Here is a 56,752-nt window from a genome sequence, read left to right as displayed (position 1 = left end):
TTCCCATTCGCCCGTGCCATCGGTGACGATCTCGATATGCTCGGGACGGACGCCAAGGGTGACACAGCCTTTCTCCTCGGCGAAACGGCCGGTGAGGAAGTTCATCTTGGGGCTGCCGATAAAGCCAGCCACAAAGACGGAATTGGGCGAGTCGTAGAGCTCGGCCGGGGTGCCGACCTGCTCCAGACGGCCATCGCGCAGCACCGCGATGCGGTCCGCCAGCGTCATCGCCTCGACCTGATCGTGAGTCACGTAGATCATGGTCACGTCCTCCATCGAGTGATGGAGCTTGGCGATTTCGAGACGTGTCGCCACACGCAGCGCCGCATCGAGGTTGGAGAGCGGCTCGTCGAAGAGGAACACGCGCGGGTCGCGGACAATCGCGCGGCCAATGGCCACACGCTGACGTTGACCGCCCGAAAGCTGGCGCGGCAGACGGTCGAGCAGATGGTCGATCTGCAACAGCTTCGCCGCATCGCGAACGCGCTTGTCCATCGTCGCCTTGTCGGATTTCGCGAGCTTCATCCCGAAGGCCATGTTGTCATAGACCTTCATATGCGGATAGAGCGCGTAGCTCTGGAACACCATGGCGATACCACGATCCGAGGGCACGAGGTCGTTGACCCGCTCGCCGTCGAACATCATGTCGCCCGAGGTGATTTCCTCCAGCCCCGAGATCAGACGGAGCAGGGTGGATTTGCCGCAGCCCGACGGGCCAACGAACACCATGAACTCGCCCTTTTTGATTTCGAGGTCGATCCCATGGATCACTTTCACCGCGCCGTAGGATTTGGTGACGTTTTTCAGTTCAATCTTGGCCATGTCTTTAGCCTTTCACACCGCCAGCGGTCAGGCCCGCCACGATCTTACGTTGGAAAATGAGGACGAGGATGATCAGAGGCACGGTCACAATGACCGAGGCCGCCATGATCGGACCCCACGGAATTTCTTGCGTCGAGGCACCCGAGAGGAGCGCAATCGCGACAGGCACGGTCCGCTGTGTCTCCGAGCTGGTAAAGGTCAGCGCGAAGAGGAACTCGTTCCACGCCCCGATGAAGGCCAGAAGGCCCGTCGTGACCAGTGCGGGCCACAGGAGCGGCAGAAACACCTTGGTGATGATATTCCACGGGGTCGCCCCGTCCACGATAGCGGCCTCTTCGATCTCCACAGGCAGATCGCGCATGAAGGTCGTCAGCACCCAAACCGTAAAGGGCAGCGTGAAGATCGTGTAGGACAGGATCATCGCCCAGGGGGTGTTGAAGATGCCAAGGAAGCGAACCAGCTCGAAGAGGCCCGCCAGCACCGCGATCTGCGGGAACATGGAGACGGCCAGAATGGTCATTAGCAAGAGCCCGCGTCCGCGAAACTTCACCCGCGCCAGCGCATAGGACGCGGTGACAGCGAGAAAGAGCGCGAAGGCCACGGTAAGCCCGGCAATAAAGACCGAGTTGACGATAGAGCGCGGGAAGTTGCTGCTCCCCAGCACAAATTTATAGTTCGCCAGATCAAAGACTTTTGGGAAGTAGTTGACCTGAAAGAGCGCCGTGCCGGTCGCGAAACTGGTCACGATGGCGTAGTAGAACGGGAACACCGCAAAGACGACGATCGCGAGCACCAGCGCATAAAACGCGATGTTTTTGACGAGTTTATTCTTCATCATTGGCGGTCTCCCGCAAGATCCACGCGACCCAACCAGATATAGAGGCTGACGAAAATCGCGATGATGGCGAAGAGCAGGGTCGATTGCGCGGCCCCATAGGCGAATTTGTCGAAGTCGATCATGTTCTCACGGCTGATCACCGACATGGTTTTCGTCGCCGATGAGTTGGGCGTGAGGACGTAGACGAGATCAAAGATGCGCAGGGCGTCCAGCATCCGGAAGATCACCGCGACCATGACGGCCGGTTTGATCATCGGAAGCGTCACCTTGAAGAACACTTTGACCGGGTGGATCCCGTCGATCTTGGCCGCTTCATACATATCGCGCGGCACCATCTGGAGGCCCGCGAGGATGAGAAGCGCCATGAAAGGCGTGGTTTTCCAGATATCTACGATCAGGATGGCGGTCATCGCCGTATCGACATTGGCCGTCCATGCAATTTTTTGATCGATCAAACCAAGGCTGAGCAGAATGTCGTTGATGATGCCGAACTGGTCGTTGAGCATCCAACCCCACATTTTCGCCGACACAATGGTCGGGATCGCCCAGGGGATGAGGATCGCGGCGCGCACGAAGCTGCGGCCTTTGAACTCCGCATTCATCACCAGCGCGACGATGAGGCCGAACATGGTCTCAAACAGCACGGAGACGACCGAGAAGCGGACCGTGTTCCACACGGCGTTCCACCAGTCGGGGTCGACCAGCGTGCCGCGATAAATGGTGCGGCCAGAAGACAGCTCGCGGACTTGGAGATAATTGTCGAAGCCGATGAATTCGGAGTCGTACAGATTGGAGAGTGTCGCATCGGTCAGAGAGAACCAGATGGTCCGCATCAGCGGCCATGCAGCGACAAGAAAGAGAGCGACAAGCATGGGCGCGAGGAACCAGAAAGCGGCTCTTTGCCTGCGCTGCTTGAGGCTAGGACCGGTCGCGCGGCCCAGCGTTTGATCAGTCATGGGAATGTATCCTCGTCATGGGCCATGGGGCCGATGGGGAGCGGGCGGGATCGCCCACTCCGGAGGTCGCGTCAGGTCAGCTTACCACTCGCCGCCTTTGAGGTCTTCGAGATCCAGTTCGAGGATTTCGAGATTCTCGGCAGCGGTGCCGGTGCCGGACAGGGTCTCATGCACAGCGGACCAGAAGAGCGAGGACACCTCGTTATATTTGTTCTGTGCCGGCGCGGAGGGACGCGGCACGGCTTGCGAAACCACTTCTTCCCAGTTCGGAACGATCGGCACCGCCTCGGCGATCTCTTCGTCCTGATAAAGCTCCGGCAGAGTCGGCAGATGCGAGTCGCGGATGGAGGACTCTTTCTGCCCGTCCAGGCTGGCCAGATACATCGCAAGGCTGATCGCCGCTTCCTGGTTCTCGGAATATTTGGACACAGCCACATTCCAGCCGCCCAAAGTCGCGGCGGAGCCATCACCGCCCGAAGGCAGCGGCGCCACGTCAAACACGCCTTTCACCGCGCTGTCATCCCCTTGGGAGAGCGAATAGGCATAGGGCCAGTTGCGCATGAAGACGGCATTGCCGGTCTGCCAGACGCCGCGGGCTTCTTCTTCCTGATAGGACAGAACGCCGCGCGGGCTGATCGTGCCAACCCAGCCAGCCGCCATTTCGAGCGCGGCCACGGCCTGCTCATTGTTCACGGTGATGTTGCCATCCGGGTCGATGATCTGCCCGCCGCCATAGGATTTGATCCATTCCAGAGCGTTACAGGTCAGGCCCTCATAGGCGTTGCCCTGCCAGACATAACCCCAGATATCCTCATTGCCTTCGGCGCGCTCGGCATCCTGAATTTCCTGCGCGGTCGCGGTCAGCTCTTCCCAGGTGGTCGGAACTTCCTTGCCGTGCTTTTCCAGCAGGTCGGTGCGGTAATAGAGGGCGGGCGCGTCGGTGTAGAGCGGCAGGGCGACCAGCTTGCCATCCACCGTCTGGCTCTCAATGACCGACGGGATGTGCTGGGCCGCCAGCTCTGCGGCCGGCTCGGACAGATCGACAAAGTGATCGGCAAGCTGCGGCGCCCAGATCACGTCGGTCTGATAAAGGTCAATGTCGCTCGTTCCGGCGGCCAGCCAAAGGCGGTATTGGCCGAACTGGTCGGAGCTCGATGCGGGCATCGGGACCATTTTCACGGTGTGGCCCGTCTCTTCTTCCCAAGGCTTCACGATTTCCTTGAAGCTCTCAACGGCGTTGCCCACAACGCCGCTCACATAGGAAAGCTCAACCGCAAAGGCGGCGCTCCCGCTGACAGCCGCAATCGCAGCCGCCGAAATACCAGATCTCAAAAGGGTCTTAATCATCTTTTCCTCCCATTATGGCCGCCTCTTGCAACGACCTTTTTTCAACATTTCGGCTCAAAGCGCTTTAGCGCCTTATTCTGTTATGCCGAAACGTTTCGGAAAAACTAGCGCAATTAACCATGATCAGTCAAGGATTCTTAATTCCCAATTTTAGCTATTGCGCGGTGCAGCGCAGGATCCGCGGGTAAAGAATTGATGCGGCCCGATAATTTGGAGATCCTTGAGATCCGCACCGCTGATCGCATCGGCAAGGCAGCCCGCAAGCGGTGTCCAGCTGTCATGAAGCGGTGCATCGGTGACGGTCAGCGCCGGGTAGAAAGCCGCCGTTTTCATGTCCCCCAGATGGTCATCATGAGCCACGACGGACACATCCTCCGGGATCGACAGACCAAGCGCCGCCAGCGCTTCATAGACCCCTTTCGCCACCCGAACATTGCCGCAGATAATCGCCGTAGGCGCTTGTTTTTCTGGTGTAAACAGCTCAACGGTCGAGACCATCCCATGCGCCTCCACCATCTCACCATTGAAGATGAGCGAGGGATCCGGCGCGATCCCGGCCTCCTCCAGCGCGCGAAAATAACCTCTGTCCCGCGCACCCACATAGGTCCGGCCCTCAACGCCATTCAGCAGCGCGATCCGGCGATGGCCAAGCGCGGCGAGATAGGCGGTCAGCTCGTAAAAAATCCCCTCATTATCAATGTCGAAAAAGGGGTGATGCGGCTCCGAACCGATTCGGCCATGCACGACAAACGGGATATCTTCGCCCGCTAAAAATTTTGCGCGGTCATCATCCTCATGCGGGTCCACAAGGACAAAACCATCCAGCGCGCCGTTGCCGATCAGCTTGCGATACACCGGAATCATCGGCTCGCCCGCTTGCGCGACATGCAGCACCATCTGCATCTCACGCCCGGCAAACTCGGTGGAAAGCCCTGCGACCACTTCCATGAAGAGGCCCGCAGAGTCGAAATCCTGCGACGGCGGCACCACCAGCCCAACCATGCCGGAGCGGCCGGAAACCAGTTTTCTTGCTGATAAATTAGGGCGATACTGAAGCGAGCGCGCAATATCCTTCACCCGCGCACGGGTCGCCGCGCTCACATCGGAATGGTCATTGAGCGCGCGACTGGTCTGCGTGACCGAGAGCCCCGCCCTCTTTGCAACATCCTTCAACGTGGCCATAAACGGCGCCCTCCACCAATCCGAAACGCTTCCGGTCTCTTGTAACCTTCTTTACACCACGGAACCGGATCGGCAAAGCGCGCCGTCTTTATACTGTCGCAACTGCGCGGATGCGCGCTCTCAGCCCCTCTCTGCAACGGCGCTGCGCCAGAAATCGGGATCGTCATAAAACGTCGGATCGGCCACCCCGGCGAGATCGAACGCCTCGCGCCGTTCAACGCAGGTCCCGCAGCGCCCGCAATGCTGCGCGCCGCCCTTGTAGCAGGACCAGGTCTCGGCAAAGGGCGTGCCGACGCGCGCGCCTTCGGTGACGATATCTGCCTTGGTGAGATGGACGAACGGCGTCTCCAGCGCGATATCCGCATAGCCATCGAGCGCCGCGTTCTGCATGGCGGCAAAGGCTTCGGTAAAGGCGGGGCGGCAGTCGGGATAGATGAAATGATCACCGCCATGCACCGCCGTCGCCACCGCATCCGCACCATTCGCCGCCGCCACGCCGTAAGCGATACTCAGCATGATCGCATTCCGGTTCGGCACGATGGTGAGTTTCATGTTGTCCTCGGCGTAATGCCCGTCAGGCACGTCGATCGCATCGGTCAGAGCGGAGCCACTGAGCGCCGCGCCGATCCCGCGCATGTCGATGATCTGATGGGGAACGCCAAGCCGCGTGCCACAAGCCGCGGCGAAATCCAGCTCCTTGCGATGCCGCTGGCCGTAATCAAACGAAATGAGCCCGAACAGATCGCCGCGCTCCGCGACGCTATGGGCGAGGGAAACGGAATCGAGTCCGCCAGAGCAGATGATGATCGTCTTCATGATATGTCCTTGTTTTGAGAACCGGGTAGGCTGCGACCGGTGATGAGAGGCTTATCTAGCGCGCGGTTTGGGCACAAGGGAAGCGGCAACGTCTCCGATTCCCAGAAGACCACCCAAACACTTTTGCCGCAGCGCAGCACGCAGAGTCAGCTTAAAAATTGCGCATAGCGGATAAAATGCGCATATTTTTTGCACATGCCGAAAAATCACCCCGCTTTTTCACCTCCTCCGTTTTGACAACATCGCCGCCGCCCTGCTGCTCTGAACCCGCAGGGCGCTTAGGGTTCCGTTGCCAGTGCTGGCAAGACTGGTCCGAGAAGCGCCACCGATGCGGCAAATTCCGCAGCGGCACACGGCGGGCCAAAATCCCGGGAGACACACCTGCGCAGGTTCGCCCGCGTCATGTCTATCTGTTCCGCCAGCGTGACGCAGACCCCTCCTCGGCGGGACGCTTGAATGGGGATTGCCATGATCAATACACATCTTCTCTCCGCCTCGGCGCTCTCGCTGACCCTTCTGTCCGGCGGTCTCGCACCGGCGCAGGCCCAGCAAACGGATTTCACCATCGGCTGGTCGATCTATGTCGGCTGGATGCCCTGGGGCTATATCGAAGAGAGCGGGATCATGGACAAATGGGCCGAGAAATACGGCATCACTGTCGAGATCGTGCAGATCAACGATTACGTTGAATCCATCAACCAATATACAGCGGGCCAACTCGATGGCGTGTCGGCAACGAATATGGACACGCTGTCGATCCCGGCGGGCGGCGGTGTGGACACGACCGCGCTCATCATCGGCGATTATTCCAATGGCAATGACGCGGTGATTTTGAAAGGTGAGGGCGGGATCGCGGATCTGGCGGGCAGGTCGGTTAATCTCGTTGAGCTGTCCGTCTCGCATTACCTGCTCGCCCGTGCGCTGGAAACGCAAGGGCTGGAGGAGCGTGATCTCGCAGGCGTGGTGAATACTGCCGATGCAGACATGATCGCGGCTTATGCGACCCGCGATATGGAAGCGCTGGTGACGTGGAACCCGCTGGTCTCCGAAATTCTCGGCGCAAACCCCGATGCAAACGCGGTGTTCGACAGCTCGGACATTCCCGGCGAAATTCTCGACCTCTTGATCGTCAACACGCAGACCCTCGCAGAAAGCCCTGACTTCGGAAAAGCCGTTGCGGGCGCGTGGTATGAGGCGATGAGCTTGATGGCGGCGGGCGATGAAGAGGCGCTGACCGCCATGGCCGAGGCCGCGGGCACCGATCTCGAAGGCTATCAGGCGCAGCTTGCGGCGACTGAGATGTTCTATGACCCCGCCGACGCGGTCGCACAGGCGGAGTCGGAAACGCTTCCCGGCACCATGACCGGCGTGGCCGAATTTCTCTTCGACAAAGGCATTTTGGGCGTTGGCGCGCCAAGCGCCGATTTCGTCGGGATCGAATATCCGGGCGGCGTGACCACGGGGGATGCAAACAACGTCACCCTGCGGTTCGATGCCACCTACATGCAGATGGCCGCGGATGGCGCGCTGTGATGCGGCGCGCCTCTGATCCCGTTACAAAAGAGAGGGGCCACCGATGCGTCTCATAAACCAAATCCCGTCGCGGCCCACGGCGGTGCTGCTCGCCACCCTGCCCTTCATCCTTGTGCTGGCGGCCTATGCCATCGGCTCAGATATCCGGCTGAGTGCCAACCCCGCGGACAAGCTCCTGCCTGCCCCCGCCACGATCACCGACACCGCCAAACGCCTCTTCACCGAGGCGGACCGGCGCAGCGGCGAGATCTTGCTCTGGCTGGATACATGGGCCAGCCTCACGCGGCTCGGGATCGGCGTGGCCATTTCGGCGGCGATCTCTCTCATCCTCGGCGTCATCATCGGGATGCTGCCTTACGCAAGGCGGACCCTCTCGGATTTTGTCGCCGTCCTCTCCATGGTGCCGCCGCTGGCGCTTTTGCCGATCCTCTTCATCGTGTTCGGCCTCGGCGAGACCTCCAAGATCGTGCTGATCGTCATCGGTATCACGCCGTTCATGACCCGCGACCTGTCGCAGCGGGTCATGGAAATCCCCCATGAGCAAATGGTGAAGGCGCAAACCCTCGGCGCATCCTCCGGCGTGATCGCGACCCGCGTTGTGCTGCCGCAGGTTCTGCCCCGGCTGATCTCCAACATCCGCCTCTCGCTCGGCTCGGCATGGCTGTTCCTGATCGCCGCCGAAGCCGTCGCCTCCGATGTGGGTCTCGGCTACCGCATCTTCCTCGTCCGCCGCTATTTGGCGATGGATGTGATCCTCACCTACGTCATCTGGATCACCCTGCTCGCTTTCCTCATCGACTGGGCTCTGAAAACCCTGTCACGCAAAAGTTTCCGCTGGATGGAGGCCACGCTATGAGCTTCGTGACTGTTCGCAATGTCTGGCAGTCCTACGGGACCCGACCGATCCTTGAGCGCGTCAATCTTGACGTGGACAAGGGTGAGTTCATCTCCATCGTCGGCGCGTCCGGTTGCGGGAAATCGACCTTCCTGCGGATGCTTCTGGCAGAAGAAACACCAAAGCGCGGCACCATCCGCATCGACGGCGGCGAGCCTGCCGTGGAGCCGGGGCTGGAGCGCGGCGTGGTCTTTCAGCGCTACTCCGTCTTTCCGCATCTCACCGTGCGCGACAATCTGATCGCGGGCGAAAGCTTCCGGTCCTTCTTCGGACGTCTGCGCGGCAAAGCGCTCCGCGAGGCGCAAGAGCGGGCGGATGTCATGCTGGGGCGGATCGGCCTCAACCATGTCGCGGATCAGTATCCGGCGGCGCTGTCCGGCGGGATGCAGCAGCGCCTCGCCATCGGGCAAGCCATGGCCGCCCGCCCGCGCATCCTCCTGCTCGACGAGCCCTTCGGCGCTCTCGACCCCGGCACGCGGCTGTCCATGCACGCATTCCTCATGGAATTGCGCGCGGAGACCGGGATGACCGTTTTCATGGTCACCCATGATCTCGAAGAGGGCTTCAAGCTCGGCGACCGGGTCCTCGTTTTCGATAAGCCCCGCTGGGATCCGCACGATCCCGGCGCTTACGGTGCAACCCTCACCTACGACATTGATGCCCGTCGGGGTGACGTTCCTTCTGAACTGATTGAAGAGGTAGAAGACCATGTTCACTGATATCAAAGCACGCTCGCGCTCCCACCATCCGCAGGACGCGCGTGCGCGTCTCGAGGCCCGCGAAAAGCGCGCCCATCACCCGGATCTGAGCAAACTCGCCGGATGGAAAGCGATGCAAAAAGAGGCCGACATTCCCGAAGGTCGTTGGGAAGAAGAACGTCGCTGGGCGCTCCGCATGGGCCTCACCGGGGCGGACAGCATTGACGACAAGTCGATCCCCACCTTCGCACGCGGCGAGCTGCCGCATTTCGCCGGGATCAATACCTTCCTCAAAGCGCCCTATGCCGAGGATGTCTTGGAAGTCTCCAATTACGACGCGACCGTGCTTGGCATTCCTTTCGATGGCGGCGCGACCTATCGCCCCGGCACCCGTTTCGGCCCGCAAGGTCTGCGCAAGATCTCGGCGCTCTACACCCCTTACAACTACGAAATGGGTGTTGATCTGCGCGAACAGATGACCCTTTGCGATGCGGGCGACGTGTTCACCATTCCCGCCAATATCGAGAAGACCTTCGATCAGATAAGCCGCGGCGTCAGCCATGTGTTTTCGACCGGCTCGCTTCCGATCATGATCGGGGGCGACCATTCTATCGGCTTTCCCTGCGTGCGCGGGATTGCTGAATGCACGTCGAAGAAAATCGGCATCGTCCATTTCGATCGCCATGCCGACATTCAGGAAAAGGACCTCGACGAGCGGATGCACACCACGCCGTGGTTCCACTCGACCAACCTGCCTAATGTGCCCGCCAAGAACCTTGTCCAGATCGGCATTGGCGGCTGGCAGGTCCCGCGCGAGGCGGTGAAAGTTGCCCGCGAGCGTGAGACCAACATCATCACCATGGGCGATATGGAAAAGATGGGCATCGACAAAACCATCGAAATGGCGCTCGAAATGGCGTGGGACGGCGTCGATATGGTCTATATGTCCTTCGATATCGACAGCATCGACTGCGGTTTTGTCCCTGGCACAGGCTGGCCGGAACCGGGCGGCTTCCTTCCGCGCGAAGCGCTGGCGCTGGCCTCCGGCGTCGCCGCCGAAGGCATTTGCGGGTTGGAGCTTGTCGAGGTCTCGCCCCCTTACGACACCTCCGACATCACCGCCCTGATGGGCACCCGCGTGATCGTCGATGTGCTTGGCTCGCTGGTCGCCAGCGGCAAACTCGGCGCGCATAAGCAATTCATCGACAAGCCGGTGAGCATTCCCCATGGCGAGTTTGAAGGAAAGCGGTGGTCCAATGCCACATGATCACGACCACGCGCATCACCACGACCATGACCACCTTCACGGGCCGGGCCACAATCACGCACATGGCGACCATCTGCACAGTCATATGCACGAGCATGATGACGCCGCCGACCTTCAGGTCCTCGCCGCGCAATTCATCGACGGCTTCGTGCAGGCGAGCGACAAGAGCAGCTATCTTAAGCTTGCGGGCGTGCCGTTTGAGCGTGCGTCGAAGGACGGGGCCAAGGCGCTCAAGCTCATTGATGTGGAGTTGAAAACCGAGTGGCAGGTCGGCACGGCCTCGCCCTCCTTCGGATCGCGCGATCTCAGCTACCTGCCGTTCCCCGGCGAGATGGTCCGCGAGCGCACCAATATGTCGCTGATTTATGTGTCGATGGACGAGAAATCCGTCCTCGATATCCGCGATTTTCTCATCCAACGCAAATCGGAGATCGAAAGATGAAACAGATATTTGCCACCGCCCTCGCTGCGCTCACCGCGACGCCGCTCCTGGCCCATGATGGCGTCCATATGCACCCCCATGGCGGCGAAACCATGCTGACACTTCTGGCGATCCTCGCCACCATCGGCGCCGTGGTTTACGTCGCCCGCCGCTGAGGCAGGCTAAGAAAAAGGGCCGTCCGCGGCCCTTTTATCGCAGGAGTCTCTTCTGAAATGCCGGGTCCGGAAATGCGCAGAGATCCGCGCGCCCAAAGAGACGATAGCGCCGCCGCGCAATCTTGTGATAGAGCCAGCGCCGCATCGGCTTCGGAAGAACCGCAAACACTGTTGCCAGCCGCCCCCAACCGCCCAAAACCTGCCCGACCCGCATGATCGCATCGACATCGCAATAGGCGCGACCCTTTTCCAGAAACAGCCAACTCGACGGCGCATCCGCGTCTATCCCGTAATACGCCGCGAGCGCCCGTCCCAGCGGCGACTGGATCGGGCATATGCGCATCTCGCCACTCTGGTCGAGACGATGGATCAGGCGCGCACCGCGGCTACAGATCCCGCATTCCCCATCCATCACGGCAACCGGCGCATGGTCGTCAAAGGACGGCACCGAAGGGTCATCACGGTAGGAATAAGGCGTCATGGTTTCCGTCGCACCTTCTCATAAGGGACACGCGCCCGGTGCATTATCGCTCCGCTTTACCCCGCAACCGCAGCCTTGTCCATTTCCGCCTTGGGCGACCCGCCGCCCCAACAGAGCCATGAAAATAAGGCGCTGGTGATGGACAAATCGGCGGCAATATCTCTAATGGGGTCGGGCAAAGAAAGGACCGCTCGTGGGGACACCCAAACTTACCACCGCCAGCCTCATCATCGCGATGATCTGCCTGCTGCCCATGGTCGCGGCGGCTCTGGCGGCGCTTGGCAGTGATCTGGCGACGTGGCGCGATGTGCTGGCTTCGGTGCTGCCGCGCTACACGCGCACGACGCTGGCGCTGGTGGCCGTGGTCTCCGCGGCGACCATCGTGATCGGGAGCCTCACCGCATGGCTGGTCACGGTTTACCGCTTTCCGGGGCGGGCGATTTTGGAAATCTTCCTCGCCCTGCCGCTCGCCTTCCCGTCCTTCGTCCTCGCCTATGCCTACACGGATTTGCTCGATTTCCCCGGTCCTGTGCAAACGCTCCTGCGTGATCTGACGGGTTGGACCGTCCGCGACTACTGGTTCCCCGAAGTGCGCAGTTTCGGCGGCGCGGCGGCGATGCTGAGTTTCGTCCTCTACCCCTACGTCTACCTGCTCGCCCGCGCCTCGTTCCGCCAGCAATCGGCAGCGGCCTATATGGTCGCGCGGACCTTGGGCCAGACACCGACCGGCGCGTTTCTCCGCGTGGCGCTTCCCATGGCCCGACCGGCCATTGCGGGCGGGGCGCTGCTGGTGGTGATGGAGACCATCGCGGATTTCGGCACCGTCGCCTTCTTCAATGTGCAAACCTTTTCGACTGGCATCTATCAAGCGTGGTTCTCCCTCGGGGATCGCGGGGCGGCGGCGCAGCTTTCGCTGGTTCTTCTGCTCTTTGCGTTGCTCGTTGCGGGGCTGGAGCGCGCGCAGCGCGGACGGGCGCGGATGGCCGCGCAAGGCCAGCGGTTCGGCGATATGGACAAGGTCGAATTGCACGGTCTCAAAGCCTGGGGCGCGACGGCGCTCTGCACCCTACCCGTGCTGACGGGTTTCGTCATCCCCCTTATCATGCTTGGCGTAATGGCGGACCGCTCGCGGCAATCGCTCTTCTCCAGCCGCTATCTCGAACTTATCCAGAACTCGCTCAGTGTGGCGGCCATCGCGGCGGTGCTGACCGTTCTTGGCGCCATGATGATCGCCCTTCGCAGCCGGATACAAACGGATCGTCTCTCCCGCGGCGTCACCCTGATCGCAGGCCTTGGCTACGCCGTGCCGGGCGCGGTGATCGCCGTGGGCCTGCTCGTCCCCTTCGCCGCCCTCGACAACCTCATCGATCGCTTCATGGAAGCACGGTTCGGGATCGACACGGGGCTGCTCATTACCGGCTCCATTTGGCTGCTGGTGCTGGCCTATATGACCCGCTTCATGGCCGCCGCGCTTAACGCTTTTGAAAGCGGTCTGATGACCGTGCCGCCGAGTTTCGACGCGGTTGGCCGCTCACTCGGGCGCAGTTGGGGGGAGGTCGTGCGCGCGGTGCATCTGCCGATGACGCGCACCAGCATCGTGACCGCGCTGATCATCGTCTACGTCGATGTGATGAAAGAATTGCCCGCGACGCTCATTCTCCACCCGTTCGACTTCCAGACCCTCGCCGTGCAGGCGCATCGTCTTGCGGCGGATGAACGTCTCGCGGAAGCCGCCCTGCCCTCGCTGGTTCTCGTCGGCTTCGGGCTGATCCCGGTCGCGCTGTTGTGCCGGACCATCGGGCAGGAAGGCGCACGGGCGAGCAAAACATTCGCCCGCGCGCTTCGCACACAGTAAGGCTTAGTTCCAGCCGACCTCGTTAAAGATCTGCTGCGCCGCCTTGATATTGGCGCTGTAGGCCGAGGTTTGCGTGTCGCTGTCCGGTTTGAAATCGCCGAGACGCTCGGTGCCGGTGTCCGCGTCGACGCCCTCAACCGCCGGATATTCGTGGTTCTGGTCCGCGATATGCTGCTGCGCCCAATCCGTGGTGAAGAATTCCAGAAGCTGCGTGGCTTCCTCCGGGTTCGGCGCGCCGGTGACAAGCGACGCCGTCGCGAGGTTCACATGCGCGCCGCGATCTTCCTGGTTCGGCCAGACCCAGCCGAGGCTGTCCACCGCATCGCTTACGCCATCCACCTCTTCATCGAAGGCCCGCAGGAAGTAGTAGTGATTGGCCACGGCTACATCACATTCGCCCGAGATGACACCACGAAGCTGATCCGTGTCGCCCCCCTCCGGCGGACGCGCCATATTCGCAACGATCCCTTCAGCCCATTCCCGCGCACCGTCTTCGCCAAGCTGCTCGATCATAGCGGCGAGCAGCGACTGGTTGTAAACATTGCTCGACGAGCGGATGCAGATTTTGCCTTCCCACTCCGGATCGGCCAGCGCCTCATAGGTCTGCGGCGGGTTCTCCACGCGGTCCTTGGCGTAGAAAATGATCCGCGCGCGCTGCGAAAGACCAAACCACAGCCCATCGGGGTGACGCAGATGCGCCGGGATCTTCTCGGCAATCACTTCGGACTCCAGCGGTGCAAGGATGCCCGCCTCTTCTGCCCGCGCCATCCGGCCCGCATCGACCGCGAGGAACACATCGGCGGGGCTGTTCTCGCCCTCCGCAGCGATCCGCGCGATCATCTCGTCCGCGTCGCCTTCGATGCGATTGACGGCGATCCCGGTCTCTTCGGTGAATTTCTCGTAAAGCGCATCGTCGCTGTCATAATGACGGCTCGAATAGACATTCACTTCCTGCGCGGTCGCGGCGCTGGCCAGAAGCGCCAGAAAAGCGGTGGTGGATGTCAGGGTGCGTTGCATGAGCATGTCCTCTCTTTGCAGTTTTAAGCTTCAACTTTGATAAGGTGGTTATCCCACGCGCGTTTCGCGTGGGAGCTTCCAGGGCTGAGACGGTCTTTGAGGGTCCAAAAACCGCCCGTGCCATCCGAAGCGACGAAGCCCTGATTGGCTGTTGCGAGCCCGCAAATATCGGCCCGCAAGTGGCGCGTCAAAAACGTTCCATTCGCATCGAAAACATGGACCCGCCCGCCACGCGGCGAGCTGATCGCAATCTCTTGTCCATCGCCGCTCCAGGCGATGCTGCCCGCATAGCCCTCCATGGCGATCTGCTCAGCTAGGTCGGCCTCCGCCAGCACGGGCGCAGCGCCGCGTTTATGCAGACCGAGGAGCGGCACCGGGGTCGCCGTATCCCCTTGCCATTGCATCGCAAAGGCAACCTGACCCTGCGGTCCGCGCGCGAGGTGGCGGATGGAATTTTGGTGAAGATCCGGCTCCAGCGTAACCGTCTCCAAAGTCTTACCGTCGGCAGTCAGGTAGGTGAGGTTCGGCGCCATCGTGTCGAGATTGAGCTTGTCGCGCCCCTGATCGGGATGGGTGCGAAGGCCGCCATTCGCCACCGCCAGCACGTCGCCCTCAAGCGCAAGCAGATCATGCGGGCCAACCCCGCCGGACGCGATTTCACCAAACCGCCGATAGCCCTCACGCCGCGCCCAAAGGCCGATCCGCCCTTCGCCGGTCGCATAGTCATTCTCGGTCGTGCAAAGCAAATCGCCGCCCGCGATGAAGCTGCCATGGCCGTAAAAATGGCGCCCTTCCGGGGCTTCCAGCCGATGCGCCACTCGCCCTGTTGCGCAATTGATGACCAGCGCAAACGTCCCCGGACGGCGCGCGAAAGCGACCGCCTCCGGCGCTTTGGGATGCACCACCGCCGCGTGGCCGCGATCGGGGAGCGGAATTTTGAAGAGGTCCGCGCCGTCCTTGGTCAGCCCGTAGAGCGAGAACGCCCCATCCGCATCCCGTGCGGCGCCAAGATAGGCGGGGCTTTTGGCGTCGGCCCAGCTCAGCGCGGGCAGCGTCGAAGCAGCAAAGAGCGTGGCGAGGAAGGCGCGGCGTGTCGTCATGTCAGTCTCCATCCGCCGAGTTGAATCCCGCTGTCACGCCAAGCGCGCCGCCGATCTCGCCCGCCACATCGGTGCGGATCGTCTGCACCCGCTGCTGGACGATCTCCAGTTTGAGCCGCGCGGACGGATCGTCGATATCCGAAAAATCGGCGCTGTCCACGCGGTCCAGCGCCTCGAACGCCTCGTCAAACGCCGCTTCGGTGATCGGAATCGGCGCATCCGCGAGGCCGCGCGCCATTGACCGCTGCGCCTCCAGCGCCAGTTGCACATTGCGTTTCGAGCGCTCGGACCGCCGCGCTTCCGCCCGCTCCGGGCGCGGCCGGTCAAACGTGCCAAGCGGGCGGCCAAGCTGTTGATCTGCGGTGAATTCCAGCGAGGTCATCAGCGCGGTATAAAGCGCCTGCGTGGCTTCCTTCTCGCTTAGATACACCTCGTTCTCCGGCGCGCCTGCCGTCCGCAGCGTCTCGGCAAAACCGTCCCGCCACTCCGCGTCAATCGCGCTGGCCATCCGCGCGAGATCCACCGCGATGGCCCGCGCCAGCGCGCAGGCGTAATCGCCATCCGCATAGTCGGGCGCGTCCTCGCCATAGAGCAGACGCTCCAGCGCAAAGAGCCCGCGTCCCGCGACGGAGACTTCGGCGAACTCTTCAGGCGCGTCCACCACCGGATCCTCCGCCGCCAGCAAATCCGCCACCGTCCGCTGCACCATGCCCCGCGTGTCCGGCCAGAAGGCAATCGCGAGTTTGCGGCCATTCTGCTCCAGCGGCCCGAGCGTCAGGATGCTAACGGCGGGCCAAGCATCGAAGGCCTCCTGATAGGCGGGCCGCAGCGCTTCGGCGGTGCAGTCCGCGCGTGCCGCATCCGCCAGCGCTTCCGAGGCTTCGGCAAATTGCGCGGTTGCAGGCAAGATCACCTCATCAATCGCGCGGTCCACATCGGCCAAGGCAGGTGCAGCGGCGAGAAGGGCGGGCAAAAAATAACGCATCAGAGGCTCTCCAGATAACGGATCAGGGCGTCGCGGTCGGCTTTGGGCATCTCGGTGACGCGGGTTTTCGCGGGCTCCGCCTCGCCGCCATGCCAGAGGATGGCCTCCAAGAGCGAGCGCGCGCGCCCGTCATGGAGGAACTGCGTGTGGCCGTTGACCTGCTCGGTCAACCCGATTCCCCAGAGCGGCGCGGTGCGCCATTCGCGGCCGTTCGCACGGCCCTCGGGGCGGTTGTCGGCAAGGCCCTCGCCCATGTCATGCAGGAGCAGATCGCTCATGGGCCAGATAAGCTGGAAACTCTGCTCGGACTGATCCTCCAGCCTATGCGTCACGAATTTCGGCGTGTGGCAGGAGGTGCAACCGGTCTCGTAAAACACCTCTTTGCCGCGCAAGACCTGCGGATCGTCCACATCGCGGCGGGCCGGGACGGCGAGATTACGGCTGTAAAAGGTCACGAGATCAAGGCCCTCGGCGTCGATCTCCGTCACGCGCAGATCCCCATCCCCATGCGGACCTTCGCGGCAGGCCGCTTCCGCTTCGGTGCATTCACCTGCGGGGTCCGTGAAGATCGGCGAGGAAATCCCGATATCGCCGGAAAATGCCGAAGCCGATTGCTCGCGGATCGTCGGCACCCCGGCTTTCCAACCGAAGCGGCCCAGCATCGGGCGCTCGAATTCGAAGGACCACACCCATTGCGCGCGGCCCGAAATGCCGTCGCCATCCGCATCCTCGGGGTCCGCATTCGCCAGAATATCGGCCGCCGGGATCGCTTCGAGCAAGCCGAGCCCAATCATCGGCGGCGCGACACGCGGCGAAAGCATCACATCGTCGCCAAGCGGGCCATAGCCGGGACTTTCCGCGCTATAGGTCGGCTTGCGCAAAGAGACCGTATCGCCCTCTGAAAGCGGCACCTCGATCTCCTCATAGGTGATCGCGAGCTGCGCCTCGGCGGGGTGGCCCTGCACCGCCTTGTCCTGAATTTGCCCGCCGTAAACCGGATGCGGCCGCGTGCGGGTCTCCGCCTCCGGGTCAAGCGAGAGCAAGAACGCCTCGATCTCCGACATCTCCGTCTCCGCATCGGCACTCACCGAAATGCGCAGGAACATCGAGGTCGCATCATCCTCCGGGCCTTCCGGCGGGTGGCCGCGCCCGTCTTTCAGATGGCATCGCTGGCAGGAGCGCGCGTTGAAGAGCGGCCCCAGCCCGTCCGACGCCTTGGTCGACGAGGGCGACGACACCCAGAGTTTTTTGAAGAGCCCATTGCCGACCTTGAAATCCAGCTCGCGCTCGAAAGAAATGTTGCCCGACGCCATGGAAAACGCATCCGCATCGCTGCGCGCCCGCACTGTCGCGCCGCCGCCGGGATTGCTCTCGAACGGTTCTGCGGCGGAGAAATCCGTGGTGAGCGCGGTCACGGTCGCGATCCTTTCGCTTTCCTCAGCGGTGCGCGGGACGGTATTCAGGAACGGCGCAAGATGCGCCTCCGTCACCGCCTCTTCGGCCAGCAAAGCGGGCGCAGCGAGCAGTGCCACGCCGATTGCCAAGCCGCATGTCTGCCGCGTCATACCGCTCCTCATCACGCCGGATGACAGGCGACCCGAAGGCCGCCCCTCAGATTACTGGAACACCGCGTCCGGGTTATCGAGACTGTCCGAGCCTTCGAACCCGATCTCTTCGACGCCAAGCGCCGCCACCGCGCGCTCGATGGAGCGTGTCTGCGTGACGAGCGCATCGACGGCGCTCATGATCAACGCCTCGCCCGCCTCATTGCCGCGCGCGAGCATCATGTCATAGCTCATGCCCGCTTCCGCTGCGGCCTTGATTTGGCCAAGTTCCACCATGGTCTGGTTGAGATCCGCACGCAGGGCCGCATCGACCTCCGCATCCGCTTCGGCAACGAGATCCGACAGGCTTGGGCCCGACACGGTCGAGCCGTCCACGCGGACATATTCGCCGTTATAGACGTTATACACGCCCTGCCCGTCATAATAATGGCTGTTATGGGTGTTGTCCGAGAAGCAATCATGCTCCTCCTCGGGGTCGTTCAGCATGACACCGAGCTTCATCCGCTCGCCCGCCTGCTCGCCATAGGAAAGCGAGCCCATGCCCGTGAAGATCGCCTGGATCCCGGCATCCTCATCGGACAGCAGCGTCGTGCGCGCTTCGCCCTCGGCACCCCATTGCGAAGCCATCCATTCCAGATCGGTCACGAGCAGATCCGTCGCCGCCTTGAGATAGGCGCCGCGGCGGTCGCAATTTCCGCCGGTGCAGTCGTCCCCTTGCGCGTAATCCGTCCAAGGCCGCGACCCCGCACCCGCTTCGGTGCCGTTCCGATCCTGGCCCCAAAGCAGAAACTCAATCGCGTGATAGCCCGTCGCCACATTCGCCTCGACCGCATCCGCTTCCTGAAGCGTCTCTTCGAGAAGGGCGGGCGTGATCTCGCTGGCGTCGATCTCTTCGCCGGACAGCGTAAAGGTCGGATTCGCCACCACATTCAATGCCGCATACTGGTTCTCATCGGTCGGGCCGCCATAGCCGTCATCGACATAATCAATCAGCCCCTCATCGAGCGGCCAGGCATTCACCTTGCCCTCCCAATCATCGACGATGGCATTGCCGAAACGATAGGCCTCGGTCTGCTGATAGGGCACCCGCGCTTCGATCCATGCCGCTTTTGCTTCGGCCAGCGCCTCGGCGGACGGTGTCTCGATCAGCGTATTCACCGCCGTTTGCAGCTCCTGCGCCTTGGTGAGACTGTCGCTATATCCGGCCTCGGCAATATCCGCATAAGTGCCGATCACCTCGGCTTTTTCCACGGCAAAGGCCGGGAGCGCGGTCAGTGCCAGAATGGCGGTCATGGTCTGTCGCATGGTCTATCCTTCTCATTTTTGACAGGGCGCGCGACCCTCGGGCGCGTGAGGCGCTTGCGGTCCGTCTCCCTGCATGGGCTGATCGCGTGCCTGCGCCCAACCCAGTGAACGCCCGGATGGTTGACCGAAACAATCAGGTAAGTCAATGGAGCGCGGAACCATCGAGTGAATTTCATCCCTTCCGGCCGCGCACCCCTACCGTTTTGCCCGCTCGAAAACGAAATAGGCGTCCTTCGGCGGGAGCAGCGTCACTTTTCCGCCCGGCTCCATGGGCCGCAGATCACGGTTGCGCGCCCGCAAGGACGTCCCGCCAATCATCATACTGACAAAGGTTTCGTTACCTAGAAATCGCATATGGCGAATCTCTGCGGCGACACCTCGATCCGCCCCGTTTGGCGCGACATTCAGGTGATGCGGGCGGATCACCACCTCCGCATGGGCCCCTTCGGCAAGGCCGCGCGCGTCGAAAGCGCCAAGCTTCGTCTCGACTCGCCCATCGACGACCTGCCCTTCCAAAACGTTGATATCGCTGAAAAATGCCGCCGCTTCTTTGTCGACTGGCGCGTTATAGAGCTCATCCGGACTGCCCTCCTGCACGATCCGCCCGGCCCGCATCAGCGCGATCGTGTCGGCCACATCCATCGCCTCCTCCGGCTCATGGGTGACCATCACAACCGAGGTGCCCTCCTCACGCAGGATCGACAGGGTTTCGCTCCGAATATCCTCGCGCAGCCGCTGATCGAGCCCCGAAAACGGCTCGTCGAGCAACATGATCCGCGGCCGCGGCGCAAGCGCCCGCGCCAGCGCGATCCGCTGCTGCTCCCCGCCCGACAGCTCATGCGGAAACCGCGCCTCATAGCCCGACATATTCACCCGCGCGAGCACTTCGGCCACCCGTGCGGGCGTCTCCTTGCTCCGCCGCGGCAGCCCGAAAGCGACATTCTGCGCGATGGTTTTATGCGGAAAGAGCGCGAAATCCTGAAAGAGCAACCCGACACCGCGCCGCTCCGGCGGCACGATGCTCTTGCCATCCACCAGCGCGACACCATCGGCGAACACCTGACCGCTATCAGGCCGCTCCACCCCCGCAATCATCCGCAGCGTCGTCGACTTCCCGCAGCCCGACGGCCCCAACAAACAGGTCACCTGCCCGGCTGCAAGGCGAAAGGAGACATCCTCCACCGCAGACTGCCCGGCGATATGGCGAGTCAAATTGCGAACATCGAGCCGCCAGTCGCTGGAAGTCATGACACCTTGCCTTACTAAAAGAGTAGGTTATTGATTATCAGCGCGCTCCCGGCGGCGCAAGCAAGTGGCGAGGTCCGCTCATACAAAAAAGCTCCCTCAGCGGGGAGCGTTTTCGATAGCCTTTTTGCCAAGCGACATAAGCGGGCAATTCAGGTGAACTTTCATATCATGTGATGCTATATTTCATGGCCACTGCGACAAGAACATCTACCTCAAACGACATGCGCCTCCACCTCAACTCTTGTAGAAACGCATTCCTGTAGCCGCTTTAAAGTGGAGGACACACCCATACAAATATCGAAATAATTCTCGCATAAAATATGCGAAGAATTACTTACCTTACTTGAAACAAAATATCCAGCTATAGGAAGTCGGTAGCGACGGCCTGCCCTTCTGAAAACCTAGATGGCACCGTCTTTGGCGGCGTAAGTTAATGATGCCCTGACCCGCATCATCGCAAACTTAGTCGAAGTGGATTACTCTGATGCGTTTCATATCGACCTTCAGATGGTGAAGGTGAGGACTATGGAGATCGCGGAGACAGTCAATATAGTCACAAATGACGATTTCGGCCTTAGCTCGCTACGGTATTTCGGCATTCGCGCAATGCGCGAGATACACTGGCGATGCTAGCTGTGTAGCGTGCGATTGATGCAAAATCGCCGAAAAGTTACAAGCATCCCAAGAACATTGTGTCCGACGATCATTCTCGCATTGCTTTACTTGCACGAGAAACACCTTGGGAACCGCGCGTCCCAGCGAGGCAAGGCATCGGCTGTGTTTCGAATTGTCCTTGGGGCTATCGCGCTGGTTAGAGGGTCCGACAGACCGATTCACAGCTTCGGGAAGGATCAGCCGCTCAATCAGTTAAGACTGCGCTGTCTAACTAATCTGATGAAATTTTGAAGCAGACCCAGAGCACCGTCAATGACCAGCTCAGACATGCAATAACGCTCGCTCTAAAAAGAACTCCGCATGAGCCACCCAAACGCTGGATAACCTTTTGAACGCCCCAATATAACGATCCTAGAAACATTTACGAACCACGGTTAACATCAGTGGCGAAAACTCCGTTAGATTAACGCTTCTTTCAGAACAATTATCGCCGCATTGGTCTATTGCTGTGATCCCGCCGAAGTCACCTGAATGAGAGCCGCGGCAGGACCATTTATCTTATTCCCCTATCAGTTCAGGGTCATCGGTTGCCCCGTCGCGTGCAGGATATTTCCGGTCACGTAATCCGAGTCCTCGCTGGCCAGAAACATCAAAGTCGGCATGATATCTTCCACTTCACCGACGCGGTTCAGGACATTTTTAGACCTCGCAGCACGCATGGTCGCCTTGACATCCTCGGGTTGTGCGTCTGCCATCGGTGTCCAGGCCGCAGGAGAGATCGCATTTACATTAATGCCATATTCCATAAGTTCCAGCGCCCAACTCAATGTAAACGCTGCAACACCAAGCTTTGCCGCTGCATAATTGCTGTCACCGGCACGACCGCGCAGGGCAACGCGGCTGACGACATTGATAATCTTGCCGCTACCGCGTGGTTTCATCGACTCGCGCACTGCCGCGCGCGAAACATAGAAAACGGCATCAAGATTCACGTCCATCACCCGGCGGTAATCATGGTCTGACATCTCAAACATCTTCCCATGCGCCGAAATACCTGCGTTATTGTAAAGAATGTCAACTTGGCCGAATTCTTCCATTGCCGCTTTGACAAGCGCCTCGCCGGCTTCCGGGGTTCCCATGGCGTCGCCGTTGGCGAGCGCAGCGCCACCTGCAGCGACAATCGCCTCTGCGGCGTCTTGCGCAGCAGCGATATTGACATCGTTGATGACAACTTTTGCACCCTCGCGGGCGAAGGCTTCAGCAGCAGCGCGGCCAATTCCAACGCCTCCACCCGTTACGATAGCGACTTTTCCATTCAGCTTTCCTGACATTGTCTCTTCCTCTTCATTTCGAATTTGTTGATCACGCGTCAGCGGGCGAACGCCAGCTGGTTTCCGCCATCGACACTGAGAATATTGCCGGTCATCTTGATCGAACGATCCGAAGCGAAGAAAGCGACGGCATCTGCGACGTCCTCCGGCAGAATAGATTGCTTCAGCAATGTGCGATTGCGATAATATTCTTCAAGTTGATCGGGCTCGACCCCATAGGCCGCTGCCCTTTCCGCGCGCCAAGGGCCGTCCCAAATTGCAGAGCCGCGAATTACGGCCTCGGTGCTGACAGTGTTGGCCCTGACACCAACTGCGGCCCCCTCAAGCGCGACGCAGCGCGCGAGATTCACCTCAGCCGCCTTGGCTGCGCAATAGGCCGAGGCATTGACCGATGCCGTCAGTCCGTTCTTGGAACCGATAAAGACGATGTTGCCGCCGGTCCCCTGTGCCGTAAAAAAGCGCAGTGCCTCGCGGGATACCAGAAAATATCCCTTACCGAGGATGTCCATGCAACGATCCCAGTCGTCAACGGCCGTTTCTGTCAATGGGGCGGCAAAGGCAATGCCTGCATTTGATACCACGATGTTGATCTGACCGAAATTCTGACGACCTTCGGCAAAAGCTCGGGCGACAGAGTCCTCATCCACAACATTCAGTTCGGTATGGAAAACCTTGTCTTCGCCGAATTCGGCCGCGAGCGCCTCGGTAGCGCTGGCAAGCGTATCGCGATTGATATCGGTCATGATAACCCGCCCACCATCACGAAGCAGACGCGCGGCAATCGCCTTGCCGATACCTCCCGCAGCGCCCGTGACTAGGGCAACCGCCCCTTTCAGGTCGTCAGGGCTGTCATTTTTACTCACGTGCTACACTCCTTGCTCTGTTCCAAGTCAACATCTGTCCGGGCAGGTTAATCAGCTGGTGGCGTCGCGCGCATTTCGCCACCGACGCATTGGTTGTGACGCGGAAGATCCGTCCAGAAGATCATAACCTTCTCGGCAGCCAAGCCGGTGTGTTTGGATACGGATTCCGTAATGTCGCGAGAAATCGCCGCTTTCTGTTCGTGCGTGCGACCTTCGCTGATGTCGATACGAATAATGGGCATTGTCTTTCTCCTTATGATTCTTATTGGCCGTGAACTGTGGCAGCTGTCCGTGCCACCGCGTCAGCGGGGTCGGGCTGCGAATAGACGTTGCGGCCAACAGCCACGCCTCTCGCTCCGGATGACATGGCGCCACCCAAAAAGGTCAGAAACTCGTCAAAAGTATCGGTTTTCGCACCGCCCATCATGACGACAGGCGAGGCGCTGGCTTCGACGACCTCGGAAAAGCTTTCTGGGCTCCCGGTATATTCCACTTTAACGATATCTGCGCCAACTTCAGAGGCGATGCGCGCCATCAGGGCAACGTTTTCAGTACTGTTGTATTGCGCTGGATCAACTGCGTCTCCGCGCGCGAGCGGCTCACAGACCACCGGCAGTTGGCAGCGACGCGCCTCTTCGCAAATCTGGCCGAGCAGTTCCAGCTCTTCTGCATCACGGTTCGGATCCTTCCAACCAAGGAAGGTGTAGAGATGATAGGCATCGGCACCAAGACGAAGGGCCTCTTCCACTGAGGCAATAGGCGACATGCGATGCGCCGCGCCTCCGCCGCCGAAACGATCCGCGGCACGCCAGGTCGCCGTATATCCCGCGGACATGATGATCGCCGGACCACCGCGACCAGAGATGATGTCGAGATTGGCACGCAAGCCGCCAGGTGTCACCATGACCGCATCACAGTTGCCTCCAACCGCACCCTTAACGACCTTTCGGACTTCGTTATTATTCTGCATTCCAGCAACCGGCCCGAAATACATTGCATTGCTGAGCGCAATAATAACCGACTTGCCACTTTCCTTGTTGAAAAGGCGATCCAACCGCATTTGAAGACCAGTCATATGCTTTCCTTTATCTTGATTTCATCTGTCGTGAGGTTCCTCGGGATGGTTATTCGAGAAGCCGGGCAAAAAGTGTGTTCTCAGGATCGACGGCTGACTTCAGCCTTGCATGCAGCCTACCCTGATCGCTGTTCTGATAGCGTTTTGCGCGAACGGCGCCGATGCCATGGTGATGCGAAAGGGTTCCGCCATGCTCAGCAACGGTCGCGATGACGTCCTCCCAAATCTGAGCCCAATCGGCGAGAACGGCTTCGTCGGTTTCGTTTTCAACCCAGAAGATCGCGTAAAGGCAGGCACCGGTCTGATAGGCGTGCGAGAAATGCGCGAAGAATTCGGTTGTGCGTTTTCCGACCTTTTCTTCAAGGACCTCGACACAACGCGCGGCAGTGCTCCATGGCAGGGAAAGCTCTACGGTATCGAACATTTTGCCGGTTTCGCTGTTGCGATCCTCCATCATGGTCTCGACCTGATAGCGCCGCACATACCAGTTGGCAGCGACGTCTTCATTCAGCAACCAACCGCCGCATTGCCGTATAATCTGTTCAGCCGCCGATTGCAGGGGGCCAAGCGCCTGCGCCGGAGCGGACATCGTGAAATTCAGCAGCGCAAAGGGTTCCTGACCCGGTGCCACGACATGCGCCGTTTCAGCAATGTTATAAGAGCGAAGCAATGCTACCGGAAAACCGCCCTGGACAAGCTGTCGCTGTGCTTCAATTGCACCGCTGAAATCGTTAAAACCCGCAGCCATCTGTACTGTCGGCAATTGCCTGAAGACGGCAAGGGTAACTTTGGTGACGATGGCCAGAGACCCCTCGGTTCCGATGAGGGTTCGGATCGGATCCAGACCACCTGACGGCCGGGGGCTTGAATTGATGCTGACAATCTCACCGGTTGGAAGCACTGCCTCAATCCCGGTCACGACATCCTCAATTCCGCCGTAAAGCGTTGATAAGCCGCCCGCAGCACGTGTGTTGACCCACCCGCCGACGGTTGACATATACAGCGATTGCGGCGTCTGCCCAAGCTCGAAGCCCCGTTTCAGGAGATACTGCTGGAGGTCGCCGCCATTCACACCAGCACCGACCGTCACCCGGCAATCGGTCGGGTCGAATGCCTCGATATCTGTCATTCGTTCGGTGGAGCAGTAAATTCCGGGCGAACCATCAAAGCAGCCAACGACGCTTGATCCCAAACCAAACGCTGCGATTTTGATGCCGTGCTTGCGGGCTTCGGCGAAGACAGTCGCGACGGCAGATGCATCTTGCGGGTAGCAGACAACTGCTTTTGACGCCTCATCTGCCTGACTGCTTTCTTTAAACCGGCGAGGCCAATGATCTCCCCGCGGGCCGTTTGTGGCACAGAACTCGGCATCGATACCGGCCTGTTTGAGCGCTCCGATAATTGCCTGGCAGGTCTCTGCTTCCATATTGGTCTGGGTCACTGTTTATCTCCGTTCTTTTCTCACCACGCGGCAAATCTCTTTAGACTATGGCGTGATCGACTTATCCCCTGAGGTTAATGTAACTAGTTGTTATATCGACTTTTTTACTTTCTCCGAACACTTCGACATTCCTGATTTCGGCGAAATGGCTTCACGCTTTGCGCCGAACCGCGACGTTCAAAAGTACGGCAAGAAGAATAACGAGCCCGCGCACCACGCTTTGCAGATACGGATTCATCCCAAGCAGAACGAGACCGTTGGAAAGTACCGCAATGAAGAGCACCCCGATCAACGTACCCGTTACATTACCGCTTCCGCCAGAAAGGCTGGCGCCTCCCACAACCACCGCAGCAATGACATCGAATTCGAAGCCCTCTGCGGCATTCGCGTTGCCAGACGAAAGGCGCGCATCAATCAGTAGCCCGACAAGCGCCGCAAATAGTCCCGTGGCTGCAAGTGCGAGTATTTTGATGCGCGAGACCGCGATCCCGACTAGCCGGGCCGATGCCTCATTCCCGCCTACAGCATAAACGCTGCGACCGAAGGCCGTGTATTTCGCTATGTAGAAATATCCCAGGAAAACAACTGCGGCGAAATAAACCGGCACCGGCACGCCCAGCCAGTCGCCGCCAAGAAGCACTCTATAGCTGCTGTCCTGGATAAAGACGGCGTGGCCATTGCTGCTCCAGATCGCCAAGCCGCGCAGTGCTCCCCAAAGTGCAAGCGTCGTCACGAAAGACGGGACATTGAAATAGCTGCGCATGGCCCCCACAAACGCGCCCGAAAGAAAGCCGACGAGCAAGATGAGAATGAACGCCAATGTCATGCCAACACCCGCTTGTGTGACAAGCAAGGCGAAGCTAACGCCTGCAAATGCAGCCAGCGGGCCGGAACTGATATCAATTTCGCCTGAGATCAGAACAAATGTCATGGGGATGGCGACAATCGCCACCAATGCGGCATTCCGCAGGATATTGAGCATGTTGTTCGCAGAGGTGAAGTTCGGCGCGATGACCGAAAAGACGAGCACCAGTATGATAAGCACGCCGAGAAGGCCAAAATCCCCAAGCCTTGATCTGGATATGGTGTTCATTGCAGCTTGCCTCCGTTAAAATTCAAAATGTCAGCGTCTACTGGCGCAAAAGCTGCGCAGTAACGGCTTCCAGACTTGTTTGATGCGTTGGCACCGAGACGGCTTCCCGCTCTCGGCCAACAAGGACCAGTCGATCGCAAACCTCGAACAGTTCTTCGAACTCCGAAGCAACCATCAGCACCGCGATGCCCTGTTCCGCGAGATCTCGGATCACCTCAAGAATTTGCATCCTCGCGTGAATGTCGACACCGCGAGAAGGCTCATCGAGTAAAAAGAGCCGCATATTGCCGCGTTTGATCCAACGGCCAAGCACAACCTTCTGCTGATTGCCGCCTGACAGATTCTCTATGGATTCTGACAGGTCAGAGATCTTTACGGACATTCGCTCAACAATATTCTGCGACGTCTTGCGTACATTTCGCCATTGAATATGTCCGAACAAAGACCGGCTGGAAAAATTTGGAAGCTCCAGATTTTCCATAACTGAGAACTGGCCAACGAAACCGTCCACCTTGCGCTCCTCTGGAACCAGGTAGACACCGCGTCTAATCATCTCGTTCAGCTGCGGCTTTTCAATATTCTCGCCATAAAGTTCATAGGTGTCGTAGGTACATGGCTCCACACCAACAAGTGCGCGGAGAAATTCAGACCGGCCTGCGCCCAGAAGCCCAGCAATGCCCACGATTTCGCCGGACCGGACATCCAGATCCAGGTTTTCGATACGTCCGGGAACTGAAAAATTTCGTAGCGACAATGCAACATCCGCGTCACTGAAGTCCCGGATGGATTTTGCAGTGTCCTCGCGCTGCTGCTCTGCGGCCTCACCCAGCATAAGCTGCGCGACTTTTTCCACCGAAATATCGGCAGAGTTCGCCTTGGTGATCAAGTCGCCGTCACGCAACACCATCACGGTGGTCGCGATTTCCTTCACTTCTCCCAGCCGGTGGGTAACGAACGCGACCGCTAGCCCTCTCTGGGCAATAGCGTGAATGCGGCGACTCATGATTTCCACTTCCTGACCAGAAAGCGTCGAAAACGGCTCGTCCAAGAGAAGAATTTTGGGCCTTTGCACCAAGGCGCGGGCGGTCTCCACAATCTGGCGCTCGGCGACCGAAAGCGACGAGACCAATGCGCGGACGTCGATCTGTTCTTCGTCCAATTCCGCAAGGATCGACTTTGCGGTCCTGTTCATCTCACTGTGGTCAATCCGACCGGCAAAGCATTGTGTTTTGGGCCAGCGGCCGAGCACAATGTTTTCTGCAACGGTGAGCGACTCGATGACGGAAAGCTCCTGGTGAACGGTGACGACACCAGCATCAAGCGCGTCCGAGGGCGTTTTGAAGTTCGCGGGTTCAGTACCCAGCATCATCTCGCCCTCATCAGGCTGAATGACACCCGACAGGATCTTGATAAGCGTCGACTTGCCCGAACCGTTTTTGCCGACGATGGCCGCCACTTCACCGGGGTGAAGCTCAACTGAAACATTGTTCAATGCCACAAGCTTGCCGTACCGCTTTGTTGCGTTGTGCAGGCTGATCAGGCTGGTTTCGTGTGTGTTTGTCATCTTTTCTACCCGCTCTGAAAATTGGCGGCGCACTGATTGGCAAGACCTTGTCTAGCGCGCCGCCTTCGGGAGGAAATTATTCCTGACCGTTCGCCTGCATCCATTCGGCCAACGCATCAGTATCTTCGGTCGTGTAGACCGTTGCAGGTACAACCGTGAGATCAGGCGACCCCTCAGCACCGTTGATGACCTCGAAGGCACGCGTCGCAGATTCCCTGCCAATGTCTACGGGGCTTTGCGCAATGGCCGCCTTGAGAATCGACCCTTCACGCAGGAACTCAACCATCTGCGGGATCAGGTCGCTTCCGAAAACGACGGTGTCGCCGGATTTTCCGCTGTATTCCACCGCAAGCATTGCACCCACGGAGCCGCCCTCAGCCGCAGCCCACATCATGTTGATATCCGGGTTGGATGTCAGCATGTCCTGAGCAACCGCGGTCGCTTCATCTGCAACCCAGGATTCCTGATCGGACAGGATCTCGTACTCCCCTCCTTCGGCAATAGCCTCAAGGAAACCACGCTTGCGATCCTGACACGCCTCGAAACGATCGCAATTCAAAATCCCAAGCTTAGGGGAGATCTCGTTGTCGGCTGCATATTGTGCCGCAACTTTACCGAGCTCATAACCGAAGGCATATTGGTCGGTCGTAAAGAACCCGCTGACCAGGCGCTCCCGATCCGCATCATTGATGCAAGTATTGTAGCAGATCACCGGAATGCCCGCGTCGACCATTCGCTCTACTGCGCCGACAGATGCATCCGCCGATGTCGGCGATATAATAACAGCGCCGACACCCGCACTTATAACCGTGTCAGCAAACTCGGATTCAGGAACCGGATTGTCGTTCGAAACGCTCTCCATGATCGTGCCACCGCCTTGCTCGGCGACGACATCCTTGACCCCTTCACCAACCTTAACGAAAAAGCCAAGCGAATTCATATAGAAGACGCCAAGCGACTCCCCTTCAGCGTAAGCCGCGCCCGCCATCATGCTGGCAGCGACGGACAAAGCGATACAGCTTGTGCGGAATTTGTAAGTTTTCATATTTTATCCTCCCATTTCCTGATGTCGCTTTGGTTGCGATGCTCCTCATGGCGGATTCTCCGACCGCAGGAGGGGCTCGCAGTGCGATTCTTCAGTTTCAATATTCAATACACTGATTATTGATATATGCAAGCAATTTTTTCCGCAAAGATGCTCTGCCGATGACTCACACGCACCTCAACACCTTGACCAAAGATTGAAGTTTTCCTAAATTTTCAAACCATCCCAATACTCGGATAACTGTAATCAGAGGGAGAGCCAGGCTGGAGCATCAGGCCGGACATATGCGAGGCAATCGAAGTCTCGCCCTTATGCAGGTTCTTGCGGGCCGGCTGCTGAATGCAAAGGTGGGTGACCGGTTTGAACGGCTTTCCGATATGCAACGCGAATTTCGCATGGGGGCGGGGACCATACAGACCGCCATCAAGCATATTGAAGATGCAGGTGGTGCATCCTTTCGCCGCTCTGGACATCAAGGAAGTTTCATCGAAACCCTGAACACGAGACAGCTTTGGAATATGTCCGGTCGCGCGCCGCTCATAGGCGCGTTTCCATCCTTCTCAGCGCCGGAGATGCGCGACGTGCGGGCAAGCCTGCGCTTGAAGTTTGGAAATGCAGGCATTCCCATGATTACTTCCGAACAGGCAGGCTCGGCGTCACGAATCCGCGCGGTTCTGGATGGTGATGCTGATTTTGCAGTTGTCTCAAAGGGCGCCGAACGACTGATCAGCGACGATGCTGCATCTGATCTCAAGACAATTAATTTCGAGGATGGCAGTTATTATCGCCCCGGATCGGTCGTGGTGCTCTTTAGAAAATCTGAGAAGGCGAGTACGGCAGAACGCCCGCGCCGCATTGCCGTCGATCCGACCTCCAGCGACCACTATCAGATGTCCATCGCAGAATTCGGGCCAATTGATCGATCTGAAAGGTTCGAGTGTAATTACCTGGAAATTCCCAGACAGATCCTGTCGGGAACTGTAGATGTCGCAATTTGGCATCAAGTTGACTCTTTGATTCCCTTTGATCTTGTCGGTCTTGGCTTTGCACCCCTGCGCAAGCCGGCAACACTGGATTTGCTTCTCACCTATTCCAGGATGATGCTGGTGACCCGCGCAGAGGATCGTTTTATCGGGCGCATTGCAGCTGAAAACATCAGGCAGGAGTGATGTCGAAAGGATTAATTGACACGCACAGCTTTCTAACTACATTATTCAATAATCAGATTATTGATGGAGGGGAGCCATGAATTATGTGATCGGGGTGGATTCGTCCACATCGGGCGTTAAGGCTGTCGTTTTTGATCAGGATGGACATCAGATCGCGATAGGACGCGCTAGCCTGACAATGAACGAGCCGAAACCGGGCTGGCATGAACAGGATTGTAGGGACTGGGTCTCAGGACTTTACACGGCACTTGATGATTTGAAGTCACAGATCGACCTTTCGGAGATGAAGGCGATCGCGGTGACCTGCCAGCGCGAAACCGTGGTGCTTCTTGACGAGAATGACGAGCCTGTCCGACCGGCTATCGTCTGGATGGATACGCGAGCGACAGAACAGGTAGAGCGCTTGGGAAGCGAAAAAGTTCACGCTATCACAGGCAAGCCTCCGGCGACGGTAAATGGCCTTTATAAGCTTATATGGCTTTATGAAAATGAGCCTGAATCCATCCGCCGTGCAAAGACCGTCTATGATGTAAGCGGATATCTTATGCACAAGCTCACCGGCATTCGCGCCACATGTTTCGCAACCGCCGATACGCTCAGTCTTGTCGATCTGAACAGCGAAGACTATGCGGAAGAGGTCATCTCTCTGGCGGGCCTCACCAAGGATCACTTCCCTCCATTTGTGCAAACCGGTGAAACCGTCGGGCAAATCACAGATGAAGTCGCGCGCAAGACGGGTCTGCCTCAGGGATTGCCGGTCATTTCAACCGTCGGCGATGGTCAGGCCGCTGGTGTCGGCGCAAATGTGACAGGGGGAGACCTTGCCTATTTGTCGCTTGGCACCGGTATCGCGCTTGGAGCAGCCGCAACCAATTACAGCTACAGCCCGGCCTACCGCACTTTGGTCGGCTACGCGCCGGGCACGTATTATCTTGAATGCTTGGTGGCCAACGGGTCCTATCTGATCAGTTGGTTCATCCGTAAATTCGAAATTGAAGGCGATAAGGAAACAGGAGAATCCGCCGAAGCCCGCCTTGAAGCGATGGCAAGAAAGGTCCCACCCGGCTCAGACGGACTGTTCTGTGTTCCATACTTCAACGGCTGTATGACGCCTCACTGGGATGGTGATTCCCGGGGGGCCTTTATCGGGTGGCGAGGTTCGCACGGTCAGGCCGAGATGTATCGCGCGATACTTGAGGGCATTTCCTTTGACATCAATCTCTGCCTTAACGGCGTAAACGACGCCAGAGGCAAGCCTATTGAAGGCTTGATCGTCATGGGCGGCGGAGCAAACAGTTCCCTGTGGTGCCAGCTCCTCGCCGATCTGACCGGATGTTATGTTCAGGTCTGTGAGCAGGACGAGGTGACCGCGCTTGGGGCAGCGATTCATGCTGCGGCGGGCATCGGCCTTTGCGGGACGTCATCCATAACCGAAACCGCGGACAGGATGACCCGCCTTGGCAAGCGCTTTGATCCAGATGCACAAATCCATGACCGTTACAGACGGCATTTCACCATCTATGAAACACTCTATGAGCGGCTATCCCAGACATACAAGTCCATAGCCGATCTCGCCCACTGAAGCCACGGACTGGAGGCGCAGATATGCCCTACGCCTCTTTGAACCCGCGTTTATAAGCTGGCTTTATTCAAAGTTTGGTTCTCTCGTGACCGGAGTTCACCCCATGAGCTTCGGGATGCGCAGAACCAGGTGTTTTCCGAGAAAAAGAGACAAACTTCGTGTCATCTTTCATTGTCGAAAATGGTGAGCCCGACAGGATTCGAACCTGTGACCCACTGATTAAAAGTCAGTTGCTCTACCAACTGAGCTACGGGCCCAACGCGGCGGAACCTAGGGCCGGGGCTGCGGAGGGTCAAGCCGAAAGTAAGCAATGGGACTCGATTTTTTTGCCGGGGGTGGTTATCTTCTCTCCTTCCCTGTAAATGCGGGGCTTTCGGAAAGGCTTGAGCCATGGGCAACCCCAGTGCTGCGCCTGTGACATTTCGCAAAATGCACGGGCTGGGCAATGACTTCGTGATTCTCGATTTGCGCGCGGGCGGCGCTCTGCCCGGCGCGGATCTTGTTGCGCGGATGGGGGACCGGCATCGGGGAATCGGTTTCGATCAATTGGCGGCGATTGAGGACGACGCGGAGGCCACGGCGCGGATCACTTTTTTCAACAGCGATGGCAGCCGGGCGGGCGCGTGCGGAAATGCGTCGCGTTGCCTTGCGATGATCCTGCTGAATGAGAGTGGCGCCGAGACGGGCGCGCTCAAGACGGATCGCGGGCTGCTGCCGATTGCCCGCTCGGGTGAGAATTTTACGGTCAATATGGGCCTGCCGCAGCAGGCGTGGGACGAGATCCCTCTGGCGCGCGATGTGGACCCGATGGCGCTACCGCTGGACGGATCACCCTCGGCGGTTGGCATGGGCAATCCACATTGTGTGTTTGTCGTCGAGGATGCGGAGGCGGCGGATCTGCCCACCCTTGGCCCGCGTTTCGAGCATGACCCACTCTTCCCGGAGCGCACCAATGTCGAGTTTATCTCGCTGATCGGCCCGGACCATCTGCGGATGCGAGTCTGGGAGCGCGGCGGGATGATCACGCAGGCTTGCGGCTCGGGCGCTTGCGCGGCGGCGGTGATCGCGGCGGAGCGCGGGCTGACCGGGCGCACGGTCCGCATCACGCTCGATGGCGGCGATCTGGAGATCGACTGGCGAACCGACGGCGTCTGGATGACCGGCCCAGCGACCCATGTGTTCGACGGGGTCTGGTCATGAGCGCGCCGCAATTCCATACCTTTGGCTGCCGCCTCAACGCTTACGAGACCGAGGCGATGAAGGAACTCGCCGCCGAGGCCGGGCTGGCCGGCGCGGAGGTCATCAACACCTGCGCCGTGACTGCCGAGGCCGTGCGCAAAGCCAAGCAGGATATTCGCCGCATTCGCCGTGAGAAGCCGGGCGCGAAAATCATTGTGACCGGCTGCGCGGCGCAGACCGAGCCGGAGACCTTCCGCGAAATGGACGAGGTTGATCTCGTCCTCGGCAACTTGGAAAAAATGCGCGCCGAAAGCTGGCAGAGTATCGCCAAGGGGCCGGATTTCATTGGCGAAAGCGAGAAAGTGCGCGTCGATGACATCATGTCGGCGACCGATACGGCGGGCCACCTGATCGACGGGTTCGGCACCCGCGCCCGCGCCTTTGTGCAGGTTCAAAACGGCTGCGATCACCGCTGCACCTTCTGCATTATTCCTTATGGCCGCGGCAATTCACGCTCGGTCGCGGCAGGTGTGGTGGTCGAGCAGATCAAGCGTTTGGTGGATCGCGGTTATCAGGAGGTCGTGCTCACCGGCGTCGATATGACGAGCTGGGGCGCGGATCTGCCCGGCCAGCCGCAGCTTGGCGATCTGGTGATGCGCATCCTCAAACTCGTGCCGGACCTGCCGCGCCTCAGAATCTCCTCCATCGACTCGATTGAGGCAGATGAACGCCTGATGGAAGCGATCGCGACGGAGCCGCGCCTGATGCCACATCTGCATCTCTCGCTTCAGGCGGGCGATGACATGATCCTCAAGCGCATGAAACGCCGCCATTTGCGCGACGATGCGATTGCCTTTTGCGAAGAGGCGCGGCGGCTGCGGCCCGATATGGTCTTCGGCGCGGATATCATCGCGGGCTTTCCGACCGAGACCGAAGAGATGTTCGCCAACTCGCTGAAACTGGTGGAGGAATGTGACCTCACCTGGCTGCATGTCTTCCCCTACTCGCCCCGCCAAGGCACCCCCGCCGCGCGGATGCCGCAAGTGCCGCGCGCGATTGGCAAGGAGCGGGCCGGACGGCTGCGCGCGCTTGGCGAGGCGCAAGTTGAAAAGCACCTCGCCGCGCAGATCGGCGCGCGCCATCAGATCCTCACCGAGAATCCGCAAATGGGCCGCACCAAGGGCTTTGCCGAGGTGATGCTGGACACTCCGCAAGAGGTCGGCACCCTTTGCGATGTTGTGATAAACGGGCAACATGGCGGGAGACTTACCGCTGCGTGAAACATTGCGGGCAGCGATAAGGGCGCTTATCTTCCTCCCCAAGCATAGAGGAGCCCGCATGATGAGACTTTACTGGTCCCCCGCATCCCCTTTCGCACGTCTGGCCTGGGTGGCCTGTCTCGAAGCTGGCCAAGAAGACAAGGTCGAGCGGGTCTCCGTGATGGGGCATCCGACCGATATTGGCAATTTGCCGATCAACCAGAACCCCATTGGGAAAATCCCGGCGCTGGAGCGCTATGACGGGCCGAGCCTTTATGACAGCCGGGTCATCTGCCAGTATTTCGACGAGATTTCAGGCGGAAAGCTCTATCCCACCGGTCCGCGGCGATTTGACGCGCTGACTTTGGAGGCCACGGCCCATGGGATGCTCGACGCAGGCGTTTTGCGCGTTTATGAGCATCGTTCACGTCCCGAAGCCTATCAGTGGGAGGGCTGGCGTGAAGCGCAATGGGACAAGGTCGCGCGCGGCTTTGATGCGCTTGAGGAACGGTGGATGGGTGTGCTGAATGGCCCGGTCACGATGGGAAGCCTCGCCGTCGCCATCACCTGCGACTGGATGGATTTCCGCCATAATGACAAGGACTGGCGGACCGGCCATGCGCAACTCGCGACATGGCATGAGAAGATGAAACTGCGCGGGACCCTGCGCGACACGATGCCGGTGGCGGCATGAACGAGATGACGGAAACACGCGAACTCAACGATCAGGTCTGGGTGGAAGGCCGCACCGAGGACATCGCCGATGGTGGTGCGCCGAAGGGTGGCAAGGACTTCGCCCATATTGAGAAACTCGCCAACTGGCTCGACACGAAATACTCCATCGGCGGGTTCAAATTCGGGTGGGACGGGATCATCGGCCTCTTGCCGGTCGTGGGCGACACGGCCTCGCTCGGCCTCTCCGGGATGCTGATCTTCGAGGGCGCGCGGCTTGGCGCTCGCAAGCGGGTTCTGGGCCGCATGGCGTTCCATACCGGTGTGGATTACGTGATCGGCCTCGTGCCTTTCGCGGGCGATCTTCTGGATTTCGCCAACCGCTCGAATGCCCGCAACGCGCGGATTTTGCATGAGGAACTGCTCGCGCAGCAGAAAAAACGGAGCACCACATGAGCGACCTGAAATCCCGTCTCTCCGATCCTGCATTGCTGGCTACCAAATCGTTTTTGGCGGGCGAATGGGTCGATGCCGATGACGGCGCGACCTTCGATGTGACCAACCCGGCAACCGGCGAAGTGCTCGCCACCCTGCCCAATCTGGGCCGGGACGAGACCAAGCGCGCCATTGCCGAAGCGGTGAAGGCGCAGAAAGCATGGGCGGCGGAGACGGCCAAGACCCGCGCGGATTTGCTCAAGGAAATGTATCGCCAGATGATGGCGGCGCAGGAGGATCTCGGCATCATCCTCACCGCCGAAATGGGCAAGCCACTGAGCGAAGCGAAGGGCGAGATCGGCTACGGTGCGTCCTTCCTCGAATGGTTCGCCGAGGAGGCGCCGCGCGTTTACGGCGAGACCATCCCCGGCCACCAACCCGACAAACGCTTGAGCGTGATCCGCCAGCCGGTCGGCGTCGTCGGCGCGATCACCCCATGGAATTTCCCGAACGCAATGATTACGCGCAAAATGGCCCCGGCCCTCGCGGTTGGCTGCGCCTTCCTGTCGAAACCGGCAGGCGAGACCCCGCTCTCGGCCCTCGCCATCGCCGTGATCGCCGAACGCGCCGGGATGCCGAAGGGGCTGTTCTCGGTCATCACCTCGTCGCGCTCCTCCGATATCGGCAAGGAGTTCAGCGAGAACCCGGATGTGCGCAAACTCACCTTCACCGGCTCGACCGAGGTGGGCCGCATCCTGATGGGGCAATGCGCCGACCAGATCAAAAAAATCTCGCTGGAGCTTGGCGGCAACGCGCCCTTCATCGTGTTTGACGACGCCGATCTCGACGCGGCGGTTGAGGGCGCGATTGCGTGTAAGTTCCGCAACAATGGCCAGACCTGCGTCTGCGCCAACCGGATTTACGTGCAGGCGGGTGTCTATGATGCCTTCGCCGAAAAACTGCAAAAAGCCGTGGAAAAGCTGCGTGTTGGCAACGGCATGGAGGACAGCGATCTTGGCCCGCTCATCACCGAAAAGGCGGTGGAGAAGGTCGAGGAGCATATCGCCGATGCCACGTCCAAAGGCGGCGACATCCTCACCGGCGGCCAGCGGCATGAACTCGGCGGCAGCTTCTTCGAGCCGACCATCGTGACCGGCGCGACCCGCGAGATGCAATTCGCGACCGAGGAAACCTTCGGCCCGCTCGCCCCGCTCTTCAAATTCGAGACGGAAGAGGAGGCCATCGACGCGGCCAATGACACGATCTACGGCCTCGCCAGCTATTTTTACGCCAATGACATCAGCCGCGTGACGCGGGTGCAGGAGGCGCTGGAATATGGCATCGTCGGCGTGAATACCGGGATCATCTCGACCCCCGTGGCCCCATTTGGCGGGGTGAAACAGTCCGGCCTTGGCCGCGAAGGCTCGCGCCACGGGATCGAGGATTATCTGGAAATGAAATATATCTGCCTGTCGGTGAAAGATGCCTAAAGCCACCTCCGGGCCAGCAAAAGGGATCGAACTCAACAACCTGATCTGCTGCCCGACCTGCGATCTGATCTATGAGGAGCGGCATTTGCCGCCCGATGAACGTGCGCGCTGTCACCGCTGCCACACGGTGCTGATCTCGGCGACGCGCAACACGATCGACCGGATGATCGCCTCGTCCTTCGGCATCGCGATCCTGATGATCGCCGCCGTGACCATGCCCTTCTTGCGCCTCTCGGCCAGCGGGGTGAACAACAGCGCCTCCATCATTGACGCGATCGACGTGTTTGTCGGCGGGGCCATGACCCCGCTCGCGCTGATCGTGGCGGGGCAGATCATCGTGCTGCCGGTGCTGCGCGCGGTGCTGCTCTGCTATGTGCTGGTCCCGATGCGGCTCTCGCGCCCGCTCCTGCCTTACGCCGCGCGCGCCTTCCATCAGGCCGAGAAACTCAAACCGTGGTCGATGGCCGAGATCTTCATCATCGGCGTGGCCGTCGCCCTCGTGAAAGTGGCGGGCCTTGCGCATGTGGAAATCGGACCGGCCTTCTGGGCCTTCTGCGGCATGGTCCTCATGGTGGTCATGTCCGACAGTATTTTAAGCAAGTGGACGATATGGGAAATGCTCGAGAAATATCAGGCCGACTGACGGCCCGGGAAGCTGGCCTGATCGGATGCTTGAATTGCAACAAGGTCATGACCGGCGACTCCGAATTTTGCCCGCGCTGCGGCAACAAGGTGGAATCGCGCCATGACCGCGCGTTCCAGCGCCTTTGGGCATGGTGGTTCGCCGGGCTGATCATGTATATCCCCGCCAATCTCTACCCCATGCTCATCATGCACCAGCTTGGCCGCGATTCCGGCGCGACCATTGTCGAGGGCGTGATCGAGTTCTGGCATTACGGCGACTACGCCATCGCCGCCATTATCGGCATCGCCTCCGTCGCGGTGCCCGTCGGCAAGTTCATCGTCATCGCGATCCTTGCCCTCTCCGTCCAGCGTGGCTGGGACATGCGCCATGAGGGACGGCTCAAGATTTATCACATCGTCGAATATATCGGCCGCTGGTCGATGATCGACGTGTTTGTCGTTGCGATTACGGCCGCGCTGGTCCAATTTGGCGCATTGGTGAACGCAAGCCCCGGAATCGCCGCGATCTTTTTCGCCCTCTCCGTTATCTTTACGATGTTGTCCGCACAGGCCTTCGACTCCCGCACCATGTGGGATGCAGAATGGGAAAAGAATACATGAGCACGCCCCAAGAGACGCCCGAGACCCAAAGCACCGCCACCGATGATCTGGTGATCGAGAACAAGCGCAGCCGCTGGCGCGGCAATATCTCCATGGTCTGGCTGGTGCCGATTTTGGCCCTGCTGATCTCGCTCGGCATCGCGTGGTCGAATTACCGCAACCAGGGGCCGATCATCGAGATCGCTTTTTCCAACGCCTCCGGTGTGGCCGCGGGCGAAACCGTGCTGCGCTTCCGCGATGTGGAGGTCGGCGTGGTCGAGGACATCCGGTTCAGCGACGACATCAGCCAGGTGATCCTGCAAGTCCGCGTCGATCAGGAAGTCGATGAGTATATCGACCAGGACGCGCAGTTCTGGGTGGTCCGCCCGACGATCTCGGCCTCCGGCGTCTCCGGCCTCGATACGGTGCTGTCGGGCGTCTATCTCGCCGGGAGCTGGGACACCGAGCGCGGCGAGCGCACCTATTCCTTCCAAGGGCTTGAAAAAGCACCGCTCACCCCGCCGGACCAGTCCGGGATGCGGGTCCGCCTGCGCACACCCACGGGCGGCTCCGTCACCACCGGCTCGCCCATCATGTTCAAGGGGATTCAGGTCGGGACGGTTGAGGATGTGGACCTTGAAGAGACCACCGATCAGGTTCTCATCACCGGCTTCATCGACGCGCCCTATGACGAGCGCATCACCTCCGTCACCCGTTTCTGGAACTCCAGCGGCTTCGATCTGAACATCGGCGCCTCGGGGGCGGAACTCGAAGTCGGCTCGCTCATGACGCTGTTTCAGGGCGGCATTTCGTTTGACACCTTCGTCTCCGGCGGCGAGCCCGTCGATCCTGAGCGCATCTTCACCCTCTACGAAGAGCAGCAGGACGCCCGCGACTCCATCTTTTCCCGCGAGCAGGGCAACCGCGTCTCGCTTCAGGTGATTTTCGACGGCACGCTTCAGGGCCTCGAAGTCGGCGCGCCGGTCTCCTATCGCGGCCTGAAAGTCGGCGAGGTTGAGAACATCTCGGCTCGCGTCCGTCAGGTGGAGGGCGAGCAGAACGCCGTCCTTCTCTACACCGAAATCAGCGTCGCGGCGGGCCGCATCGGCCTTCCCGCAAGCAGTGAGGATGAGGCGATTTACGAATTCCTCGCCGAACAGGTCCGCAACGGCCTGCGCGCGCAGCTGGCCAGCGCCAACATGTTCACCGGCTCGCTTCAGGTGAATCTCGTGGAGGACGCCGACGCGGTGCCCGCCGGTCTCGACATGTTGGGTGAGCCTTACCCACAAATGCCGTCGATCCCGGCGGACCCGAACGAGCTGACCACTTCGGCGCAGGGTCTGATGGGCCGCATCAACAACCTGCCGGTCGAAGAACTTCTCGACAGCGCGATCACGCTAATGAACTCGCTGACCGACATCGCCCGCCGCGAGGAAACGCAAGCGGTGCCGGGTGAGGTTCTCGCCCTCATCACCGATATGCGCACCCTTGTGGACGGCGATGTGGTGCAGTCCGTGCCGGGCGATGTGGCCGCCTCCATGGCCAGCCTGCGCTCCATTCTCGAAGAGATCGAGCAAAGCGAAGCCGCCGCCAAGCTGACCCAGGCCCTTGACAGCGCCGCCGGCGCGGCCCTGGCCATCGAGGACAGCGCCGAAGGTCTGCCCGCGATTGTCGAGCAGATGGAGCAGCTTGTCGCCAAGGCCAACGGCCTGCCGCTGGAGGATCTCATCACCTCGACCACCACGCTCGTCGATGATTTCGACGCGCTTCTGGCCGCCGATGGTGTGGATGATCTGCCGCGTGCGCTGGAGCAGAGCCTCAACGAGGTCCGCCTCGTGGCCGCCGAGCTGCGGGAAGGCGGCGCGGTTGAAAACCTCAACAGCACCCTTGCTGCGGCGGAGAACACCATGCAGAGCGCCGAGGTGGCCGCGGATGAAATCGCCGCCGTCGCGCGCGATCTGCCTGCCCTCGCCGATCAGTTCAGCGCCCTTGCGACGCGAGCCGATCAAACCCTTGCAACGCTTCAGGATCGCGGACAGCTGAACCGCGAGACGGTTGACACCCTGCGTGAGATCAGGGAAGCCTCAAGGGCAGTCAATGCGCTCGTCACCGCGATCCAGCGCAACCCCAACTCGCTGATTTTTGGACGGTAAACCATGCGTAAACTGACAGCTCTCCTGCTTTTCCCCCTGATGTCCGGCTGTGCCATGATCCTTGGCGAGAACAATCACCTGATGCCCGAGACGCCCGCCCAAAGCCGCCTTCCTGTGGCCGCGCGCGGGATCGAGGTCGCGACGGTCGATCTGCCGCTCTATGCCGCGGATGCCGAAATGGCGGTCGCGAACGACTCCGGCGTCGTCTCGATGTCCTCGCGCAATATCTGGGCCGATGAGCCGCCGCGCGCGATCACCCAGCGGCTCGCCAGCCAGTTGTCGCAGCGTGTGAGCGCCGCCGTGGCCGCCGAGCCCTGGCCGATGCTCTCGCGCCCCGATCTGCGGATTTCGGTGAAGGTGGACAAACTCGTCGGCGATGACGACTCGCTCATGTTCTCCGGCCAGTATTTCGTCACGGCGGCGAATACCGGCACCTATGAGGGCGCCTATAACTTCTCCTACGACATTCCCTACCCGAACCCGCAGGGCAATGTGTATCAGAACATCGCCGCCGCTCAGGGCGCGGCCCTCTCCGATCTCGCCGATGACATGGCGCAGGATCTCTCCATGATCCCGGCCGGCAGCGTCGTCAGCAGCGGCCCGGCCCCGCTCTTCTGATCCGGGCCCAATCTACACTTCGAAAACCCGCCACCCGCCGGTGCGCGGGTTTTCCTTTACGCCGCTTGCAATCTAAAATGATAATGATTATCAATTTCGCCATGAGATTGCTGAAACTTCCTTCAATTGCCCTGCTCACCGCCCTCGCCCTTCCGGCGCAGGCCGAGAAGATCAAGGCCGTGACCACCTTCACCGTCATCGCCGACATGGCGCAAAACGTGGCGGGCGATGCGGCGGAGGTCGTCTCGATCACCAAACCGGGCGCGGAGGTGCATTACTATCAGCCCACCCCCGGCGATCTCCTGCGCGCCGTGGATGCCGACGTCATCCTGCGCAACGGCATGAATCTAGAGACGTGGTTTGAGCGCTTCCTGCGCAATATCGGCGAGAAACCCTCCTTCACCCTGACCGACGGGATCGCGCCGATTTCCATCACCTCCGGCCCCTATGATGGCAACCCAAACCCTCATGCGTGGATGTCCGCCTCTGACGCGCTCGTCTATGTCGACAATATCCGCGACGCGTTTTCCGAGGTGGACCCCGCCAATGCGGAAACCTACGCCGCCAATGCCGCCGCTTATAAAACGGAGATCGAAGGCGTCGTCGCGGGTTACCGTGAGACCATCGCCGCCCTGCCCGAAAATCATCGCTGGCTGGTGACCTCCGAAGGGGCCTTCTCCTATCTTGCGCGCGACTTGGGGCTGAATGAGCTCTATCTCTGGCCCATCAACGCCGATGCGCAAGGCTCGCCCAGTCAGGTCCGCGCGGTGATCGACGGGGTGCGGGAGCATGACATCCCGGTGGTGTTCTCCGAATCCACGGTCCCGCCTGATCCTGCCGAGCAGATCGCCCGCGAGACCGATGCGCGCTATGGCGGTGTGCTTTACGTCGACAGCCTGTCCGAGCCAGACGGCCCCGTCCCGACCTATCTCGACCTTCTCAAAACCACCGCTGGCCGGATCGTCACCGCCCTGGAGGCCCCATGAACGGATTGATCGCCCAAGATGTGACCGTCATCTACCCCAATGGCCACACCGCCATCCATGATGTGAGTTTCGAAGCCCCCGGCGGCACGATCTCCGCTCTTGTCGGCGTGAATGGCGCGGGCAAATCGACGCTGTTCAAGGCCGTGATGGGCTTCGTCCCGCTTGCTCGGGGCAGCGTGATGATCGACGGCAAAGCGGTGAAAACCGTCCAGCGGGAGGGCGCGATTGCCTATGTCCCGCAATCCGAAGATGTGGACTGGTCTTTCCCGGTGCTGGTCGAAGACGTCGTGATGATGGGCCGCTACGGCCATATGGGCCCGCTCCGCCGCGCCAAAGCCGCCGATCATGAGGCGGTCACGGCGGCGCTCACCCGCGTCAACATGCTGGACTACCGCAAACGGCAAATCGGCGAGCTGTCCGGCGGGCAGAAAAAGCGCGTGTTCCTCGCCCGCGCGCTGGCACAGCACGCCAAACTAATCCTGCTCGACGAGCCCTTCACCGGCGTTGATGTGAAAACCGAGGACCAGATCATCGCGCTCCTCAAATCGCTCCGCGATGAGGGCCATGTCATGCTGGTCTCGACCCACAATCTCGGCTCAGTCCCCCGATTTTGCGACCGGACCGTGCTGATCAACCGCACGGTCCTCGCCGCCGGGCCGACCTCGGAGGTCTTCACCCGCGAGAACCTCGAAGAAGCGTTCGGCGGCGTGCTGCGCAGCCACGCCGTGGGCCGCCGCACGATCCTTTCCGATGATGAGCGCCCCTTCGTTGCCGAACATGCCGAGGACGAAGATGCTTGAGCCCTTCGCCTATCAATATATGTGGAACGCGATGTGGGTCTCGGCCCTCGTTGGCGGCGTCTGCGCGTTCCTGTCGGCCTATCTCATGCTCAAGGGCTGGTCGCTGATCGGCGATGCGCTCTCCCACGCCATCGTGCCGGGGGTGGCCGGGGCCTATATGCTCGGCCTGCCCTTCTCCATCGGCGCGTTCCTCGCGGGCGGTCTCGGGGCGGGCGCGATGCTCTTTCTCAACGCCCGCACCAAACTCCGCGAAGACACGGTGATCGGCCTCATCTTCACCGGCTTCTTCGGCCTCGGCCTCTTCATGGTCTCGATCAACCCGCTCTCGGTGAATATCCAGACCATCACCATGGGCAATATCCTCGCCATCTCGCCGGGGGACACGCTCCAACTCGCCATCATCGGCATCGTCTCCATCGCCATTCTGGCGCTGAAATGGCGCGATCTGATGGTGGTGTTTTTCGACGAGGCCCATGCCCGCTCCATCGGCCTCAAACCCGATCTGATGAAGGTGCTGTTCTTTACCCTGCTCTCCGCCTCCACGGTCGCCGCGCTGCAAACCGTTGGCGCGTTCCTCGTGATCGCGATGGTCGTGACCCCCGGCGCAACCGCCTATCTGCTGACGGACCGCTTTCCCCGCCTCATCATCCTCTCGGTCGCCATCGGCGCAGGATGCAGCTTCTTCGGGGCCTATCTCTCCTATTTCCTCGACGGCGCGACCGGCGGGATCATCGTCTGCCTGTTGACCCTGACCTTCCTGGTCGCCTTCGTCTTTGCCCCCAAACACGGGATTCTCGCCGCCAAGGCGCGGGCACGGGAGGCGCTCAATGGATAATCTGCTGCTCCCGTTCCAACTGCCCTTCATGCAGAACGCGATGCTGATCCTGCTGATCCTATCGGTGCCGATGGCCATCCTGTCCTGCTTTCTTGTCCTCAAAGGCTGGGCGCTCATGGGCGACGCGATCTCCCATGCCGTGCTGCCCGGTGTGGTGCTGGCCTACTGGATCGGCCTGCCCATCGGCCTCGGCGCCTTCGCGGCCGGCATGTTCTGCGCCGTCGCCACGGGCTATCTCGGCGAGAATAGCCGGGTGAAACAGGACACCGTCATGGGCGTCGTCTTCGCCGGGATGTTCGGCCTCGGCACGGTGATGTATGTGGCCCGCCCCACCTCGGTCCATCTCGACCATATCCTTTTCGGCGACATGCTCGGCATCTGGTGGCCCGATATCTGGACGACCCTTGCCGTCAGCCTGCCGATCACGATTTTCCTCATCCTCAAGGGCCGCGACCTGATGCTCCACGCTTTCGACCCCGTGCAGGCCGAAGCGCTCGGCCTTCCGGTCACATGGCTCCATTACGGACTGCTCGCCGCCATTTCCCTCGCCGTGGTCGCCGCGCTCAAAGCCGTCGGCATCATCCTCGCCATCGGCCTTCTGATCGCGCCGGGCGCCATCGCCTTCCTGATCACCCGCCGCTTCGTCGCCATGCAGCTCGTCGCCGTGGCGGTCACACTCATCAGCGGATTCCTCGGCACCTATATGAGCCTCTGGATCGACAGCGCCCCCGCCCCGACCATCATTCTCGTGCTGACCCTCTTCTTTATCGCGGCTTTCCTCTGGTCCGCCCGCCGCAACGCCGCTGCCTCGCGGCAGGCCCGCCAACCCGCATAATGCCTATATATTAACCATCAACCCATTATCTGCATAAATTATATGCAGATAAATCGAGACCCGCGCCGTCGCGCCCGCCCTCGCCTTGTCTTCGCACCTGCAAAATCGCCTCCTGCTCCCGTATTCAGCCAATGGGAGGCGACATGCATAAACGACTCGCAACCGCCCTGATCCTCACGCCCGGCCTCGCGTCGGCGCAAGTGACGGATGAGACGGGCTTTATCTTCAACTCGCTGCTGTTTCTGATCGGCGGCTTTCTCGTGTTCTGGATGGCGGCAGGCTTCTGTATGCTCGAAGCCGGGCTGGTGCGGTCCAAAAACGTGACCATGCAGCTCATCAAGAACATCTCGCTCTTTTCCATCTCCGCCATATGCTACTGGATGATCGGCTATATGCTGATGTATCCGGGCGATGCGTGGATGATGAACGGCGTGATCGGCAGCGTCGGCACGGCGATTCTCGAACCGGTCGGCGCGGGCACCGATGACATTGGCGACATCACCTACGCCTCCGTCGGCTCGGATTTCTTCTTCCAACTGATGTTCTGCGCGACCACCGCCTCCATCGTCTCCGGCACGCTGGCCGAGCGCATCAAACTCCTGCCTTTCCTGATCTTCGTCGTCGTGCTGACCGCGCTGATCTACCCGATTCAGGCCAGCTGGAAATGGGGAGGCGGCTTCCTCGAAACCATGGGCTTTGCCGATTTCGCAGGCTCGACCATCGTCCACTCCGTCGGTGGCTGGGCGGCCCTGACCGGCGCGCTCATCCTCGGCCCGCGCATCGGCAAATACCGCAGCGGCCGCACCCAGCCCATGCCCGGCTCCAACCTGACACTGGCCACGCTCGGCACCTTTATCCTCTGGATGGGCTGGTTCGGCTTTAACGGCGCATCGCAACTCGCGATGAACACGCCGGGCGATGTGGCCGACATCTCGCGCATCTTCGCCAACACCAATATGGCCGCCGCCGCCGGCGCGCTCTCGGTGCTGCTCCTGACCCTGTCGCTCTACGGCAAACCGGACCTGACCATGGTTCTCAACGGCGCGCTGGCCGGCCTCGTCGCGATCACCGGCGAGCCGCTGACCCCGACCCTCGGCCAGGCGCTCATCATTGGCGCGATCGGCGGCGGGATCGTCTATCTCACCGTGCCGCTGTTGGATCGCCTTCAGATCGACGATGTGGTCGGCGCGATCCCCGTCCATCTCTGCGCCGGGATCTTCGGCACGCTGGTCGTCGCCTGGACCAACCCTGATGCGAGTGTGATCACGCAGATCAAAGGCATCGCCATCGTCGGGGCCTTCGTGGTCCTCACCTCCGGCGCGGTCTGGATGCTGCTGAAAGGCCTCATGGGCCTTCGCGTCAGCGCCGAAGAGGAAATCACCGGCCTCGATGTCGCAGAGCTTGGCATGGAAGCCTACCCGGATTTCGTCAAACACTGACGTCTGATGTGGTGAGAGAAACAGCGGCGCCTCGGTGCCGCTGTTTGCGTTTAAGCCCCGGTGCCGCCTTGGAACTCTCCCCCGGCCACATACGTTGGTTGGGCAGACGCAGACACCATGGAAAGGATATGACATGGCCGACGACAAGACCCCCAATCCCGATCCGGCAGAGCAGAACGCCTTCTTCCCCTCCCCCTATTCGCTGACCCAATATACCAGCCCGAAAACGGATTATGACGGCGGCGACTACCCGCAGATCTATACGGGCGACAAGAAGGTCCTCGCGATCCTGACCGACGAGCGTTACGTGCTCATGCAAAACGGCACGATGTTTTCCTCGGGCAACCACCCGGTCGAAACGCTCCTCCCGATGCTCCATATCGACAAGGCCGGTTTCGATATCGACATCGTCACGCTCTCCGGCAATCCCGCGAAATTCGAGATGTGGGCGATGCCCCGCGAGGACGAATCCGTGAAGGCGGTTTACGAGAAATATCTGCCGCAAATCAAAGAGCCAAAAGCGCTGGCCGACGTCCTGGAGTCTGGCCTCGATGACTACGCCGCGGTCCTGATCCCCGGCGGCCATGGCGCGCTCAACGCCATCCCGGACAGTCTCGATGTGAAGAAAGCCCTCAACTGGGCGCTGGAGAATGACCGCTTCATCATCTCGCTGTGCCACGGCCCCGCGGGCCTGCTCGCCGCCGCCGTCGATGAAGCACCGGAGGATTATCCGTTCAAGGACTATGAAATCTGCGTCTTCCCCGACAGCCTCGACAGCGGCGCCAATCTCGATATCGGCTACATGCCCGGCCCGCTCCCGTGGCTCCTCGGAGAGCGCCTCTCCAATCTCGGCGTCAAAATCCTGAACGACGATATCACCGGCATGGTCCACCGCGACCGCAAACTCCTCACCGGCGACAGTCCCCTCGCCTCCAACGCCCTCGGCCACCTCGCCGCCGAAGCGTTGCTGGACGCGTATAGCTGATAGCGACCCTCCCGCCGCTGATCGCGGCGGGTGGTTTTCAGGGTTAAAATGCAGTGGGCTTTTTTTCGGGTTTAAACGCGGAGTCGGTTTTTCGAGATTAAACGCGGCGAGCCGTTATTCGGGATTAAAATAGCTCACCAAGAAATTTGTTGATCTCAAATGATATGCATCCGACGAGCCACTCGCGTCAGAACTTTTCCGGTGTAAAATAGCTTACGAAGAGATCCATTTTTACCCCTTTCGGGTCTCTTGGCTAGGCGGTCAAGACCACTGTTGAAGTTGAAACGGCTATGGCCCGGTCAACTTTCCCCTAATCTAACCCAAGCCTTTCACCAAACCGAACGCAAAATTTTGGGCTCGCACAACGCGCTTAGGCCGTCATAAACTCAAGCAATCCGCGTTGCCCCAATCTGCGGCTTTGGCGCGCCGGTCATCAATTCCGCAAGCGTCGCCGCGTCGACAATCGGCAGCAGCGCCTCGCCTTGACCCACCTCAACGCCAAGCTCTCGAAGCACTTCGGCCTGCGCGACTGTCTCGACTTCCTGCGCGACGCAGCGCAGCCCGAGAATGTTCCCGAAGGCCGTCGCCGCGCGGACCATCTGACGGTCGGCTTCGCTCTCGACGAGACTGCTCCCGACCTGCGACGCCAGTTTGATCTCATCGAAGGCGACACGCTTAAAAATCCCGACTGCGCTGTGGGTGGAGATATGCCCCCCAAGCGCGAGCCCGAAGCCGAAATCCTTGATCGCATCGAGCGTTAGATCATGCTCCGCCGTCCCGCGCCCGATCAGCGCATCTTGCGTGATCTCGATGGTCAGTTGCGACGCATCGGGCCAGTCCGCGTTGAAATTCCGAAGCTTTTCCACAAGCGGCTGCGGCGTTTTCATCTCGATATCGAACAACTGAAACGACACCGGGACCCGCAAACCCGCCGCCGCCCAAACGTTCAGATCCGCGAGCAGCATATCAAAAGCCTGCTGAGACACCCCTGTCGCAAGCCCGCGTTCGGCCACAATCGCCGCAAAATCCTCGCGCGGACGCAGGATGCCCGACGGATCGCGCCAGAAAATCCGCACTTCGGCCCCGATGACCTGCCGCGTTTGCAGGTTGATCCGGGGCAGATAGCGCAGGCAGAATTGCCGGTTCTGAAGCGCGAGACGCAGATCGCTCGCCATGCGCTCGGCTTCCATCAGTTCATTGCCGAGGCTGGGATCGTAGATGAGATAGCGACCGCGCGCCGTCGCCTTGGCTTTTGAGAGCGCGAGATCGGCGCGCACCAGCGGATCAATGAGCGGATCGCCATCGCCCGGCGTCAATCTGGCGACGCCGATGGTGGTGCCGGAATGGATCCGCCGCCCGTCAATATCCATTGTGCGGCGGGCCGACAGGATCATTTGCTCGCTGAGGCGGATGATTGTTTCGTCATCCAGCGCGCCATTATAGACCGCCGCGAACTCATCTCCCGCAAGCCGGCTGACGAGCCGCGCCTCCCGAAAACAGCCCGCGAGCCGCGTGCCCATGATCCGCAGCGCTTCATCCCCCGCCGCGTGGCCATAGCCGTCATTGATGGATTTGAAGAGGTCGAGATCGAGCACGAAGATCGTCATCGACTCGCCATGCTCCATCATGCCCTGCACCGTCGCGATGTAGGATTTGCGGTTCGGCAGGCCCGTGATCTCGTCGGTAAAGGCCAGTTCCAGACTGCGCGCCTGCGCCCGCGCCATCAGGGTCACCGCCCGTTTGCGCCGCGCGAGCGCCACGTCATGCTGTCGCCCGCGGATGTTGAGATGGAGCCCGAGCGGCACGATCACGAAGACAAGGCTCGCCGCATAGAGGATCAGCGCCACGGATTCGGAGCCGTCATGCAGATAAGCCGCAAGGGTTATGGTCGCGGTAAACATCACGATGGTGGTGATGAGGGCGAGCAGGAAGCGGTTAAAGAGGAAGGTCGCCCCGGTGATCATGGTAAAACTCATCGCCACAATGACGAGTTGGGCCTTGTGGCCCATGAAGAGAAACACCGTGATCGTGAGGATGCACCAATGCGCCGTGACGATGGCCGTCAGCGCCACCGCGTAGCGCACCATGCGCCGTTTCACGCGCCTTGTGGGCCGCCGCGATGGCCAGAATTTCACCTTCAAAAGCTGGAGATAACAGAGCATCGCACTCACGCCCCAAACCAGCGTGAAGGCCAGCGGCAAATCGCTTCGGATCACCAGAATGGAAAAGATGACATCCTTGATGCCAATCAGTGTATAAAGGAGGCGAAGCGAGAAGATTTCGCCGATATCGGCATAGGACGGGCGGCGCTGGAATTCGCGCAGGAGTCGACGAATCGTTTGCCGGGCGGTTGCCGCAAACGATTTAGAAGCAACACAGTCAGTCTCGCGGCGCTTTTCCATCATGCACGGAGATAGCGCCCAAGGTTTAACAAAGCGTTTCGCTTGACTCGCCCGTCCCTGCGCCCCAAATAACCTTCAAAGAAAGGCCGATGCGATGTTTATTCAAACTGAGTCCACTCCGAACCCCGCGACGCTGAAATTCCTTCCGGGTCAAGACGTTCTGTCCACCGGGACGGCGGATTTCCCGAGCAAGGAGAGCGCATCCACCTCGCCGCTCGCGCAGCGTATTTTCGCTTCGGCGGATGTGACGGGCGTGTTTCTCGGCCCGGATTTCGTGACCGTGACCAAGGGTGACGCAGCGGAATGGGCGCATATCAAGCCCGCGATCCTTGGCGCGATCATGGAGCATTTCCAGTCCGGCGCGCCGGTGATGGAAGGCGAGAGCGGCACGGTCGATCATGCTGAACACACTGGCCCGGACAAGGAAATTGTCGATCAGATCAAGGACTTACTCGACACGCGCGTCCGCCCTGCCGTCGCGCAAGATGGCGGCGACATCACCTTCCACGGTTTCGAGCGCGGCGTTGTCTATCTGCATATGCAAGGCGCCTGCGCGGGCTGCCCATCCTCGACCATGACGCTGAAAATGGGGATCGAAAATCTCCTGCGCCACTACATTCCCGAGGTTGCCGAGGTCCGGCCCGTTGGCGTCTGACCCGCTGATCCTCGCCTTCGACACATCGGCCGCGCATTGCGCGGTCGCTTTGCTTTGCGGGGAGGCGGTTCTCGCGGAGCGCCGCGCCGAGATGCAAAAAGGGCAGGCCGAAGCGCTGATGCCGATGATTGAAGACGCGCTCCAAGGCCATGATTTAAAAGACCTGACAGCGATTGGCGTCGGGATCGGCCCCGGCAATTTCACCGGCACGCGCATCGCGGTCGCGACGGCGCGCGGTCTGGCGCTGGCGCTCGATATTCCGGCGATCGGCGTGACCAGTTTCGAAGCGCTGGCCCATGACGCGCCGCCGCCCTGCGCGGTGTCGCTCGATGCGCGTGGCGGATTTGTTTATGCACAGGTTTTTGGGGAAACGGCCTGGGGTCCGGAGTTGATGACTCTGGAGGACCTTCGTGCGTGTGATCTTCCGGACACGCATCTCGGCGCGGCAGCTCCGGCCCTTGCGGGCGGCGAGATGGGGACGGCCTTCCCGGACCCGGTCGCCATCGCCAAGATCGCCCAAACCCGGCTCAACCAACCCCATATCCCGCCCGCGCCGCTCTATCTGCGCCCGCCTGACGCGGCGCTTCCCTCTGAGCCGCCGCCGACCATTCTGCCCGCATGACCCCGGAAAGAATGGCAAAAATCCACGCGGCCTGTTTCACCAAACACCCGCGCCCGTGGTCCGCGGCGGAAATCGCGAGGCTGCTCGATCAAATCGGTGTCGAAGCGCTCCATGCTCCCAACGGCTTTGCGATCACACGGAAAATTGCGGATGAGGCGGAGCTGCTGACCATCGCCGTCGCCCCCGAGGCGCAGCGTCAGGGGATCGCTCGGCGGCTCCTCAACCAAGCCCATCAGACCCTCGCGGCCCAAGACGTCGCGCAGATCTTCCTCGAAGTCGCGGAGGACAACGCCCCTGCTCACGCGCTCTACACGGGCTGCGGCTATCGCGAGACCGGCCGGCGCCGCGATTATTACGGCGCTGGAAACAGTGCGCTGATCCTCATGCGCCCGCTCTCCCCTGACGGCGCGTAACCCCTTGCCCCCTTGACCAAACCCGGCAATTTCGCCTTTATAAATGGGTGGAAGGTCAGGCTTTTTGCCATGGCCCATAAATTAGGCGGCGCGAAGCCGCGAGAACGGGGACGATTATGAAGATTCTTTCTCTTATGGCGACAGTTGCGACTGTCGGTCTGGCCAGCACCGCATTTGCGCAAGACGCAGCGGAGCCGGCGCTGATTTTCGATATGGGCGGTAAGTTCGACAAAAGCTTCAACGAAGCGGCCTATATGGGCGCTGAGCGCTACAAGGAAGAGACCGGCCAGTCTTACCGCGAATTCGAGATGCAGTCCGAAGCGCAGCGTGAGCAGGCCCTCCGCCGCTTTGCTCAGGCTGGCAACAACCCGATCGTCGTGACCGGCTTCTCCTTTGCCGAGCCGCTGAGCGCGATTGCCCCGGAATTCCCGGACACCAATTTCGTCATTATCGACGCGGAAGTCGATCAGCCGAATGTCCGTTCGGTGGTGTTCTCCGAGCATGAGGGCTCCTTCCTCGTCGGCCTTCTGGCGGCGATGAAGTCGGAAAGCGGCAAGGTCGGCTTTGTCGGCGGCATGGACATCCCGCTGATCCGGAAATTCGCCTGCGGCTATGTCGAGGGTGTAAAATACGCCAATCCCGATGCGGAGATCTTCCAGAACATGACCGGCACCACCCCGGCGGCGTGGAACGACCCGGTGAAAGGCACCGAGCTTGCGACCTCGCAGATCGAGCGCGGCGCGGATGTGATCTATCACGCAGCGGGCGGCACGGGTCGCGGCGTTCTGCAAGCGGCAAATGATGCGGGTGTTTTCGGGATCGGCGTCGACTCCAACCAGAACGCACTCTATCCCGGCCATGTGCTGACCTCGATGGTCAAGCGCGTCGATGTGGCGGTTCAGGAAGCCTTCCAGGATGGCGCTGATGGCGGCGAGTTCGAAACCGGCACAGTGGTGCTTGGCCTCGCCGAGAACGGCGTCGATTACGCGCTCGATGACAACAACACCGATCTCATCACCGAAGAAATGAAAGCCGCTGCGGAAGAGGCCCGCGAAGGCATCGTCTCGGGTGAGATCGAGGTCCACAACTATTACGACGACGACAGCTGCCCGGTTTCGTAATGGCAGCGGATATGCAGCAGGGGGCCGGGACATCGGCCCCCCTCGCCCTTGAACTTAAAGGTATTTCCAAGAGCTTTGGCCCGGTCAAAGCCAATCAGGATATTGATTTGCAGGTCCGCAAAGGGACCATCCACGGCATCGTTGGCGAGAACGGGGCCGGGAAATCGACGCTCATGTCGATCATTTATGGATTTTACAGCGCCGATAAGGGCGACATTCGGATCAACGGCCAAAAGGTCGAAATCAAGAATTCCGACGACGCCATCGCTCATGGCATCGGCATGGTGCACCAGCATTTCATGCTCGTGCAGCCGTTTACCGTTTTGGAAAACATCATTCTGGGCGCGGAGGACGGGCGGATGCTGCGGCCTTCGCTCGCCAAGGCGCGCGACCGGCTGAAAGAGCTGGCTGAGGAATATGAGCTGCGTGTCGATCCCGATGCGACCGTCGGCGATCTCTCCGTCGGGATGCAGCAGCGGGTCGAGATCCTCAAGGCGCTCTACCGCGAGGCCGATATTCTCATCCTCGACGAGCCGACCGGGGTGCTGACCCCGACCGAGGCCGACCACCTCTTCCGCATACTTGAAGGGCTGAAGAATGAGGGCAAGACCATCATTCTCATCACCCACAAGCTGCGCGAGATCATGGCCGCGACCGATACCGTCTCCGTCATGCGGCGCGGCGAGATGACCGCGACCGTCGAGACCGCCTCCACCTCGCCCGCCGAACTGGCGGAGCTGATGGTGGGCCGCGAAGTGCTGTTGCGGGTGGACAAGGCGCCCGCCCAGCCGGGCGAAGTCGTCCTTTCGGTCGACAAGCTGCGCTGCGTCAACTCGGCAGGGGTCGAGAAGCTGCGCGGCATTTCCTTCGATCTGCGCAAGGGCGAAATCCTTGGCGTGGCCGGGGTTGCCGGGAACGGGCAGTCGGAACTGCTCGAAATCCTTGCGGGCATCCGTGAAGCCGCGGGCGGCACGATCAATTTCGAGGGGCAAACCCTTGATCTGACAAACATCTACAACGCCGATGACCGCCGCAAGGTCGGCATCAACCACGTCCCGGAGGACCGTCACCGGCGCGGCATGATCATGCCTTTCTCCGCGTGGGAGAACGCCAGTTTCGGCTATCACGATCACCCCGACTACCAAACCGGGCCGGGCCTGCTCGACATTGGCAAGATGAAACGGGTCGCCGAGCAGCGGATGGAGAATTTCGACGTCCGCCCCCGCGACATCAATCTCAAATCGGCCAATTTCTCGGGCGGCAACCAGCAAAAGCTCGTCATCGCCCGAGAGATCGAGCAGAACCCCGATCTCCTGCTCGTCGGCCAGCCGACTCGCGGCGTCGATATCGGCGCGATCGAATTTATCCACAAGGAGATCATCAAGCTGCGGGACGAGGGCAAGGCGATCCTGCTGGTCTCGGTCGAGCTTGAAGAAATTCTCGGCCTGTCGGACCGCATCATGGTGATGTTCGACGGCCGCATCTCCGGCATTGTCGATGCCGCGACCACCGATGAGGGCGAGCTTGGCCTCCTCATGGCCGGGATCGACGACGACCAACCGAATGAGGCGCACGCATGAGTTCCGTTCTGCCCCGTTGGGCCGATGTCATCCTGATCCCGCTCCTGTCGGTCATCATCGCCTTCACCGTTGCCGGTCTGGTGGTGCTGATCATCGGCGAAAGCCCGTGGGAAGCCGTGAAAATCATGATCCAGGGCTCCCTCGGTTCCGATTACGGGATCGGCTACACCCTTTATTTCGCAACGAATTTCATCTTTACGGGTCTTTGCGTCGCCATCGCCTTCCACGCCTCGCTTTTCAATATCGGCGGCGAGGGTCAGGCGGCGATTGGCGGGCTCGGCGTGGCGCTGATCGGCCTCACGCTCGACCAGACAAGCTGGCTCATCACCCTACCGCTCACCATCATCGCCTCCGGCGCAGCGGGCGCGGCATGGGCCGCGATCCCGGCCTATCTGCAAGCCAAACGCGGCAGCCATATTGTGATCACAACAATCATGTTTAACTTCATCGCCGCCGCGCTGATGGTCTATCTGCTGAACGATGTTATCAAAGCCCCCGGCAGCCAGTCGCCGGAAACCCGCCGTTTCGCCGAAGGCGCACAGCTTCCACGCATGGACGAAATGGCCGCATGGTTCGGTATCTCTATCTCCCGCTCGCCGCTGAACATCTCGTTCTTCGTGGCGCTGCTGGCCTCGCTTTTCACATGGCTCTTCATCTGGCGGACCAAAACCGGCTATGCGCTCCGCGCCTTCGGCCAGTCCGAACCCGCCGCGCTTTATGCCGGGATCAACCCGATCCGCATCACCATGATCGCCATGCTGCTCTCGGGCGCGATGGCCGGGATGATGGCGCTCAACACCGTGATGGGCGACCAGCAACGCCTCCTCGCCGACCATGTGCAGGGCGCGGGCTTCGTCGGTATCGCCGTGGCCCTGATGGGCCGCTCGCATCCGGTCGGGGTGATCCTCGCCGCGATCCTCTTCGGCATCCTCTACCAAGGCGGCGCGGAGCTGTCCTTCATGATGCCCTCCATCCCCAGTCAGATGATCCTCGTGATTCAGGCCCTCGTGATCCTCTTCGCGGGCGCGCTGGAAAACATGGTCCGCTTCCCGTTGGAGCGCCTGTTCATCATGTTTGGCCTCAACAAGAGGGTCGAGTGATGGATATGCTTCTCCCCTATCTCGCAGGTTTCGGCGCGGCCTACGCCATTCTGCTGGTCGCAGTGCTGTCGCCCGGCCCGGCGGTGGCGTTGATCCTCGGCGTGTCCATGTCGCAGGGCCGCCAAGCCGCGCTTGTCTGTAGCCTCGGCGTGGCCTCAGGCGCGCTCCTGCTCGCCGTCGCCACCAATCTCGGCCTCGGCGCGCTACTCACACAGGTCGCTTGGGCCGCCGTCGCCGTCAAAATCGCGGGCGCAAGCTATCTCGCATGGCTCAGCCTGAAATCCTGGCAAAAGGCGCTGACCCCGCCCGCCGTCACCCCGGCAACCGTCGCCCATCACAGCCTGCCGAAAAACTGGCTCATGGGCTTCTTGATGCAGATCACCAACCCGAAAGCCATCGTGTTCTGGCTTGCGATCTCATCGGTCGGCGCGATTACCGGCGCTCCTGCGCCCGTGGCGGGGCTTTTCTTCCTCGGCGCTTTCGCCATGTCGCTCGCCGGGCATGGGGCCTATGCCATCCTGCTCTCGTCCTCCCCGATGCGCGCCGCCTACAACCGCGCGCGCCGCTGGATCGAAGCCGCCCTCGGCACCTTCATGGCCTATATGGCCGTTCGCATGGCAACGGAGCGCGTCTGATGGATTACGCAAGCCTTCTGCAACTCGCCGACTCCACGATCCGCCTCGCGACGCCGCTGCTGATCGTCTGTCTCGCGGGCCTCTTCTCCGAACGGGCCGGGATCTTCGACATCGGCCTTGAGGGCAAGATGCTGGCCGGGGCCTTCATGGCCGCCGCCGTCGCCTATGTCTCGGGCAATGCGTGGCTGGGCCTGCTCGCCGGAATGGGCGCGTCGCTCTTCCTCGGGCTGATCCACGGCCTCGCCTCGATCACCTTCCGCGGGCAACAGATCATCTCCGGCGTGGCGGTCAACTTCCTCGCCTCGGGCCTCACGGTCTTTATCGGGCAAAACTGGTTCCGGCAGGGCGGTCAAACACCGCAAGTCACCTCGGGCCGCTTTTCCACGATCACCCTGCCCTTCGCCAACGCGCTGAGCGATGTGCCCGTGATCGGCCCGCTCTATCAGCAAGTGATCTCCGGCCATTCGATCCTCGTCTATGCCGCCTTCCTGCTCCCGGCGATCAGCTGGTGGGTCCTCTTCCGCACCCGCTTCGGCCTGCGCCTGCGCGCGGTTGGCGAGAACCCCGGTGCGGTCGATACCGCAGGCGTCTCCGTGACCCGCCTGCGCTATTCCTCCGTTATCATCTGCGGCCTGCTCTGCGGCATCGCGGGGGCGTATCTGTCGACCTCCATGGGCGCGGGTTTCGTCCGCGAGATGACCGCGGGCAAAGGCTATATCGCCCTCGCGGCCCTCATCTTCGCCAAATGGCGGCCCTGGCCCGCCCTTTTCGCCTGCCTGCTCTTTGGCCTGCTGGAAGCCATCGGCATCCGCTATCAGGACCTCAATATCGGCGGCGTCCGCGTCCCGGTGCAGTTCATGCAGGCCCTGCCCTATATCCTGACCGTCATCATCCTCGCGGGCTTCGTCGGCAAGGCGATCCCCCCGAAAGCGGGCGGTCGTCCCTATGTGAAGGAGCGGTAAATGCGCGGGTCCGATCTACGCGATTTCGTTCAGGAACAGACCGGCAAGGAGCCGGTGCGCGTCGGCC

At 60.6% G+C, this 56,752-nt stretch carries 55 protein-coding genes, 1 tRNA gene and 1 riboswitch (2 of these 57 only partly in view); of the genes, 33 read left to right on the top strand and 23 right to left on the bottom strand.

The window, feature by feature from the left end:
* The 6 genes from ACMA5I_RS01625 to queC form a co-directional block, all read right to left on the bottom strand.
* A protein-coding gene (locus tag ACMA5I_RS01625; RefSeq protein WP_525884475.1) for an ABC transporter ATP-binding protein crosses the window boundary here: on the bottom strand, positions 1-822 show its 5' portion. It extends 186 nt beyond the left edge of the window; 822 of the gene's 1,008 nt are visible here — the first part of the coding sequence; it begins with the start codon at positions 820-822; its stop codon lies beyond the left edge, outside the window.
* A 4-nt stretch (positions 823-826) separates the two neighbouring features.
* A complete protein-coding gene (locus ACMA5I_RS01620) occupies positions 827-1,660 on the bottom strand; it encodes a carbohydrate ABC transporter permease (RefSeq protein WP_525884474.1) in 834 nt (277 codons plus the stop codon).
* Positions 1,657-2,616: a carbohydrate ABC transporter permease gene (locus tag ACMA5I_RS01615; protein ID WP_525884473.1), complete on the bottom strand. Its 960-nt coding sequence runs from the start codon at positions 2,614-2,616 to the stop codon at positions 1,657-1,659. The genes ACMA5I_RS01620 and ACMA5I_RS01615 overlap by 4 nt, the downstream gene beginning before the upstream one ends.
* A gap of 81 nt (positions 2,617-2,697) precedes the next feature.
* Complete coding sequence (locus ACMA5I_RS01610) at positions 2,698-3,963, bottom strand: ABC transporter substrate-binding protein (protein WP_525884472.1); 1,266 nt, start codon at positions 3,961-3,963, stop codon at positions 2,698-2,700.
* 150 nt (positions 3,964-4,113) lie between these two features.
* Positions 4,114-5,145 (bottom strand): substrate-binding domain-containing protein, encoded by a 1,032-nt coding sequence (locus ACMA5I_RS01605; RefSeq protein WP_525884471.1) that lies wholly within the window; start codon positions 5,143-5,145, stop codon positions 4,114-4,116.
* A 120-nt stretch (positions 5,146-5,265) separates the two neighbouring features.
* Positions 5,266-5,961, bottom strand: coding sequence for a 7-cyano-7-deazaguanine synthase QueC (gene queC / locus ACMA5I_RS01600; RefSeq protein WP_525884470.1), 696 nt, complete (start codon positions 5,959-5,961; stop codon positions 5,266-5,268).
* A 267-nt stretch (positions 5,962-6,228) separates the two neighbouring features.
* Positions 6,229-6,338: riboswitch (guanidine-I (ykkC/yxkD leader) on the top strand.
* A gap of 91 nt (positions 6,339-6,429) precedes the next feature.
* On the opposite strand from queC, the gene ACMA5I_RS01595 reads away from it, so the two are divergent.
* Genes ACMA5I_RS01595 through ACMA5I_RS01570 form a run of 6 tightly spaced genes read left to right on the top strand, consistent with a single transcriptional unit; the run spans position 6,430 to position 10,951 of the window.
* Complete coding sequence (locus ACMA5I_RS01595; protein ID WP_525884469.1) at positions 6,430-7,494, top strand: putative urea ABC transporter substrate-binding protein; 1,065 nt, start codon at positions 6,430-6,432, stop codon at positions 7,492-7,494.
* A gap of 43 nt (positions 7,495-7,537) precedes the next feature.
* Positions 7,538-8,350 carry an ABC transporter permease gene (locus ACMA5I_RS01590; protein ID WP_525884468.1) on the top strand — a complete coding sequence of 271 codons (813 nt, stop codon included), beginning with the start codon at positions 7,538-7,540 and terminating at the stop codon, positions 8,348-8,350.
* Complete coding sequence (locus tag ACMA5I_RS01585; RefSeq protein WP_525884467.1) at positions 8,347-9,108, top strand: ABC transporter ATP-binding protein; 762 nt, start codon at positions 8,347-8,349, stop codon at positions 9,106-9,108. The genes ACMA5I_RS01590 and ACMA5I_RS01585 overlap by 4 nt, the downstream gene beginning before the upstream one ends.
* Positions 9,098-10,354, top strand: coding sequence for an agmatinase family protein (locus ACMA5I_RS01580; RefSeq protein WP_525884466.1), 1,257 nt, complete (start codon positions 9,098-9,100; stop codon positions 10,352-10,354). The genes ACMA5I_RS01585 and ACMA5I_RS01580 overlap by 11 nt, the downstream gene beginning before the upstream one ends.
* Positions 10,344-10,796: a hypothetical protein gene (locus ACMA5I_RS01575; protein WP_525884465.1), complete on the top strand. Its 453-nt coding sequence runs from the start codon at positions 10,344-10,346 to the stop codon at positions 10,794-10,796. Before ACMA5I_RS01580 ends, ACMA5I_RS01575 begins: the two co-directional genes overlap by 11 nt.
* Positions 10,793-10,951, top strand: coding sequence for a hypothetical protein (locus ACMA5I_RS01570; RefSeq protein WP_525884464.1), 159 nt, complete (start codon positions 10,793-10,795; stop codon positions 10,949-10,951). The genes ACMA5I_RS01575 and ACMA5I_RS01570 overlap by 4 nt, the downstream gene beginning before the upstream one ends.
* 34 nt (positions 10,952-10,985) lie before the next feature.
* Here ACMA5I_RS01570 and ACMA5I_RS01565 read toward each other — a convergent pair whose 3' ends face one another.
* A complete protein-coding gene (locus ACMA5I_RS01565) occupies positions 10,986-11,432 on the bottom strand; it encodes a thiol-disulfide oxidoreductase DCC family protein (RefSeq protein ID WP_525884463.1) in 447 nt (148 codons plus the stop codon).
* A gap of 193 nt (positions 11,433-11,625) precedes the next feature.
* Here ACMA5I_RS01565 and ACMA5I_RS01560 point away from each other — a divergent pair, with 193 nt between their 5' ends.
* Positions 11,626-13,287 carry an ABC transporter permease gene (locus ACMA5I_RS01560; RefSeq protein WP_525884462.1) on the top strand — a complete coding sequence of 554 codons (1,662 nt, stop codon included), beginning with the start codon at positions 11,626-11,628 and terminating at the stop codon, positions 13,285-13,287.
* A gap of 3 nt (positions 13,288-13,290) precedes the next feature.
* Here the strand turns inward: ACMA5I_RS01560 and ACMA5I_RS01555 are convergent, their stop codons facing one another.
* From ACMA5I_RS01555 to ACMA5I_RS01490, 14 genes are all read right to left on the bottom strand, one after another.
* A complete protein-coding gene (locus ACMA5I_RS01555; protein ID WP_525884461.1) occupies positions 13,291-14,310 on the bottom strand; it encodes an extracellular solute-binding protein in 1,020 nt (339 codons plus the stop codon).
* 17 nt (positions 14,311-14,327) lie between these two features.
* Positions 14,328-15,404 (bottom strand): DUF1513 domain-containing protein, encoded by a 1,077-nt coding sequence (locus ACMA5I_RS01550; RefSeq protein WP_525884460.1) that lies wholly within the window; start codon positions 15,402-15,404, stop codon positions 14,328-14,330.
* Position 15,405: 1 nt separating this feature from the next.
* Positions 15,406-16,389 carry an imelysin family protein gene (locus ACMA5I_RS01545; protein ID WP_525884459.1) on the bottom strand — a complete coding sequence of 328 codons (984 nt, stop codon included), beginning with the start codon at positions 16,387-16,389 and terminating at the stop codon, positions 15,406-15,408.
* Positions 16,389-17,954 carry a di-heme oxidoreductase family protein gene (locus ACMA5I_RS01540; protein ID WP_525884458.1) on the bottom strand — a complete coding sequence of 522 codons (1,566 nt, stop codon included), beginning with the start codon at positions 17,952-17,954 and terminating at the stop codon, positions 16,389-16,391. The genes ACMA5I_RS01545 and ACMA5I_RS01540 overlap by 1 nt, the downstream gene beginning before the upstream one ends.
* A gap of 51 nt (positions 17,955-18,005) precedes the next feature.
* Positions 18,006-19,259 carry an imelysin family protein gene (locus ACMA5I_RS01535; protein WP_525884457.1) on the bottom strand — a complete coding sequence of 418 codons (1,254 nt, stop codon included), beginning with the start codon at positions 19,257-19,259 and terminating at the stop codon, positions 18,006-18,008.
* A 195-nt stretch (positions 19,260-19,454) separates the two neighbouring features.
* Complete coding sequence (locus ACMA5I_RS01530; RefSeq protein WP_525884456.1) at positions 19,455-20,507, bottom strand: ABC transporter ATP-binding protein; 1,053 nt, start codon at positions 20,505-20,507, stop codon at positions 19,455-19,457.
* 1,184 nt (positions 20,508-21,691) lie between these two features.
* A complete protein-coding gene (locus ACMA5I_RS01525) occupies positions 21,692-22,453 on the bottom strand; it encodes an SDR family oxidoreductase (RefSeq protein WP_525884455.1) in 762 nt (253 codons plus the stop codon).
* 38 nt (positions 22,454-22,491) lie between these two features.
* Entirely contained in the window at positions 22,492-23,316 is an 825-nt protein-coding gene (locus ACMA5I_RS01520; protein WP_525884454.1) for an SDR family oxidoreductase, read from the bottom strand.
* Positions 23,317-23,363: 47 nt separating this feature from the next.
* Positions 23,364-23,573: a 2-hydroxymuconate tautomerase gene (gene thmT, locus ACMA5I_RS01515; RefSeq protein ID WP_525884702.1), complete on the bottom strand. Its 210-nt coding sequence runs from the start codon at positions 23,571-23,573 to the stop codon at positions 23,364-23,366.
* Between the two features lie 5 nt (positions 23,574-23,578).
* A complete protein-coding gene (locus tag ACMA5I_RS01510) occupies positions 23,579-24,391 on the bottom strand; it encodes a class I fructose-bisphosphate aldolase (protein WP_525884453.1) in 813 nt (270 codons plus the stop codon).
* 49 nt (positions 24,392-24,440) lie between these two features.
* Positions 24,441-25,832 (bottom strand): FAD-binding oxidoreductase, encoded by a 1,392-nt coding sequence (locus tag ACMA5I_RS01505; protein ID WP_525884452.1) that lies wholly within the window; start codon positions 25,830-25,832, stop codon positions 24,441-24,443.
* A gap of 151 nt (positions 25,833-25,983) precedes the next feature.
* Positions 25,984-26,925, bottom strand: a complete 942-nt coding sequence (locus ACMA5I_RS01500; protein WP_525884451.1) for an ABC transporter permease — start codon at positions 26,923-26,925, stop codon at positions 25,984-25,986.
* A 37-nt stretch (positions 26,926-26,962) separates the two neighbouring features.
* Positions 26,963-28,522, bottom strand: coding sequence for a sugar ABC transporter ATP-binding protein (locus tag ACMA5I_RS01495; RefSeq protein WP_525884450.1), 1,560 nt, complete (start codon positions 28,520-28,522; stop codon positions 26,963-26,965).
* Positions 28,523-28,565: 43 nt separating this feature from the next.
* Positions 28,566-29,534, bottom strand: coding sequence for a substrate-binding domain-containing protein (locus tag ACMA5I_RS01490; RefSeq protein ID WP_525884449.1), 969 nt, complete (start codon positions 29,532-29,534; stop codon positions 28,566-28,568).
* 311 nt (positions 29,535-29,845) lie between these two features.
* Here ACMA5I_RS01490 and ACMA5I_RS01485 point away from each other — a divergent pair, with 311 nt between their 5' ends.
* Both ACMA5I_RS01485 and ACMA5I_RS01480 read left to right on the top strand, forming a co-directional pair.
* Entirely contained in the window at positions 29,846-30,703 is an 858-nt protein-coding gene (locus ACMA5I_RS01485; protein ID WP_525884448.1) for a YhfZ family protein, read from the top strand.
* Between the two features lie 76 nt (positions 30,704-30,779).
* The gene (locus ACMA5I_RS01480) at positions 30,780-32,285 is read left to right on the top strand and encodes a xylulokinase (protein WP_525884447.1); all 1,506 of its coding nucleotides are present in this window, start codon (positions 30,780-30,782) and stop codon (positions 32,283-32,285) included.
* Positions 32,286-32,466: 181 nt separating this feature from the next.
* On the opposite strand, the gene ACMA5I_RS01475 is transcribed toward ACMA5I_RS01480, so the two are convergent.
* A tRNA-Lys gene (locus tag ACMA5I_RS01475) sits at positions 32,467-32,542 on the bottom strand.
* A 133-nt stretch (positions 32,543-32,675) separates the two neighbouring features.
* Here ACMA5I_RS01475 and dapF point away from each other — a divergent pair.
* The 15 genes from dapF to hchA all read left to right on the top strand — a co-directional run bounded on the left by dapF (position 32,676) and on the right by hchA (position 47,195).
* The gene (dapF, locus tag ACMA5I_RS01470; protein ID WP_525884446.1) at positions 32,676-33,485 is read left to right on the top strand and encodes a diaminopimelate epimerase; all 810 of its coding nucleotides are present in this window, start codon (positions 32,676-32,678) and stop codon (positions 33,483-33,485) included.
* The gene (gene mtaB, locus ACMA5I_RS01465) at positions 33,482-34,744 is read left to right on the top strand and encodes a tRNA (N(6)-L-threonylcarbamoyladenosine(37)-C(2))-methylthiotransferase MtaB (protein WP_525884445.1); all 1,263 of its coding nucleotides are present in this window, start codon (positions 33,482-33,484) and stop codon (positions 34,742-34,744) included. The genes dapF and mtaB overlap by 4 nt, the downstream gene beginning before the upstream one ends.
* 58 nt (positions 34,745-34,802) lie before the next feature.
* On the top strand, positions 34,803-35,417 hold the full coding sequence (locus ACMA5I_RS01460; protein ID WP_525884444.1) for a glutathione S-transferase: 615 nt from the start codon (positions 34,803-34,805) through the stop codon (positions 35,415-35,417).
* On the top strand, positions 35,414-35,851 hold the full coding sequence (locus tag ACMA5I_RS01455; RefSeq protein ID WP_525884443.1) for a DUF4112 domain-containing protein: 438 nt from the start codon (positions 35,414-35,416) through the stop codon (positions 35,849-35,851). The genes ACMA5I_RS01460 and ACMA5I_RS01455 overlap by 4 nt, the downstream gene beginning before the upstream one ends.
* On the top strand, positions 35,848-37,320 hold the full coding sequence (locus ACMA5I_RS01450) for an NAD-dependent succinate-semialdehyde dehydrogenase (protein ID WP_525884442.1): 1,473 nt from the start codon (positions 35,848-35,850) through the stop codon (positions 37,318-37,320). Before ACMA5I_RS01455 ends, ACMA5I_RS01450 begins: the two co-directional genes overlap by 4 nt.
* Positions 37,313-37,963 (top strand): paraquat-inducible protein A, encoded by a 651-nt coding sequence (locus ACMA5I_RS01445; protein ID WP_525884441.1) that lies wholly within the window; start codon positions 37,313-37,315, stop codon positions 37,961-37,963. Before ACMA5I_RS01450 ends, ACMA5I_RS01445 begins: the two co-directional genes overlap by 8 nt.
* Positions 37,964-38,010: 47 nt before the next feature.
* Complete coding sequence (locus ACMA5I_RS01440; protein WP_525884440.1) at positions 38,011-38,565, top strand: paraquat-inducible protein A; 555 nt, start codon at positions 38,011-38,013, stop codon at positions 38,563-38,565.
* Positions 38,562-40,697, top strand: a complete 2,136-nt coding sequence (locus ACMA5I_RS01435) for an MlaD family protein (protein ID WP_525884439.1) — start codon at positions 38,562-38,564, stop codon at positions 40,695-40,697. Before ACMA5I_RS01440 ends, ACMA5I_RS01435 begins: the two co-directional genes overlap by 4 nt.
* 3 nt (positions 40,698-40,700) lie before the next feature.
* A complete protein-coding gene (locus ACMA5I_RS01430; RefSeq protein WP_525884438.1) occupies positions 40,701-41,315 on the top strand; it encodes a PqiC family protein in 615 nt (204 codons plus the stop codon).
* A 101-nt stretch (positions 41,316-41,416) separates the two neighbouring features.
* Positions 41,417-42,301, top strand: a complete 885-nt coding sequence (locus ACMA5I_RS01425; protein ID WP_525884437.1) for a metal ABC transporter substrate-binding protein — start codon at positions 41,417-41,419, stop codon at positions 42,299-42,301.
* Positions 42,298-43,101, top strand: coding sequence for a manganese/iron ABC transporter ATP-binding protein (locus tag ACMA5I_RS01420; RefSeq protein ID WP_525884436.1), 804 nt, complete (start codon positions 42,298-42,300; stop codon positions 43,099-43,101). Before ACMA5I_RS01425 ends, ACMA5I_RS01420 begins: the two co-directional genes overlap by 4 nt.
* Entirely contained in the window at positions 43,094-43,936 is an 843-nt protein-coding gene (locus ACMA5I_RS01415; protein WP_525884435.1) for a metal ABC transporter permease, read from the top strand. The genes ACMA5I_RS01420 and ACMA5I_RS01415 overlap by 8 nt, the downstream gene beginning before the upstream one ends.
* Positions 43,929-44,771, top strand: coding sequence for a metal ABC transporter permease (locus ACMA5I_RS01410; protein WP_525884434.1), 843 nt, complete (start codon positions 43,929-43,931; stop codon positions 44,769-44,771). The genes ACMA5I_RS01415 and ACMA5I_RS01410 overlap by 8 nt, the downstream gene beginning before the upstream one ends.
* A gap of 143 nt (positions 44,772-44,914) precedes the next feature.
* Positions 44,915-46,210: an ammonium transporter AmtB gene (gene amtB / locus ACMA5I_RS01405; protein WP_525884433.1), complete on the top strand. Its 1,296-nt coding sequence runs from the start codon at positions 44,915-44,917 to the stop codon at positions 46,208-46,210.
* Positions 46,211-46,343: 133 nt separating this feature from the next.
* Positions 46,344-47,195 carry a glyoxalase III HchA gene (gene hchA / locus ACMA5I_RS01400; protein ID WP_525884432.1) on the top strand — a complete coding sequence of 284 codons (852 nt, stop codon included), beginning with the start codon at positions 46,344-46,346 and terminating at the stop codon, positions 47,193-47,195.
* Positions 47,196-47,581: 386 nt separating this feature from the next.
* Here hchA and ACMA5I_RS01395 read toward each other — a convergent pair whose 3' ends face one another.
* Positions 47,582-49,411 carry an EAL domain-containing protein gene (locus ACMA5I_RS01395; protein WP_525884431.1) on the bottom strand — a complete coding sequence of 610 codons (1,830 nt, stop codon included), beginning with the start codon at positions 49,409-49,411 and terminating at the stop codon, positions 47,582-47,584.
* A 280-nt stretch (positions 49,412-49,691) separates the two neighbouring features.
* On the opposite strand from ACMA5I_RS01395, the gene ACMA5I_RS01390 reads away from it, so the two are divergent.
* The 9 genes from ACMA5I_RS01390 to ACMA5I_RS01350 form a co-directional block, all read left to right on the top strand.
* Positions 49,692-50,252 (top strand): NifU family protein, encoded by a 561-nt coding sequence (locus ACMA5I_RS01390; RefSeq protein ID WP_525884430.1) that lies wholly within the window; start codon positions 49,692-49,694, stop codon positions 50,250-50,252.
* On the top strand, positions 50,242-50,874 hold the full coding sequence (gene tsaB / locus ACMA5I_RS01385) for a tRNA (adenosine(37)-N6)-threonylcarbamoyltransferase complex dimerization subunit type 1 TsaB (RefSeq protein WP_525884429.1): 633 nt from the start codon (positions 50,242-50,244) through the stop codon (positions 50,872-50,874). The genes ACMA5I_RS01390 and tsaB overlap by 11 nt, the downstream gene beginning before the upstream one ends.
* Entirely contained in the window at positions 50,871-51,287 is a 417-nt protein-coding gene (gene rimI, locus ACMA5I_RS01380; RefSeq protein WP_525884428.1) for a ribosomal protein S18-alanine N-acetyltransferase, read from the top strand. Before tsaB ends, rimI begins: the two co-directional genes overlap by 4 nt.
* Before the next feature lie 116 nt (positions 51,288-51,403).
* Entirely contained in the window at positions 51,404-52,408 is a 1,005-nt protein-coding gene (locus ACMA5I_RS01375) for a BMP family lipoprotein (RefSeq protein ID WP_525884427.1), read from the top strand.
* Positions 52,408-53,988: an ABC transporter ATP-binding protein gene (locus tag ACMA5I_RS01370; protein WP_525884426.1), complete on the top strand. Its 1,581-nt coding sequence runs from the start codon at positions 52,408-52,410 to the stop codon at positions 53,986-53,988. Before ACMA5I_RS01375 ends, ACMA5I_RS01370 begins: the two co-directional genes overlap by 1 nt.
* Positions 53,985-55,088: an ABC transporter permease gene (locus ACMA5I_RS01365; RefSeq protein WP_525884425.1), complete on the top strand. Its 1,104-nt coding sequence runs from the start codon at positions 53,985-53,987 to the stop codon at positions 55,086-55,088. Before ACMA5I_RS01370 ends, ACMA5I_RS01365 begins: the two co-directional genes overlap by 4 nt.
* Complete coding sequence (locus ACMA5I_RS01360; RefSeq protein WP_525884424.1) at positions 55,088-55,723, top strand: LysE family translocator; 636 nt, start codon at positions 55,088-55,090, stop codon at positions 55,721-55,723. Before ACMA5I_RS01365 ends, ACMA5I_RS01360 begins: the two co-directional genes overlap by 1 nt.
* On the top strand, positions 55,723-56,685 hold the full coding sequence (locus ACMA5I_RS01355) for an ABC transporter permease (protein ID WP_525884423.1): 963 nt from the start codon (positions 55,723-55,725) through the stop codon (positions 56,683-56,685). Before ACMA5I_RS01360 ends, ACMA5I_RS01355 begins: the two co-directional genes overlap by 1 nt.
* A protein-coding gene (locus tag ACMA5I_RS01350; protein ID WP_525884422.1) for a purine-nucleoside phosphorylase crosses the window boundary here: on the top strand, positions 56,686-56,752 show its start. It continues 734 nt past the right edge of the window; the window shows 67 of its 801 coding nt (coding positions 1-67); the start codon lies at positions 56,686-56,688; its stop codon lies beyond the right edge, outside the window.

This window comes from Jujubicoccus corallicola (assembly GCF_047345645.1).
GTDB lineage: Bacteria > Pseudomonadota > Alphaproteobacteria > Rhodobacterales > Rhodobacteraceae > JBLEFH01.
The sequence above is the reverse complement of the archived record's forward strand: the minus strand, read 5'-3'. Positions and strand labels throughout refer to the sequence as shown.

Excerpts from the sequence above, each read along its gene's own strand:
- ACMA5I_RS01620 (WP_525884474.1), bottom strand. The coding sequence starts at position 1,660 with ATGATGAAGAATAAACTCGTCAAAAACATCGCGTTTTATGCGCTGGTG.
- ACMA5I_RS01615 (WP_525884473.1), bottom strand. The coding sequence starts at position 2,616 with ATGACTGATCAAACGCTGGGCCGCGCGACCGGTCCTAGCCTCAAGCAG.
- ACMA5I_RS01610 (WP_525884472.1), bottom strand. The coding sequence starts at position 3,963 with ATGATTAAGACCCTTTTGAGATCTGGTATTTCGGCGGCTGCGATTGCG.
- ACMA5I_RS01605 (WP_525884471.1), bottom strand. The coding sequence starts at position 5,145 with ATGGCCACGTTGAAGGATGTTGCAAAGAGGGCGGGGCTCTCGGTCACG.
- queC (WP_525884470.1), bottom strand. The coding sequence starts at position 5,961 with ATGAAGACGATCATCATCTGCTCTGGCGGACTCGATTCCGTTTCCCTC.
- ACMA5I_RS01595 (WP_525884469.1), top strand. The coding sequence starts at position 6,430 with ATGATCAATACACATCTTCTCTCCGCCTCGGCGCTCTCGCTGACCCTT.
- ACMA5I_RS01590 (WP_525884468.1), top strand. The coding sequence starts at position 7,538 with ATGCGTCTCATAAACCAAATCCCGTCGCGGCCCACGGCGGTGCTGCTC.
- ACMA5I_RS01585 (WP_525884467.1), top strand. The coding sequence starts at position 8,347 with ATGAGCTTCGTGACTGTTCGCAATGTCTGGCAGTCCTACGGGACCCGA.
- ACMA5I_RS01580 (WP_525884466.1), top strand. The coding sequence starts at position 9,098 with ATGTTCACTGATATCAAAGCACGCTCGCGCTCCCACCATCCGCAGGAC.
- ACMA5I_RS01575 (WP_525884465.1), top strand. The coding sequence starts at position 10,344 with ATGCCACATGATCACGACCACGCGCATCACCACGACCATGACCACCTT.
- ACMA5I_RS01570 (WP_525884464.1), top strand. The coding sequence starts at position 10,793 with ATGAAACAGATATTTGCCACCGCCCTCGCTGCGCTCACCGCGACGCCG.
- ACMA5I_RS01565 (WP_525884463.1), bottom strand. The coding sequence starts at position 11,432 with ATGACGCCTTATTCCTACCGTGATGACCCTTCGGTGCCGTCCTTTGAC.
- ACMA5I_RS01555 (WP_525884461.1), bottom strand. The coding sequence starts at position 14,310 with ATGCTCATGCAACGCACCCTGACATCCACCACCGCTTTTCTGGCGCTT.
- ACMA5I_RS01550 (WP_525884460.1), bottom strand. The coding sequence starts at position 15,404 with ATGACGACACGCCGCGCCTTCCTCGCCACGCTCTTTGCTGCTTCGACG.
- ACMA5I_RS01545 (WP_525884459.1), bottom strand. The coding sequence starts at position 16,389 with ATGCGTTATTTTTTGCCCGCCCTTCTCGCCGCTGCACCTGCCTTGGCC.
- ACMA5I_RS01540 (WP_525884458.1), bottom strand. The coding sequence starts at position 17,954 with ATGACGCGGCAGACATGCGGCTTGGCAATCGGCGTGGCACTGCTCGCT.
- ACMA5I_RS01535 (WP_525884457.1), bottom strand. The coding sequence starts at position 19,259 with ATGCGACAGACCATGACCGCCATTCTGGCACTGACCGCGCTCCCGGCC.
- ACMA5I_RS01530 (WP_525884456.1), bottom strand. The coding sequence starts at position 20,507 with ATGACTTCCAGCGACTGGCGGCTCGATGTTCGCAATTTGACTCGCCAT.
- ACMA5I_RS01525 (WP_525884455.1), bottom strand. The coding sequence starts at position 22,453 with ATGTCAGGAAAGCTGAATGGAAAAGTCGCTATCGTAACGGGTGGAGGC.
- ACMA5I_RS01510 (WP_525884453.1), bottom strand. The coding sequence starts at position 24,391 with ATGACTGGTCTTCAAATGCGGTTGGATCGCCTTTTCAACAAGGAAAGT.
- ACMA5I_RS01500 (WP_525884451.1), bottom strand. The coding sequence starts at position 26,925 with ATGAACACCATATCCAGATCAAGGCTTGGGGATTTTGGCCTTCTCGGC.
- ACMA5I_RS01490 (WP_525884449.1), bottom strand. The coding sequence starts at position 29,534 with ATGAAAACTTACAAATTCCGCACAAGCTGTATCGCTTTGTCCGTCGCT.
- ACMA5I_RS01485 (WP_525884448.1), top strand. The coding sequence starts at position 29,846 with ATGCAGGTTCTTGCGGGCCGGCTGCTGAATGCAAAGGTGGGTGACCGG.
- ACMA5I_RS01480 (WP_525884447.1), top strand. The coding sequence starts at position 30,780 with ATGAATTATGTGATCGGGGTGGATTCGTCCACATCGGGCGTTAAGGCT.
- dapF (WP_525884446.1), top strand. The coding sequence starts at position 32,676 with ATGGGCAACCCCAGTGCTGCGCCTGTGACATTTCGCAAAATGCACGGG.
- mtaB (WP_525884445.1), top strand. The coding sequence starts at position 33,482 with ATGAGCGCGCCGCAATTCCATACCTTTGGCTGCCGCCTCAACGCTTAC.
- ACMA5I_RS01460 (WP_525884444.1), top strand. The coding sequence starts at position 34,803 with ATGATGAGACTTTACTGGTCCCCCGCATCCCCTTTCGCACGTCTGGCC.
- ACMA5I_RS01455 (WP_525884443.1), top strand. The coding sequence starts at position 35,414 with ATGAACGAGATGACGGAAACACGCGAACTCAACGATCAGGTCTGGGTG.
- ACMA5I_RS01450 (WP_525884442.1), top strand. The coding sequence starts at position 35,848 with ATGAGCGACCTGAAATCCCGTCTCTCCGATCCTGCATTGCTGGCTACC.
- ACMA5I_RS01445 (WP_525884441.1), top strand. The coding sequence starts at position 37,313 with ATGCCTAAAGCCACCTCCGGGCCAGCAAAAGGGATCGAACTCAACAAC.
- ACMA5I_RS01440 (WP_525884440.1), top strand. The coding sequence starts at position 38,011 with ATGACCGGCGACTCCGAATTTTGCCCGCGCTGCGGCAACAAGGTGGAA.
- ACMA5I_RS01435 (WP_525884439.1), top strand. The coding sequence starts at position 38,562 with ATGAGCACGCCCCAAGAGACGCCCGAGACCCAAAGCACCGCCACCGAT.
- ACMA5I_RS01430 (WP_525884438.1), top strand. The coding sequence starts at position 40,701 with ATGCGTAAACTGACAGCTCTCCTGCTTTTCCCCCTGATGTCCGGCTGT.
- ACMA5I_RS01425 (WP_525884437.1), top strand. The coding sequence starts at position 41,417 with ATGAGATTGCTGAAACTTCCTTCAATTGCCCTGCTCACCGCCCTCGCC.
- ACMA5I_RS01420 (WP_525884436.1), top strand. The coding sequence starts at position 42,298 with ATGAACGGATTGATCGCCCAAGATGTGACCGTCATCTACCCCAATGGC.
- ACMA5I_RS01415 (WP_525884435.1), top strand. The coding sequence starts at position 43,094 with ATGCTTGAGCCCTTCGCCTATCAATATATGTGGAACGCGATGTGGGTC.
- ACMA5I_RS01410 (WP_525884434.1), top strand. The coding sequence starts at position 43,929 with ATGGATAATCTGCTGCTCCCGTTCCAACTGCCCTTCATGCAGAACGCG.
- amtB (WP_525884433.1), top strand. The coding sequence starts at position 44,915 with ATGCATAAACGACTCGCAACCGCCCTGATCCTCACGCCCGGCCTCGCG.
- hchA (WP_525884432.1), top strand. The coding sequence starts at position 46,344 with ATGGCCGACGACAAGACCCCCAATCCCGATCCGGCAGAGCAGAACGCC.
- ACMA5I_RS01390 (WP_525884430.1), top strand. The coding sequence starts at position 49,692 with ATGTTTATTCAAACTGAGTCCACTCCGAACCCCGCGACGCTGAAATTC.
- rimI (WP_525884428.1), top strand. The coding sequence starts at position 50,871 with ATGACCCCGGAAAGAATGGCAAAAATCCACGCGGCCTGTTTCACCAAA.
- ACMA5I_RS01375 (WP_525884427.1), top strand. The coding sequence starts at position 51,404 with ATGAAGATTCTTTCTCTTATGGCGACAGTTGCGACTGTCGGTCTGGCC.
- ACMA5I_RS01370 (WP_525884426.1), top strand. The coding sequence starts at position 52,408 with ATGGCAGCGGATATGCAGCAGGGGGCCGGGACATCGGCCCCCCTCGCC.
- ACMA5I_RS01365 (WP_525884425.1), top strand. The coding sequence starts at position 53,985 with ATGAGTTCCGTTCTGCCCCGTTGGGCCGATGTCATCCTGATCCCGCTC.
- ACMA5I_RS01360 (WP_525884424.1), top strand. The coding sequence starts at position 55,088 with ATGGATATGCTTCTCCCCTATCTCGCAGGTTTCGGCGCGGCCTACGCC.
- ACMA5I_RS01355 (WP_525884423.1), top strand. The coding sequence starts at position 55,723 with ATGGATTACGCAAGCCTTCTGCAACTCGCCGACTCCACGATCCGCCTC.